The organism is Gordonia sp. QH-12, from assembly GCF_001578675.1.
In the GTDB taxonomy this organism is placed as follows: domain Bacteria; phylum Actinomycetota; class Actinomycetes; order Mycobacteriales; family Mycobacteriaceae; genus Gordonia; species Gordonia sihwensis.
This window is the reverse complement of the sequence record NZ_KQ969287.1, coordinates 54081-111596: the sequence shown is the minus strand read 5'-3', so window position 1 is coordinate 111596 and position 57516 is coordinate 54081. Positions and strand designations below refer to the sequence as shown.

The window sequence follows — 57516 nt, the reverse complement described above, 5'->3', positions numbered from 1 at the left end:
CCCGGCGCCGTCGAACACCGCCACCCGGAAGTCGGTCATCAGCCGACGGCAGCGCGTGTAGAAATCCCGCCTCGTGGTGCCTATCGCGCGCAGCGCCGGCCCGTGGTCCAATGCCACCACCGCGATCACGACGGTCGCGAAGGTCTGCCACGCGCCGCCCGCCGGCCTGCGCGCCCATCGCGGTGCGGGCGCGAACGCCTCGCGCAACCGGCGTTCCTGGAAGCGGACGTGGTGGCGTTCGTCGTCCAGGATCCGCGACGAGACCTCGCGCAGCAGAGGGTCGGACGATGCGGCGAGCGCGCCGTAGTATTCCAGTGCGATGAGCTCGGCGGTCGCCAGTACCAGCAGTTCGCTCCGCAGTCCGAGGGCGCGCCGCGTCGCGACGAACACGCGGTCGGACCAGTGCCCGGCGATCGTCGGCGCCCCGGCTGCCCGAAGCAATTCGGCCAGCATGCGCGCGTGGTTCTGTTCCTCGGCGACGAACATCCGAACCGCCGCGGCGTAGTCGGGATCGCCGGTTGCTTCCGCAAGCCGGATCAGCGCAGCGCCGTCGCCGCTCTCGCCCACCTGGAACCGTTGCAGACTCCGGATCACCGGTGACGGGAGTCGGCTGCCGGCTCGCCAGTCGGGGTCCGGATTCTGCTCCCGGATACGGGACCGTGTCACGAACTCCTCGCTCCATGTCATGGTGCCGGTTATACCGGTTATCGCACCGACTAGGGTTGCGCTGTGGGTTACGAGTTCAGCATCGACGACGTCGACTACCTGCGTTCCCGGTACGGCGACAAGGCCCTCCAGAACGCGTCCGCGATGGCCCTGACTCCTGATTCGCTGCTGCGTGAGATGCCCGATCTGCGCTCCCGGTACGGCGACCGCGCGCCGGCGCTCGTCGAGACCGTCCTCAATCGCCGTAGGGCCGCCGGACGGTTGGCTCACGCCGATCAGCTGCTGGCGAGCGACACCGCGGTCCAGCAGGCCACGGCGGCGGCCGTGGCCGAGCACCGGGCGGCCGACATCGCGGCGCGCTATCTCGGAGCCGTCGTGCACGACGTGACCTGTTCCATCGGATCGGAGATGATGGCGCTGTCGGTGACGAGCGGCATCGCCGGTGTGATCGGCAGTGACGTCGATCCGGTCCGGTTGGCGATGGCCGACCACAACATGTCCCTGGGCGACGAGCGGCGCTCGCCGTGGCTGCTGGCGCGCGCCGACGCCCTCGCGCCGGTGTCGAACGCTGACGTGGTGATCGCCGACCCGGCGCGCAGGAATGCGCGTGGCCGAACCTTCAAGCTCGACGAACTCGATCCGCCGCTGTTGGAGTTGCTCGCGGTGTACGCCGGACGCGAGCTGGTCGTCAAATGCGCCCCGGGGCTCGACTACCGACTGCTGCGCGATCGGTTCGGTTTCGAGGGCCAGGTCCAGATCGTCTCGCTCGACGGCGGCGTCCGCGAGGCATGTCTGTGGAGCGAAGTGACGCAGCCGCGCCGCCGAGCGACCGTCCTGCGCTCAGCCGGCCGAGACTACGAGATCACCAGTGCCGATCCCGACGACATCGATCCGCCGGGAGTCGACGAGTGGATCATCGATCCGGACGGCGCGGTGGTTCGCGCCGGTTTGGTGCGGAACTACGCCCACCGACACGGGCTGCGGCAGTTGGACCCGCAGATCGCGTACCTGACCGGTGGCCGTGTGCCCGCGGGGGAGCGCGGCTTCCGGGTGCTCGACCAGCTGGGGGTCTCGGAGAAGAACCTTCGGGGCGCACTGGCGGCGCACGACTGCGGGAGTCTGGAGATCCTGGTCCGGGGGCTCGACGTGGACCCCGACCGTCTGCGAAAGCGGCTGAAGCTCAAGGGCTCCCGACCTCTTGCGCTGATCATGACGCGCATCGGTCGGTCGGGGACCGCGTTCCTGTGCGAGCCGGGTGTCCGGCGCTAAGACGTCGACTTCGGGCTGTAGTAGTACACGGCGCCGATATTGGTGGCGACCGCCAGGCGGCCGGTCGGCGAGACCGCGACGCCCGTCGCGAATCCCTTGGCGTCCGGCATCGGCAGTGTGCGTTCGGTAGCGCCCGAGCGTGTGTCGATCTCCATCAATTCGAGGTTCTGGTCGGCGCCGGTGCGGACCACCGTCCACGCGGTGCCCGCCGCGGTCATGCTCGACAGTCCCGTCGTCTGGAGGTCGTCGCGGCGAACGACTTCTTCGGCCCTGTCGCCGGCGTCGCGCAAGATCACCAGCGGGGCGCCGATGGTGCCCGCCGGGATGATCAGTCCGTCGGGAGAGACGGACATGGTGCCGAACCCGTATCCGCCGTTGTCGTGGGTCCACTTCACCGCGCCGTTGGACGCGTCGAGTGCGTTGATCCGGCCGTCGCTGCTGAAGGCGTAGACGGTCTTGCCGTCGGCCGACACGGTGGGAGGGCCGACCACACCGCCGGGAAGATCGGTGGCCCACTGGTCGGTGATCGCCTGGTGGTCGCCCTGGCGGGCGTACGAGAGCGCCTTCACCTGCGACGATTTCGCGCCCTGCGGGAAGAAGTTGAGGAAGAGGCGCTGGTGCGCCCAGTCGACGGCCGGGGGCGCGGAGATCGCGCATCCCGGCCCGCCGCTCACGCAGTCGCCCAGCCCGGTCAACGGGTCGGCGGCGGGCGCCGACCAGAGCTCGGCCTGCGGCATCGCGAGATCGCCGTTCTGTGAATTGAGTATCGTCACCTGGCCGAGCGACGTGGTCACCAGCACGTGGCCGGGGCCGACGAACTTGGCCGACGTCGGTACTCCGGCCACGTCCTTGCGCCAGCGGATCGCTCCGCCGCCGGTGAGCGCCAGGAACCGGCCCGGCTCTCCGATGTACGGCTGCGAGAACTGATCCACGACGGCCGCGTTGCCCCAGAAGCCGTCGGCCATGCGCTTGCAGAAGTTCTTCCGTCCCGCTCGCGAGTCGAGCACCAGGAAGTTGCAACCGACCGGCGTCCGTGCGCTGACGACGACGTCTCCGCCGCCGTTGAGGGTCACCGGACTGGTCACCGGGCCTCCGGTGGGCCGGGTCCACGACAGTTCGAGGTCGGCCGGCGGTCGTGCGAAGCTGTAGTTCGAGTTCGCATTGTTGCCGCCGTACGACGACCAGCCCGCCGCGGGCACCGACCGCACGTCCAGGTGACCGTCGGAGCAGGAGGCGACGATCAGCGCGGTCAGCGCCCCGAGAACGGCGGTGCGGAGGATCGCGCGCATACGTCGGCGTGCGGCCTGGGTCATCGTGCTCCGATCTGGTCGAGATGCGCGACTGCCGTCGCGCCCGCGCACGACTCTATCGTGTCGTGTCACCAGGCCAATCGTCCGCTGGCGGAGGTCTGTCGGAGACCGTCGTTTACTGTGTGTCTTCATGACCACGATGTGGAACGCCTCCTATCGTTCACGCTGGCGTGCCGGACGCCGCCGCGACCCGCAGCAGGTTCGTTTCCTGACGATGGACTCGCTGCGCTGGGTGAAGCGCAATCGCGCGTGGACACCGTGGTATCTCGTGCGCTACTACCGTCTGGCCAGGTTCCGGATGGCGAACCCGCACATCGTGCTGCGCGGCATGGTCTTCCTCGGCAAGAACGTGGAGATCCACGCGACGCCTGAACTGTCGCGGATGGAGATCGGGCGCTGGGTGCACATCGGCGACGGCAACTCCATCCGCTGCCACGAGGGCAGCATGCGCATCGGGGACAAGACCGTCTTCGGTTGCAACAACGTCGTCAACTCGTATCTCGATCTCGAGATCGGCGGATCGACGCTGATCGCGGACTGGTGCTACATCTGCGACTTCGACCATGTCACCGACAATCTCGACCTGCCGATCAAAGACCAGGGCATCGTCAAGGGACCGGTGCGAATCGGCCCGGACACCTGGATCGCCGCCAAGGTGACGGTGCTGCGCAACACCACCGTGGGGCGTGGCTGTGTGCTCGGTGCCCATGCGGTGGTGCGCGGAGTGATCGACGACTACGCGATAGCCGTCGGGACGCCCGCCCGCATGGTGAAGAACCGCAAGGAGGCGTGGGAGGCCGGCGCCGAGCAGCGCGCCGAACTCGAACGCGCCTTGGCCGACATCGAGCGCAAGAAGGCCGCCGCCCGGGGCGAGGACACCAGCGCAGAGTAGCGCCTCGGCCGATCCGGGGTCGGCTCACCGCGGCTGCCGATCAGCCGCCGGAGGTCAGCCGGCCGGAGCCACCGGAACCGGTTCGACGGAGGTCTCCGGCTGGGCGGCCGGGGCCTCCGCGGACGGAGCGTTGGGCGCAGCGGTGGTCGGCGGCGGCGTGCGCGCCTCACTCCAGACCCCGCCCGAGCGGCTCACCACGACGACGGTGCCGTCGGGTTCGGTGATCTCCAGCCGCTCACTCTGCGGCAGCCAGCGCACCGAACTCGACGACGGGAAGCTGCCCCGGTAGACGACCTCGGTCGAGGTCGCGTCCCGGATCGTCACCGCGCCGCCGTCGTCGTAGAACGCGAACTGTCCGGACGAGGTGAGCGTTCCGCCCGGCGGAAGTTCGGGGGTGGCGCTCGGACTGTCGGTGGTGGACGGCTGCGCCGGCTTCGACTCCGACGACCCTGGAGCGGTCGACGGGGACTCAGACGTGGAGGGGGCCGCGGAGCTCGACGGGGCTGCGGAGGTCGAAGCGGTCGCGGAACCGCTCGGGCTCGCCGTGGGTGCGGCCCGCGAGACGGATGACGGCGAGAGACACTCGAAGTAGGGCAGTGCCGGTGGGAGAAGTCGCGCGGCGTGGAACTGGACTTGGACGGTCAGTGTCCGCTGCGACGGGAAAAGGTAATCGTAGGCCCGCAGGGAAATGGTTAGAACGGTGTCGCCGCCGCCGAAGAGCAGGTCCCAGAGCCAAGTCCAGAAGCTGCCCCCTGTGATGTCCTTGGTGATGGTCGAGTTCGCGGGGTAAGCACTGGTCAGGAAAGTGTCAGCCTCGGTGGACGAGCCTTTCGTCACCGACAGGACGAATTTCCGGTTCGGGTCCGGCTGTGCCACGTTGGGCCAGCTGAATTGCACCGATTTCGAGAGTCCGAATCCAGGATTCGAGGCGGTACAGGCCAGAGAGATGGGGTCGGCCTCCCACCCGGTGGCCAGCGCGCCGGTTGCGGTCGCCTGGTCTGACTGCGCGGCTCGAGCCGGCCCGGAACCGTGTATGCCGGAGGCTGCGACGGCGATGACGGTCACCGCCGCGGTGCCGGCGAGCAGCCGATGAGCGATCTTCGTGTTCCGCCACCCCCGCGCGGGTGCGAATGCGATAGCCAGCAGGGCGGCTACCGCGAGGGCCTGGAGGGTGAGGGTGAGCGGGTTGGCGAGCCACGATGCGACGTACCCGAGGATCGGCACAGTGAAGAGAACGCGCCGTGCGTCGGCGACGATGTACCGGTTCGGGTCGGGCGCAGAGTTCGCATCGCCCTGCATCGTCAGTTCAGCGGACGCCGAGGACTTCGCGTCGACGGATACTACGCGATGGGTGACGCGTGTGCCGTCGTCGCGCACGACCGTGGCGACGTCTCCGGGCTCGAGGCGGTTCGCGTCGATGGTCTTCGAGATGCCGAGGGATCCCACGGGAATGGTCGGCGCCATCGATCCGGTCTCGAAGATCAGCGGCCGGATACCGAAGATCAGGGCCACGACCGTGGCGAGGAGGCAGAGTGCACCGAGAACCGCGCCCACGGTGAGCGCGCGATCGGCGAGGCGCCGAGGCCCGGCCGGCCTGGTCGGCGTGGCGGTTATCGGTTGAGTGGGGGCGTCGTCGTTCACGTGGCTATCCCGTCGCATCGAAGAAGAAGACGACGCTGCCTGCAGACCCGAGGTTGAGGCCCGCGTACTGCGCCGGCGTGTCGGTCCGGAGTGTGAGCTGCATGCACAGCCGCTCGCTGCTGCCGACCGCCAACGGCCGCGGGGGTACGCCAGTGAATTCAGTCTTCGCCGTGGAGACGTTCTGTGCCGAGACGAGGGTGGCCGATCCCGACGGACACACCGTGCCGGTCGACGTGCTGCCGACGGTGGCGTTCGCGGCGACGACTGTTGATTTCAGTGTCGTCCACCGGCCGACGTCGGTGGGCGGTGTGCCGGAAGTGCCGGTCGCCTGCACCGAGGGGACGTACGTGAGCGCGACCGAGCCGACATTCTGGACGTCCACCATTGCAGCAGTCGTGTAGGCCGGGAGCAGTGTTCCCGGGAAGGTGAGGGTCGCGGTGTGTGACCCGTTCGCCTCGATCTTGAGGACCCCGGTCGTGAACGTTCCCGACAGTGTCTGGGAGGTGGTGGACCACAGCGCCGAGGTACCTATCGCGCCGGTACCCAGGAGCACGCCGCACGCGAGCAGCGCGCGGACCCTCTTCGAGGTGACCGCCGTCTTCCATCCGGGTCTCACGATTCTGGCTCCTTCGAGGAAGGTCGCTCGGGAAGGGGATCGTCGGCACTGGCGTCGGCGATCGGCTGGGTCTGCGCGTCGCTGTGCACGGCGGCGAACGTCTCGGTCGGAGTGTCGTCCGCCGGCCCCGCGGCCGCTTCGGCGGCGGCTTTGTCACGGCGCTCCTGTCTCCAGTCGGTGTAGAACTGCCACGCGCCGTAAGCGAAGAGCAGTCCGGCGAGGACGAACACCGTCAGGGTGCGTTTGGCGCCGCTGAACCAGGTGTTGACATAGCCCAGAAGCGGAACCGAGTACCAGAGCACTCCGCGGACCTGCACCGGCCGGACCGGTGGGTCGACGGCGCTGTTGGCGTCGCCCTTGGTGATCAGCCGCGGCTGACCGGACGGCGACTTGTCGAATCCGACCACTCGGTGGGTCACCACACCGGGCTGTCCCGACTTCACCTGATAGGTGACCACATCGCCGACCTCGATCGACGAGAACGGACGCGGCTTCACCACGATCAGCGTTCCCGGCGGATAATCCGGCCGCATGGACCCGGTGAGTACGGAGTACGGCCGCGCCCCGGCGACCTTCGGTATCACGATGGTCGTGAACAGCACGGCGAATGCCGCGATGAGAAGAATCCAGCTGACCGTCTGCCACAGAATGTGCAGTGCTCGCTGACGCGGTGTGCGCTCCACCTCCGCCGAGCCGCCGGTCTCGGTCCGAGCCGATTCGTCGCCGGTCACGGGTTCTGTCCCGGCCGCAGCTGTCCGACGGAGAAGTCGAAGTTGATCTGATACTGGGCGGGCTGGGTGCCGGTGACGGACTTCAGCTGGGCCTGCACGCACCAGGTGGTCTCGGCGCCGACGTCGAGCACCTTCCAATCCGATGACGACGGGGACGTCAGCGCGATCGCCGTGTGCGGACCCGTGGTGTCGGTGGCGGGAAAGGCCCCGCTCAGATCCCCCGTGCCGCCGGGGCAGCCACCGACCGAACCCGACAGCCGTACCGTGACCGCCGAACCGGAGGACGTGATCGACGGCCCGGCGCTCGCGAGCAGGAACTTGATCCGCGTGGAACCGGTGTTCTTGATCTTCAGCGGCGCCTGCGTGAAGTTGCCGACCGCGATGTTCGTCCCCTGCAGTGCGGGGAAGGTGTGGGACGACGCTCCGTCGCCATGTGCATCGAGGCCGATGGTGCCCGTCTCGATGGTGCCTGGATTCCGAGTCTCCTCATCGGCCCACAGAGCCCCGGTGGTGTACACCGATCCGAAGATCAGTGACACCACCAGGACTCCGAGGGCTCCGAGCAGCAGTCTGCGCTGGGTCACGGTCCGGGGTTTAGCTCAGCGATTCTCCGTCAGGACGGCCGGACCTGGTTGAGTGTGATCTTCATATTGCTGACCTGCACCGAGGCGTTGGTGTCCTCGGTACCCGGTGTCGATTCCTTGAACTCGACCTGGACGGTCACGGGGAGCTCCTGCCCGTTCGTGACGTCGATCGGCGTGGTGGTGGTGTCGGTGCCGTTGACCGAGGTGGTCACGACGAAGTTGTCAGACGGCACGTTGGTGGTGCCGAGGTTCACGCCGAGCGTGGCCTTCATGTTCTTACCGGTCGCCGTGACAGTGCAGTCACCGGAGTACTTCCAGACGTCGCCGGGAACCATCAGGTCTTCGAGGGGATTGATCGCGCTGCCGCCGATCATGGTCGGCGAGACGTCGGTCCAGGTGCCGCCGGTGCCGCAGTCGAGCCCGAAGTCGCCGGTCGTGATGTTGCCGCCGACGATGTCCTCGGTGTCGTTCCACAGTGCGTACGATCCGACTCCGCCGAGCAGGAGGATCGCCCCCGCGCCGACGGCCAGTGCACCTTTGGTCTTACGGTTCATATCTCTTACCTCTGGTCGCGGTGGTCATCGTCGACGCCACCGAACTCGAAATTCGTGACGTTGTGCCACTGACCAAGTAATCGCAGACGTCCGAATAGGCCGTTACCTTCTGTAATCGAACCGTTATGCGCATCGGGCATGTCGTCCACAGGCGCATGGGCCGAAAGGCCTCGATCAGGGCTGCGACGGGTCTCGATCGGGCATCGGGCGCATCGGAATGTCCGGACGGCCGAGGTCACGCGGCGGGCGTCGGCGCGCAGCCGCGTACACCGATGCGGTGCGCTTGGCGATCGACTGCCAGGTGAATTCCTCGCCCAGCCGGGTACGGGCGCGACGGGCGCGCTGCTGCGTCGCCGCCGGGTCGTCCAGGGCCTCGCAGACGGCGACGGCGAGTCCCTCCGGATCGAAGGGGTCGAAGGTCCAGCCCGTCTCGCCGTCGGTCACCGCTTCGCCGAGCCCGCCCGCCGTGGACGTGATCAACGGGATGCCGGTGGCGGCTGCCTCGAGGGCGACGATGCCGAACGGTTCGTAACGGCTCGGCAGGACGATCGCGTCGCAGCGGTGCATCAGTTTCAGCAGGCCGTCGTGGTCCTGCCGTCCGACGAAGTCGACCGCGGCCGTCACCTGATGTTCGAGGGCCAGCTGACGCAGCCAGCCGATCTGGGTGCCGTCGCCCGCAACCGTGAGGTGCGTGCCGGGGTGCGCCCGCCGGATCACCGGGAGTGCCTCGAGCAGATCCTGCACGCCCTTCTCGAACTCGAGCCGACCGGCGAAGAGCAACTCGGGCGGACCGCTGCGCGGGCGTCGATCCACGAACCGCCAGGTGCCGACGTCGATTCCGTTGTGGATCACGGTGATCGGCGCCAGGTCGGGGCCGAAGAGAGTCGCCACCTCCTCGCGCATGGACGCCGAACAGGTGATCAGCGCGTCGGAGGCATTGGCCAGCCACCATTCGACCGAGTGAACCTGCCGGTTGATGTGGCCGGCCACCCATCCGCTGTGCCGCCCGGCTTCGGTGGCGTGAAGAGTCGAGACCAGCGGAACGTCGAAGTACTCGGCCAGCGCAACCGCGGGGTGGGCCACCAGCCAGTCGTGCGCATGCACCACGTCCGGCGGCGGGCCGTCACGCAGGAGGCGCAGGCCGGCGCGGACGAACCCGTGGCCCATCGCCAGCGTCCACGCCATCATGTCGGCGCCGAAATCGAACGCCGGCGGGTCTTCGGCCACCGCGATCACACGGACGCCGTTCACGACGGTGTCGGTGGTGGGATGGGTCCGGGCGTCGGTGCCCGACGGCCGGCGGGTCAGCACCGTCACCTCGTGGCCCAGGCCGGCGACGGCCTCGGTGAGATGGTGGACGTGGCGGCCGAGGCCCCCGACCACCACTGGCGGGTACTCCCAGGAGACGATCAGCACACGCATCAGAACCCGCCTTCGCGGCTCGGCAGACGGCGGGCGTCGAGTGCGCCGAACAGATTGTCGGCGCGGCGCCACCCGGCGGCCAGCCCGGCGGCCCGCTGCTCCTTGCCCGCATCGGAGGCCTCGCAGATCTCTCGCGTGGCGTGCGCATGCTTGTACGCGCGGTCCTGGGCGTAGCCGGCGGCGGTGTCCTTCGAGATCATGAACGGCCAGTCGGACTGCACCGTCAGCAGCGTCTCGCGCAGAATCTGGTCGGCTACCTCGTCCCGCACGTCCGGAATCCCGTGACCGCCGTCGAGCCGCTTGTCGAGGGAATCGAGCGCGGTCGCGGTGACCTCCTCGTTGAGCCGCACCAGGTGCTGCACCTGCGGACCCTCCCAGACGCGCCAGTCCTTGCCCGAGCCCCACGACGAGTCGTCGATCCGGACCGGGTCGCCGACGAATCCGTTCCGCCGGGCGGTGGCGAGCGATCCGACCGTGATGCCCGACTCGGGCAGCCTGCGCATGAGCCGCTCGAGCCACACCGGTCCCTCGTACCACCAGTGGCCGAACAACTCGGTGTCGAAGGCGGCGACCACGTGTGCGGGGCGGCCGATCCGGTCCGACTCGGCGATGAGCCGTGAGCGCACGCAGTCGATGAAGTCGTCGACGTGCTTGTCGATCACGGGGTTCACGAGCGCCGGATAGTAGGGCTTCTTGGCGTCACCCGGCACGTTCTTGCCGGTGACCCGAACGGGTTTGAAACCGGTCAGGTGATCGTAGGTGTGGAAGTCGCGGTAGTTCGCGTGCCCGGGGTAGCCGGACTTCGGCGACCACACGCGGTAGCTGACGGTCAGATCGCGTCCGAACGCGACGACGTCGGAGTCGCCCACCGGGCGGCCGAGCGCCGTGTCGCCGTGCAATGTGGGGCCGTCGACCATGAAGTGGCCTACGCCGGCAGCGGCGTACTCCTGCTCCATGCCCGGCGTGTACGCGCACTCCGGCGCCCAGATGCCCGACGGCTGCGTGCCCCAGCGCAACCGCGCGTCGGCGAGACCCTCCCGGAGGGAGAACTGCCGGAGTCGTCGGTCGAGCAGCGGCTGGAAGGGATGGGCGAGCGGTCCGCCGAGCAGTTCGATCACCCCGGCGGAGACGAGCGGACGGATCTGCGGGCTGCCGCCGTGCCGCCACTGCGACTCGAAATCGGCCAGTGCTCCGGCGGCCGCACGGAACTCGCGGTGGCCCATCGCACGACGGTCGGCGTCCGGTGAGGTCGCGGCCTCCATCGCGCGCAACTGCCAGTCGGCCAGCCACTCGTACATCGACGTGGCGCAGTGCGGGTCGTCGAGCTGCGCGGCCAGCACCGGGGTGATGCCCAAGGAGATCAGGTCGGTGTATCCGTCGTCGGCGAGGCGTCGCAGGGCGGCGAAGACGGGCTGGTAGCAGTGTGCCCACGACTGGTACAGCCATTCCTCGCCGACCGGCCAGCGGCCGTGATTGGCCAGCCACGGCAGATGCGAATGCAGCACCAGGGTGAACTGGCCGGGTACCTTCTCGGCGCGCGGTGCAGCGGCGGTCGTGCTCATCACGGCTCCAGATCGAGGGTCGTCAGCGGCGCACGGCCACGGCGAGCAGGTCGAGACTCGCGTCGATGTCGGCGTCGTCGGCGGAGAGGATGTCGAAATCGGAGGTCGCCACCGCGGCGACGTCCGCGGCCAGGTCGGCGGGCCACTCGTCTCCGGCGAGTGCGCGGTCGATCTGGGCGTCGATGATCGATCCACCCCATTTCGCGTCGAGGTCGCGCAGCGCCGGGCCGTGGTGGACGCCGAGCATCTGCCGGACGTCGAAGGCCGCCGCGCCGGCGTCGGCGGGCCCGTTCGGCGCGGCCGCTCCGGTCAGCAGTTCGGTCAGTTCGGCCGCGCTGAGCTCCCGGGTGTGGAACGGGTTCAGCGGAGTGTCGCGGCCGGGGGAGAAGGTGATGCGGTTCGGGGTGCTCATCAGGAGCACCCCGCCCGGGCGGAGAACGCGGTGGCACTCGGCGACGAAGGCGCTCTGGTCCCACAGATGTTCGATCACCTGGAAGTTGACGACCACATCCACCGATCCGTCGGTCAGCGGGAGGTCGATCAGATTGCCCCGGTGGACGACCAGTTCGGGGTACCGGCGGCGTGTGTGCTCGACGGCCTGCTCGTCGTAGTCGACGCATGTCACCGACTTCGCGCGCGCGGCGATCATCGACGCGCCGTAGCCCTCACCCGATCCGGCTTCGAGGACGTCGCGGCCCGCGCAGTGGTCGAGGATGTACTCGTAGGCCACCTCGTGCCTGCGGAACCAGTAGTTCTCCGCGGCGATTCCGGGTACGGTGCGTTCACCGGTGAGCGCGAGCTGATCGGACTGCGGTGTCGCCTGGTAATCGGTCACCGCCACGACCTTAGTACCCGTGCGGGTGGGCGCCTGCATGCGGGAAGTGATCGGTGCCATGTTCTCGTCGCCGAGTACCAGCCGCTAAAGTGATGAGTGAACCATGGCCTTACCGGCCGGTAAGTTGCCGAACCCGATGCAGGAGGTCGACGTAGACCCATGACGAATATTGTCGTTCTGATCAAGCAGGTTCCCGACACGTGGTCCGAGCGCAAGCTCGCCGATGGCGATTTCACGCTCGACCGGGAAGCCGCCGACGCAGTGCTCGACGAGATCAACGAGCGCGCTGTGGAAGAGGCGCTGCAGATCAAGGAAGCCAACGGCGGCGAGGTGACGCTGCTGTGCGCCGGTCCCGAGCGCGCCACCGACGCCATCCGCAAGGCTCTGTCGATGGGTGCGGACAAGGCCATCCACATCAAGGACGACCTGATGCACGGCAGCGACGCGGTCCAGACCGCCTACGTTCTGGCGTCGGCGCTGGGCACCATCGAGGGCGTCGAGATGGTCATCGCGGGCAACGAGGCCACCGACGGTCGCAGCGGTGCTGTGCCGGCGATGATCGCCGAGTACCTCGAGCTGCCGCACCTGACCCACCTGCGCAAGCTGGAGATCGACGGCGAGACCCTGCGCGGTGAGCGGGAGACCGACGAAGGCATCTTCAACGTCGAGGCCACCCTGCCGGCGATCGTCTCGGTCAACGAGAAGATCAACGAGCCGCGCTTCCCGTCCTTCAAGGGCATCATGGCCGCCAAGAAGAAGGAAGTGAATGTCGTGACCCTCGCGGAGATCGGCGTCGAGGCCGACACCGTCGGTCTGTCCAACGCGGGCAGCACCGTCACCGGCGTCACCCCGAAGGCCGAGAAGACGGCCGGCGAGCGCGTCACGGACGAGGGCGACGGTGGCGTCAAGGTCGCCGAGTTCCTGGTCGCGTCGAAGATCATCTGATCGCGCCCACCACTTCATCTGGCGAACCCATAGACATTCAGGAGAACAATCATGGCTGAAGTACTCGTGCTCGTTGAGCAGGACGCCGAAGGTGGGCTGAAGAAGGTCACCAGCGAGCTCATCACCGCGGCGCGCGCCCTCGGCACCCCGTCCGCTGTCGTCGTCGGCAAGCCGGGCTCGGCTGCCGGCGTCACCGCGGGTCTCACCGAGGCCGGCGCCGAGAAGATCTACGTCGCCGAGTCGGACGACGTCGCGAACTACCTCATCACGCCCAAGGTCGACGTGCTGTCGCAGCTGGCCGAGGCGAACGGCGCCGCAGGCGTCCTCGTCGCCGCCACCGCGGACGGCAAGGAGATCGCCGGCCGTCTGGCCGTGCGTCTGGGCTCGGGTCTGCTGACCGACGTCATCGAGGTCAAGGAGGGCGGCGCAGGCGTGCACTCGATCTTCGGTGGCGCGTTCACCGTCGACGCGCAGGCCGGCGGAGACACCCCGGTCATCTCGGTGCGCCCCGGCGCCGTCGAGGCCGCGCCGGCCGCCGGTGCGGGCGAGGTCGTCGAGGTCGAGGTTCCGGCTCAGGAAGGCGGTGTGAAGATCACCGGCTTCGCGCCGAACGTCGGCGGCGACCGCCCCGAGCTCACCGAGGCGTCGATCGTCGTCTCCGGTGGCCGCGGTGTCGGTTCGGCCGAGAGCTTCTCGGTGGTCGAGGCACTGGCCGACTCGCTCGGTGCCGCTGTCGGCGCATCGCGTGCCGCCGTCGACTCGGGCTACTACCCGGGCCAGTTCCAGGTGGGTCAGACCGGCAAGACCGTGTCGCCGCAGCTGTACATCGCCCTCGGCATCTCGGGCGCGATCCAGCACCGTGCCGGCATGCAGACCTCGAAGACCATCGTGGCCGTCAACAAGGACGAAGAGGCCCCGATCTTCGAGATCAGCGACTTCGGCATCGTCGGCGACCTGTTCAACGTCGCCCCGCAGCTGACCGAGGAGATCAACAAGCGCAAGTGATGCGCTGATCTTCGCGTAAGCGTCGAGATCGCCCCGCCGCACCCCGTGCGGCGGGGCGATCCGCATTTCCGCGTGAGCCGAGCACGACAGGAGTTCACCCGCAGTGTCCGGACACGTCACGTCGCATTGCCGGGGACGTTCAACGACGCGCCTTGACTGCGAGGCATGACAGTAACGGACGTCTCCACCGGATTCCCGTCTCCGATCCTCGCGCGACCGGTCCTCGCCGGGGCCGACTACCAGGTCCTGATCTCCGAGAACCCCTCCGACATCGACGACGCGCAACGACTCCGATACGAGGTGTTCAACGGCGAGCCCGGCTACTCCGACGCCATCGGCGACGCCGATTCGGGCCGCGACGCCGACGCTTTCGACGAGTTCTGCGACCACATGCTGGTCCGTCACATGCCGACCGGGGCACTCGTCGGGTGCGCCCGGGTGCTGCCGCCGCCCAGGGCGATCGCAGCCGGCGGCTGGTACTCGGCCGGTGAATTCGATCTCGGAGAGCTCTCGGAGATCCGCGGCGAGACGGTCGAGATGGGCCGCGCGGTGGTCGATCCGGGTCACCGCAGCGGTTCGGTGACGGCGATGCTGTGGGCCGCCGTCCTGAGCTACCTCGAGGAGGGCGGTTACCGGTATCTGATGGGTTGCGTATCGGTGCCCCTGGAATCGGCGATCGGCCGCGGTCGGGAACTGCGCGGGATCCGCGACCTCGCCCGCGACAGGCACCGGGCGCCCTGGCAGGTGTACCCGTACCGGCACGTGGAGGTCGACGGAGCCAGGCTCGACGATCTGGAGCCTCCCGCCGTCAACCGGCTGCCCGCACTGTTGCGCGGCTATGTCCGCCTCGGTGCCCGCGTGTGCGGGGAGCCGGCGTTCGACGAGGTGTTCGACGTCGGTGACTTCCTCACCGTCCTGGATCGCCACAACGGCGACCAGCGGTACACCGACCGTCTCCGGGGTGCGATGACCCGGCTCGGCGCCGACGGGAAGTAGGCGCCGTGGAGTCCAGTCCGTGGATGCCCGTCAGTCCGTGCGGTGTGCACTGCGTACACACGCACACGCCCCCGGTGTCCCGGCTGCGAGCGAGCGTGCGGCTCACGTCGTTCGCTGTCGTCGGCGTGACGATCCTGCTCTTCGGACTGCTGACCGTGGCGTGCCCGCGCGGGCTGCGGCACCGGTACTGGCGCGCCGGCGCCCGAGTGACGCTGCGCTCGATGGGGGTGCTGCTCGAGATCGACGATCGCCGTCCGTCACATGCGCCTCGGTTGCGCGGCGCGCTGATCGTCGCGAACCACATCTCTTATCTGGACATCGTCGCGATCGCATGTGTGGCGCCCGCGCGTTTCGTGGCGAAGAGTGAGGTGCTGGCGATGCCGGGCTTCGGTCCGATCGCCCGCCTGTTCGGAGTACTGGCGCATCGGCGCGGGGATCTGCGCCGGCTGCGGCCGATGATTGACAGGGTCGGCGGCATTCTCGACGCCGGGCGCCGTGTGGCCGTGTTCCCCGAGGGCACCACCTGGTGCGGAACCGCGTCCGGCCGATTCCGTCCGGCGTTCTTTCAGGCGGCCGTCGATACCGGCGTCCCGATTCTGCCGGTCCGACTCTCGTACACCGATCGCGGTTCACGGACCACCATGCCGGGATTCCTGGGCGAAGACACCGTCGCGAGCACGCTGTCACGTATCGTGCGATCGCGCCATCTCACCGTCACGATCACGATCTTCGACCTGCAGATGCCTGCAGGGGATCGACGCGGTCTGGCGGCCGCGGCCCAGCGACTGATTCTCCCGGCGGAGCCGGTCTCGGCGATGCGGGAACTGGATGTGGATCTGTCCGGTCAGCCGCCGGTGCCGACCGCGGCCTGACGCCGACGGGTCGGCAGCCGCATCGCCGGACGCACTGTGACCGCGGGGCCATGGGCGCGGCAAGGCGCTTCCAAGGACCGCCCCGGAACCTGTTCTCGTCAATCTCAACGAACGAGGTCAGGACTAATGGAACACATTGATCGAGTTTCCCGGCGCGGCCGGGACCTCTCCCAGACGATGACGACCGCGGTGGTCTGCGCCGCCACCGCGATGCTGATGCTCGACATCGCCGTGGTGAACACCGCCCTTCCCGCGATGGCGCGCGAGTTCGATGCCGGCATGGCCTCGCTCAAGTGGGTGGTCGACGGCTATACGCTCGCACTCGCGACTATCGTGCTCAGCGCCGGTGCATGGTCGGACCGCTACGGGCGACGACGGGTGTTCATCCTCGGCACCGTGGGATTCACCGGGGCGTCGATCCTCTGTGCGGCCGCTGTCGGCATGCCGATGCTGATCGTCGCCAGGGTGGTGCAGGGGCTGGCCGCCGCGCTGTTGTTCGCCTCGTCGCTCGCTCTGCTCGCCGGCGCGTTTCCCCGGCGGTCCGATCGGGCGCGGCCGCTCGCGGTGTACGGCGCGACCATCGGCGCGTCGTTCGCGGTCGGTCCGCTGCTCGGCGGTCTCCTCACCGAATTGCTCGCCTGGCGATCGATCTTTCTCATCAACGTGCCGGTCGGCCTCGTCATCCTGGCGGGGGTGCGCCACGTCGCGGAGTCGCGCAGCAGCGCGCCCCGACGCGGCGACCGCCGGGGACAACTCGCAGTGGTGATCGGACTGGCCGCGCTCACCTACGGCCTCGTCGAGGCGAACGAGCGGGGCTGGACCGATCGCGCGACGGTGGCCGCCTTCGCCGTCGCGGTAGCGGCTCTCGCAGGATTCATCAGTGTCGAAAGGAGAGTAGACCAGCCGATGCTGCCCCTGGCGATGTTCGCGAATCGCTCATTCGCCGGCGCACAGGTCGCGGTCTTCGCGATCTCGGCGTCGATGTTCGCGGTCTTCGTGTACGTCACTGTCTACTTGCAGGGTGTCCTCGGCATGTCGCCGATCGGCGCCGGGCTCGTGTATCTGCCGGGAACTGTGGTCATGCTGGCCGTCGCCGGTGTCACGGACCGTTTCCTGACCTCTGTTCCGCCCGGCCGGGCCCTCGCGCTCTCGCTGGTGGCGGTCGCGGTCGGGATGGCGATGATGACGCTCGGCGGTGTGCACAGCAGCGGTCTGGTGATGGTTCCCGGATTCGTCGTCGCGTGCATCGGCGCCGGGGTGTTCAATCCGGTGATGAGCGGTGTCGTGCTCAGTGAGAGCCACGGTGACGATGCCGGACTGGCCGCGGGAATCAACGACGCCTTTCGGCAGTCCGGGATCGCACTGGGTGTCGCTGCGCTGGGAGCCCTGTTCCCCGCGCAGTCCGTCCTGGCGGGCGGATCCCCGGCGGAATTCGTCGACGGTCTGCGGCTGGCACTGTGGGTGAGCTGTGGGACGGCTCTCGTGGGAGCGGCAGCGGCCGCAGTGTGGATCAGGCAGGCGCGATCGGATGCGACGCCTGCCGAAGCCGACGACCGCCCGCGCGTCGCATTCTAGAATCGACGGGATGAGCTGGGGCTGTGATGCTTGAGTACCGGGTGCTGGGGCCACTCGTCGTTCGGCGTGACGGCATGCCCGTCGACCCCGGGTCGCCCAAGCAGCGCGCGGTCCTCGCGGCGCTGCTGCTGGCCCGTGGCGCCGTCGTTTCGACCGATCGGCTGGTGCACGCGGTCTGGGGAGACGATCCGCCCGCGGCGGTGGCGACCAGTCTGCAGGCTTACATCTCGAATCTCCGCAGACTGCTGCGTGACGCATCCGGTGCGTCTCCGATCGAGCGGGTCAGTCCCGGCTACCGGTTGGCGGTGGGCCAGGATCGGTTCGATCTGCTGGAGTTCGGGCGACTGGCCGGCGAGGCGCGCGATGCGGTCGACGCGTTTGACTGGGAGACCGCGCTGTCTGCCTCGACAGCCGCTCTGGCGCTCTGGAGGGGGCCGTTGCTGGAGGAGTTCGAGGACCGCGATTGGATCGAAGTGGAGTCGACGGCGCCGACCGAGCTGCGGCGTGCGGCCACCGAGGCTCAGATCGCGGCGCTCCTTGCGCACGGCGATGTGGCGACCGCACTCGTCGCCGCGACTGAGTTGTGCCGCCAGGACCCGCTCCGGGAGCGGAGCGTCTGGCTGCGGATGGTCGCACTGTATCGCGACGGTCGGGCCGGGAGCGCTCTCGAAGCGTACGCGGCGTATGTCCGCGATCTCGACGTGGAACTCGGCCTCGACCCGAGCGCTGAACTGCGTGAGCTGCAGGGTGCGGTGCTCAGGCACGACCCCGAGCTGGCAGCCTGGCCGCTGACTCCTCGCTGGACCGGCGCCCGGCCGGTGTCGTCCCCGGAACCGCGAGCCGTCCAGCCCGTCGAGACGCAAGAGCTCGCGGGCGAGGTGGCCCGCGATATCGGGGCGCCGCTCGTCGGGAGGGAGGATGCGGTGCGCGTGCTCCGCGAATTGCGTACGGCGGGCACCGGCACCCGCTGGCTGATCCTGTCCGGACCCGCCGGCATCGGCAAGACTCGTCTGGCCGAGGAGGCGGTCCACCTCGCCGAGGCGGCGGGGGATCGGGCTGTGTGGGTGCGCTGCCCGGACACCGAGGGCGTTCCGGCATGGTGGCCCCTGCGCCAGCTCTGCCGCGCGTTGAACGCGGACACGGATCTGCTGACGGTCTCCGACGGCGCCGACGCCGACGCGGCCCGTTTCGAGGTCTACGACCGCGTGCAAGCCCTCCTCGAACACGAGAGCGCGACGAAACCGCTGACGATCGTCGTGGACGATGTCCAGTGGGCCGATGCGATGTCGCTGGGACTGCTCCGCTACCTTGCGCCGGTACTTCGGGATGCGCCGGTCACCGTCGTCCTGACACTGCGGGAGGAGGAGGCGACCGACGCCGCGCAGTCGCTCCGCGAGGCCGTCGCACGATCCGGCGGCCGACTGCTCGACGTGCCGGAGCTGTCGCGCGAGGCGGTCGGTGAGCTGGTGCGGGCGGTGGCGGACACCGATTTGTCGGCCGCCGAACTCGACCAGCTGGTGGCCCGGACCGGTGGCAATCCGCTGTATGTGACCGAGTATGCCCGGCTGCCGGAGGAACAGCGCCGCGACGTGATCCCGGCGGCGGTCAGATCGGTGCTCGGTCGCCGGCTGGCGACACTCGATCCGACCGTCCGCGAGGTCATCGGCCACGCCGCGGTGATCGGCGAGGAGATCGACATAGCGATGTTGTCGGAACTGACCTCCCGCAGCGTCGACGCGGTCGCCGACTGTCTCGACGAAGCCGCGGACGAGCGGATCGTCGTCCCCTTGCCGAGCAGCGGTGGACTGACCTTCGCCCACGCACTTCTGCGCGACGAGGCCGAGACGATGTTCGCGCCGCTGCGCCGTTGCCGGATCCATCTGCGGGCCGCCGAACTGCTCGCGGCGCGGAGCGGCCCGGAGATGAGCGCCCGCCGCGCAGCGCACCTGCTCGACGCGTTGCCGGTGGCCGAGGTGCCCGACGTGGTCGCCGCCTGCCGGGAGGCGGCGCACGATGCGGCGGTCCGCTGGGACTCGGAGAGCGCAGCGCACTGGCTCAGCCGCGCGCTCCGGACACACGAGACACTGGCGGGTCCGGAAGCGTCGGTCGACGAGCGGGACGCGCTGCTTACGGGCATGCTGCACGCGCAGGTCCGCGCCGGACGGGCTCAGCTCGTCCTGGACACGGTCGAGGCCATGCTGGTGCGGGCGATGCGTGACGGGAGCACTGTCACGGTAGGGCGTCTCGCGGGTGTTCTACTGCGTGCGGGCGGTGGTTGGCCGTGGATCTCGCCGACCGCCGAGACCGGGTCGCTGCACGAGGTCCTCACCGCAGCGGTCGACATCGTCGACGGCGACTCCATAGCATTGGTTCGAGTGCTGGGAGCGCTCGCGATCGGACACTGCTATCACCGGGACGCCTCGGTGCCTGCCGGGCTTCTGGAGCGAGCCGCCGAGGTGGCCGCTGCGGTCGGCGATCCCGATGTGATGGCCGACGCGATTCTCGCGCGCCTCATCACCTACTCCGGGGTCTCCGGACGCGCGGCCGAGCTGATCTCGCTGGCCGATGACCTGACCGCGCTGCCTCACGCGGATGCCGAACTCGACGAGGTGATCGCGGGTTCGGTCGTGACGATGGCCGCGATGACGCTCGGCGACATCCCGCAGACGAAGGCTCGTCTGCGTGCGGCGATCGCAGGCAGTGAGCGCATGCGACTGCCGGTCCTGCGCGCGCAACTGCGCTGGATGGAGGCCGCGCTGGCGGTCTGGCACGGCGACTTCGCGCTTGCCGAAGAGCACTTCCGGACCGCCCTCGCGGTCCATCGGCAGACGGAACTGTATGTTGCGGGCTCCGGGGCGCTCGCGCTGATGGCGACGGCGAATCAGCGGGGCGTGTTCGACGACGTCGTCGATGAGGTGCTCGGCACCGGCGGCGGGGACCGCATGGAATGGGTGCGGACGGTGATGTCCGCGGCGCCCGACAATCGGGTATCGACGCTGCTGGCCGCGGGTGTGGCGACCGTGGCCGTCGAGCACGGCGACGCCGCGCTGGTCCAGTCGATGATCGATCTCTGGCGGGCGGACGACCGCCCGATGATCTGGACGTCGCTCGCGCAGGCCGTGGTGCTGGCGAATCTCGTGGTCGAGGAGCGCTTCGTCGACGACGCGCGGGCGTTCATCGATGTGCTCGCCCCCTACGCGGGGCATATCGCGACGGTCGGTCAGGTCGGTTGCGTCGGCCCCGTCGACCTGGCGCTCGCCGGCCTCTACGACCTGATCGGTGACGATGCGGCCGCGGACGCGGCGCTGGGTCGCGCACGAGCGCTCTCGATCGCCGGGGACAGCCGGCCCGGGCTGCTGCGCTGCCGCCTCTTCGAAGCTCTGCGGGCACCTGACTCGGCCGACCGTGCGAGGGAGATCGCGGCGATCGCCGCGCAGGCCCGTGCGCTGGGCCTCCAGGCAGTAGCCGACGTCGCGCACGCCGCCGAGCGTAGGACGAGTGTGCCAAGGGCAGTCCAAGAAGGATGCAAGCGCACTGAGTGACAGTCGGTTCGGGACAGGTGCGGATCCCCGCGCCGCCGTGAACCGGGAGACATGCCATGACCTCACACGCCATCGATCGCGCCGACATCGCCGACCTACGAACGCGGGTACGCGGAGCGGTGCACCGGCCGTCGGACGACGGGTACGAGACGATCGGATTCAACGTCGCCGTGTCACGCCGCCCCTGGGCGGTCGTCGACGCTGCCGACGCCGCGGACATCGCCGCGGTGATGACGTTCGCGGGAGACAACGGGATGACTGTCGCCGTCCACTCGACCGGGCATGGCGCGATTCCCATCGACGGGCGCTCGCTGCTTGTACGCACCGGCGGTCTCGACACCCTGGAGATCGATCCCGCAGGGCGTACCGCGCGCGTCGGCGCCGGGGTGCGGTGGCAGCGGGTCCTCGACGAGTCCGCACCGCACGGTCTGGCCCCGCTGTGCGGGTCGGCACCGTCTGTCGGCGTGATCGGATTCCTGACGGGCGGCGGCATCGGTCCGCTGGTGCGAACTGTCGGATCCTCCAGCGACCACGTCCGTTCGTTCGAGGTCGTGACCGGTGCCGGACGGGTGGTCCGGGCGTCGCACGATGAGAACGCCGAGTTGTTCTGGGGGCTGCGGGGCGGCAAAGCGACTCTCGGTCTGGTCACCGAGGCGGTGATCGATCTGCTGCCGATCCCGGAACTGTACGCCGGTGCGATGTACTTCGACGGCGCCGACGCACCCGCGGTTCTGCGCGAATGGCGGACATGGAGTGCCTCGCTGCCGGTCGAGGCGAACACTTCCGTGGCACTGCTGCGACTGCCAGAGCTGCCGACGGTGCCGCCGGTGCTCGCCGGCCGCATGACGGTCGCCGTCCGCTACGCCGCGTTGACTTCGCGCGATGAGGCGCAGCGGCTTTTCGCGCCCATACGTGCGGTCGCGCCCCCGCTGCTCGATGCGGTCGGCACGATGCCCTACGCGGCGATCGGCGCGATCCACGCCGATCCCGCAGACCCGATGCCGGTCGCTGAGGACGGCTGCCTGCTGCGAGAACTCCCCGAAGAAGCGGTCGACGCGATCCTGGCCTCCGCCGGACCGGACGTCGAATCGCCTCTCCTCATGGTGGAACTGCGACTGCTCGGCGGCCGGTTCGCGCGGACGCCGCAGGTCGACAGCGCACTCTGTCACCGATCGGCGCCCCTGCATCTGTACACGGTCGGGATTCTGGCGCCGCCGATCGCGGAACAGGTTCCGGTCGCGGTCGCGGGACTGGTGGAGACCATGTCGGCGTACTCCGACGGATACCGGCTGCCGAACTTCACGGCGACCTCCGACGCCGGCGTGACGGCGCGTTGTTATGACGAGCAGACACGCGCCTGGCTGCGTGCGCTCGCCGGCCAATACGATCCGCGCGGCGTGCTCCGAGTCGGACAACTGGCCCGGTGATTTCCGGGCAGTGCGACGTGCGACTATCGTGGAGCGCGTCATGTCGCTGCCCTACCCTCCCGTCTACCTCGACAACGCCGCGTCCACCGCGCTAGTACCCGAAGCCGCCGCGGCGATGGCGGCCGCGTGGGCACACCCGGGGAACGCCTCCTCACTGCACGGCTCCGGCCGGGCGGCCCGACGGATGCTGGAGGAATCGCGCGAGTCGATCGCCCGCGACCTGGGAGCCCGTCCGTCCGAGGTGATCTTCACCGGCGGCGGCACCGAATCCGACAATCTCGCGGTGAAGGGGATCTTCGAGGCGCGCCGCCGTGAAGACCCTCGGCGCCGCAAGATCGTCATCTCGGCGATCGAACACCACGCGGTTCTCGATCCGGCGCAGTGGCTCGCCGACGAGGCCGGCGCCGAACTCGTCGTGCTGCCGGTCGACGGTCACGGGTTCGTCAGTCCCGACTCGGTGCGTGCGGCACTCGAGGAGCACGCCGGCGAGGTGGCGCTGATCTCGGTGATGTGGGCCAACAACGAGGTCGGGACGGTGCAGCCGATCGCCGAGATCGCCCGGCTCGGCGCCGAGGCCGGGGTTCCGGTCCACTCGGACGCCGTAGCCGCCGTCGGCCACCTGCCGGTCGACTTCGCGGCGAGCGGGTTGTCGGCGATGACTTCCGCGGCACACAAGTTCGGCGGTCCGCAGGGGACCGGAGTGCTGGTGATCGGCCGTGACGTGGCCTGCGTGCCGCTGCTCCACGGCGGCGGTCACGAGCGTGACCTCCGGTCGGGGACCCCGGATGTCGCGTCGGCCGCGGGAATGGCGGCGGCCCTGCGGACGGCGGTCGCTGGATGCGACACCGATTCCCGGCGCGTCGCCGCCTTGCGCGACCGGCTCGCGGGAGTGCTGGGCGCCGTCGACGGTGTGCGGATCAACGGTGCGCTGCCCATCGAGCCCGACCTCGCGCTGCCGGGCGTGCTGCACGTGTCCATCGACGGGTGCGAGGGTGATTCGCTGCTCATGCTCCTCGACGCGAAGGGAGTGGAGTGCTCCACCGGATCGGCCTGCACCGCGGGTGTCGCGGCGGCCAGCCACGTGCTGCTGGCGATGGGTTTCGACACTGCGACCGCCCGCGGATCGCTCCGGTTCTCGCTGGGAACCGGCAATACGGAGGACGACGTCGACCTGGTCGGCGAGGTGATCGGCGAGGTGGTCGATCGTGCCCGGGCCGCCGGACTGCTGTCGGCGGTCGGAGCGCGGGCTGGAGGTGAGAGCTGATGCGGGTACTCGCAGCGATGAGCGGAGGGGTCGACTCGGCGGTCGCCGCTGCGCGTGCGGTGGACGCCGGTCATGAGGTGGTCGGAGTCCATCTGGCGTTGTCGACGGCGCCCGGTGCCCTGCGCACTGGTTCGCGCGGCTGCTGTTCGCGCGAGGACGCCGACGACGCCCGGCGCGCGGCCGACCTGCTCGGCATCCCGTTCTACGTGTGGGACTTCGCCGACCGTTTCAAAGAAGATGTGATCGACGAGTTCGTCGCCTCGTACGCGGCCGGTGAGACGCCGAACCCCTGCCTGTCGTGCAACGAGAAGATCAAGTTCGCGGCCTTGGCCGAACGCGCGGTCGCGCTGGGCTTCGACGCGCTCGCCACCGGGCACTACGCACGGTTGGCCGACGGCGAACTGCGCCGTGCCGTCGACGCCGACAAGGATCAGTCGTACGTGCTGGCCGTCCTGGACCACGAGCAGCTCTCGCGTGCCATGTTCCCGGTCGGTGACACCCCGAAGCCGCAGATCCGGGAGGAGGCCGAACGCCGCGGGCTCGCGGTCGCCGATAAGCCCGACTCCCACGACATCTGCTTCATTCCGAGTGGCGACACGCGAGCCTTCCTCGGCGCGCGGATCGGCGTGCGGCCCGGGGCCGTTGTCGACTCGGCGACGGGCGAGAGGCTGGCCGAGCACGACGGCGTCCACGGATTCACCATCGGTCAGCGCAAGGGCCTCGGGATCGAGACGCCCGCCGCCGACGGTCGTCCGCGCTACGTGACGGGGATCGATCCGGAGAGCGGGACGGTGACGGTGGGCGCCGCGGCCGATCTCGAGGTCACCGCGATCACCGCGGGTAAGACGGTGTGGACCTCCGGCCGCACCCCGGACGGCCCGGTGGAGTGCGTGGTGCAGGTGCGCGCGCACGGCGGACTCGCGCCCGCAGTCGCGACGCCGGTCGAGGGCCCCGACGGCCCCGGCATCCGGATCGATCTGCGCGAGCCGCTTCGCGGTGTGGCGCGTGGGCAGGCGGCCGTGCTCTACGCTCCGGACGAGGTCGAAGGCGACCTGGTGATCGGCTGCGGCCGGATCACCGGCTCGGAGTGACAGCGCAGGCGGCCGGGACGGGGCTGCCGGCCGGAGTCGGCACCGGCGTCGGCTCCATGCCCGGCACCGATCCGTCCGAGGCGGTGCGCATCGCGAGCGGCGAACTCGATCTGCCGTTCCTTCCCGAACTCCCCGCGCGAGGAGTGGGAGCCGACATGATCGGCCGGACCGGCGCGTTGCTCGTCGACCTGCCGCTCGACATGGTGCATCACGCCTACCGGCTCACCGATCACCCCAACACCACCACGCGGCGCGCGCGGGACTGGCTGCGCTGGGACCTCGATGCTCTCGAGGAGCATTGGGAAGCCTCCGGGCTCGTCGGCTCCGGACGAACCGTGAAGGTGCAGGCGTGCGGGCCGCTGACCTTCGCCGCGAACGCCGAGCTGCGCGGAGGCCACAAGATCGTCAAGGACCGCGGTGCGGTTCGTGACATCGCGGCGTCGCTGACCGAGGGACTGCGCGGGCACGTCGCCGAGGTGACGCGACGGCTCGGCGCGAAGGTGCTGGTGCAGCTCGACGAACCCGACGTGGGGCGGGTGATCGATGGCACCGTCACCCCGCTGACCCGCCTCGACCCGATTCGGCCGATCCCGGCGCCCGACGCCGCCGAGTTGATGCAGGGCGTCGTCGACGGCCTCGACGTGCCCGTTCTTCTGCATTCGTGTGGACGCCCGCGGTGGGACCTGACCGATCGACTCGAGCGGGTCGCGCTGTCGATCGATCTGACGAGACTGCGACCGGACGCCGACTACGACCGGCTCGGAGCCTTCGTCGACAGCGACGGAGTGCTCGCTGCGGGGCTGGTTCCGGCCACCGAGCCGGAGACCCCGGTCGACGCCGAGACGCTCGCCGGTCGTCTCACCGAACTGATCGACCGGATCGGCCTGCCGCGTCGGGTCTTGCGCGACAACATTCTGGTCACACCCGTATGCGGCCTCGCGGGGGCCACGGGATCGTGGGCGACGCGGGCCCTGTCGCTGTCGTCGGAGATCGCCGCGGGACTGGCCGCGGATCCGGACTACCGCTCCTCGTAGCGTCGCCGCGGCCCCGGCCGATCGGCGCCCGTTCCGGACGTCTCAGACGTCGCTCTCCAACTGCGCGACCGCGCGCTTGGGCGCCACCTGCCGGAAGCTGGCGTCGAGCAGTTCGGCCACCTCGTCCCAGTCCGAGTCGGCGGTCAGGTCGATGCCGAGCCATCCGTAGGCGCCGACGTACGCGGGGACGAAGAAGCGGGCGTCCTGGATGAGAGCCTCTCGCTCGAGCGGGTCGGGGATGAACAGGAGCGCGGTGTCGCGGCGGATCTTGGAGCCCTTCTCACCGCCGCCGTACATGGCGAACATCTTGCCGCAGCGAAAGGTCGGACGGCCGTGCGCAACCTTCTCGGTGGCTTCCGGGAGTGCCAGCGCCACGGTCCGGAGGCGTCGCAGGATCGGATCGTCGTCGGAGAACATGATGGGGTGCGGCATGCCGGTAAGCGTAGTGTCGGCGTTCGTCGGACGCGGGCATGTCGCACGGCTCGGTTAACCTGAACGCGTGAGTGAGGGCGAGGGGACAGACACGGCGGGATCGGCCGCAGCGGAGGCGGGCGCCGATTGGGCGCGGGAGTGGGCGCTGCTCGCCGAGGAGGTTCGCGGGCATCAGTTCCGCTACTACGTCCAGGACGCGCCTGTGATCAGCGACGGAGAGTTCGATTCGCTGTTGCGCCGGCTGCAGGAACTCGAGGACGAGCATCCCGAACTGGCGGTGCCCGATTCGCCGACGAAGCTGGTCGGCGGCGGCTTCTCGACCGACTTCACCTCGGTCGACCATCTCGAACGGATGATGTCGCTCGACAACGTCTTCGATTACGACGAGATGCGCACCTGGGTCTCGCGTACCGAAGCCGAGATCGGCGCCGGGACCGAGTTCCTGTGCGAACTCAAGATCGACGGGGTCGCGCTCTCGCTGGTGTACGAGAAGGGCAGGCTGGTCCGGGGAGTGACCCGGGGCGACGGCCGCACCGGCGAGGACGTGACACTCAACGCGCGCACCATCACCGACGTTCCGCACGATCTCGACGACTCGGTGCGCCCGGTGCCCGAACTCCTGGAGGTCCGCGGTGAGGTGTTCTTCCGAGTCGAAGACTTCCAGAATCTGAACGCCTCCCTCGTCGAAGAGGGGAAGCCGCCGTTCGCGAATCCGCGCAACTCGGCCGCCGGCTCTCTGCGCCAGAAGAATCCGCAGGTCACCGCGCGGCGCCGACTCCGGATGATCTGTCACGGGATCGGGAAGGTGGAGGGCTGGAGGCCCGAGTCGCTGCACGAGGCCTACCTCGCGCTGGGCGAGTGGGGGCTGCCCGTCTCCGACCACACGAAGAAGGTGACCGGGGCCGACGAGATCATCGAGGCGATCGCGTACTGGGGCGAGAACCGGCACTCGGTGGAACACGAGATCGACGGCCTCGTCGTCAAGGTGGACGATGTGACGCGCCAGCGCCGGCTGGGTGCGACCTCACGCGCACCGCGCTGGGCGATCGCGTACAAGTACCCGCCGGAAGAGGTCACGACCAAACTGCTCGACATCATGGTCGGCGTCGGACGGACGGGCCGCGTCACGCCGTGGGCGCTGATGGAACCGGTGCTGGTCGCGGGATCGACCGTCTCCCGCGCGACACTCCACAACGCCTTCGAGGTGAAGCGTAAAGGCGTCCTGATCGGCGACACCATCACCATTCGCAAGGCCGGCGACGTGATTCCCGAGGTGCTCGGTCCGGTCGTCGAACTGCGCGACGGTACCGAACGCGAGTTCGTGATGCCGACTCGATGCCCCGAGTGCGGAACCGAACTGGCCCCCGCGAAGGAGGGCGACAAGGACATCCGCTGTCCCAACCAGCGCTACTGCCCGGGACAACTGCGCGAACGGCTGTTCTATCTCGCGGGCCGCGGCGCATTCGACATCGAAGCGCTCGGATACGAAGGGGCGCAAGCACTTCTGTCGAGCGGCGTGCTGACCGACGAAGGCGACCTGTTCTCGCTCACTGCCGACGATCTGGTCAAGACCGACCTGTACACCACGAAGTCGGGTGCGCTCTCGGCCAACGGTCGGCGATTCCTGGACAACCTCGACAAGGCCAAGCGGGTCCCGCTGTGGCGGGTGATCGTCGCGCTGTCGATCCGCCACGTCGGGCCCACCCCGGCGCGGGCTCTGGCCACCGCTTTCGGCGACCTCGAAAGCATCCAGAACGCCTCCGTCGACGAGTTGGCGCAGGTGGACGGTCTCGGCCCCACGCGGGCGGCGAGCGTGCACGACTGGTTCGCCGTCGACTGGCACCGCGAGATCGTCGCCAAATGGCGTGCCGCGGGGGTGGCCATGGCCGATGAGCGGGACGAGTCGATCGAGCGGACGCTCGACGGCAAGACGATCGTGGTCACCGGTTCGCTCGTCGACTTCTCCCGCGACGGAGCCAAAGAGGCGATCATCGTGCGCGGCGGCAAGGCGTCGGGCTCGGTGTCGAAGAAGACCGACTACGTCGTGGTCGGCGACTCGCCCGGCAGCAAAGCCGCCAAGGCCGAAGAATTAGGCGTTCCGATCCTCGACGAGGACGGCTTCAAGCAATTGCTGGCGACCGGGTCTGCGGGAGAGTCGGAGTCGGAGGACGATTGATGCGTGCGCCGTTTCGACTCGCGGAAGACCCCAGGTCCGTCGAGTGAGCCGGTGAGCGTAGCGAGCAGGCGCATCGAGACTGCGCACGCTGTTTCGACTCGCTGCGCTCGCTCAACTGGCCTGGGAGGTGCTCGCTCAGCTGGCCGGGGAAGACCCAGGTTCGTCGAGTGAGCGTGTGAGCGTAGCGAGCGCGCGTATCGAGACTGCGCGTACTGTTTCGACTCGCTGCGCTCGCTCAACTGGCCTGGGAGGTGCTCGCTCAGCTGGCCGGGGAAGACCCAGGTTCGTCGAGTGAGCGTGTGAGCGTAGCGAGCGCGCGTATCGAGACTGCGCGTACTGTTTCGACTCGCTGCGCTCGCTCAACTGGCCTGGGAGGTGCTCGCTCAGCTGGCCGGGGAAGACCCAGGTTCGTCGAGTGAGCGTGTGAGCGTAGCGAGCGCGCGTATCGAGACTGCGCATGCTGTTTCGACTCGCTGCGCTCGCTCAACCAGCCTTGGAGCGCTCGCTCAACCAGCCTTGGAGCGCTCGCTCAACCGCCCTGGGTGTTCGGCTTTCTCTTCAGGACGGTGGCGATGATGCCGGTCAGGTAGCCCAGGCGCGCGACTTCCGCAGGGCGGAAGTCGGGACCGCCGATCCGGCCGAGGAGCAGGGCCTTGCCGTCGTCGCCCAAGGGGGCGGCGGCCAGCCTGGTCCCCATGTCACGCCATCCCTGAGGGATCCATTCGGCTTCGGAGTCGAACGCCACCGCCCGGTCGAGGGGCAGCCAGTCGGCCGTCTCCAGGGCCGTCTCGGGGGCTCCCGAACTGCCGTAGAGGCGCAGCACGTCCGGACCGGGGCGGGAGATCACCATCGCCCACGACACGCGGAGCACACGGGGCGCGTAGTCGGCCAGCACCTGCAGGCGGTCCTTGCCGCCCGCGGCGACGAGGTCGATCAACTCGAGTTCCTGATGCGTGTCGAGGACCCCGTCGTGCGGACGGAGAGAGTCGACGTGCACGCCCGCGACCTTCTCCGCGGCGGTGATGAGGGTGTCGGGCAGCGCACCCGAGGGCAGGTCGACCACCAGGTCGTCGACGGCGTAGCCCTCGCCTCGCTCGATCACCTCGAGCGAGCGGATGTCGGCACCGACGGCGCCGAGTTGAACGGCGAGCATGCCGAGACTGCCGGGACGGTCGTTCAGCAGAACGCGAAGCAGATACGACACCGGAGTCAGCGCGGCTGCTGCTCGAGCGGACGCACACCCACAGCCGTGCCGTACGCGCACACCTCGACGCCGCCGGATCCGGCGTACTCATTCGTCTCGAAGCGGAATGCGAGAACCGCGTTGGCCCCCTTGCTCTGAGCTTCGGCGGCCAAGCGACTCAACGCTTCATGACGCGCCTCGTGCAGCAACTGGGTGATGCCCTTGAGTTCGCCACCGGCGATCGACTTGAAGCTGGCGCCGATGTTGGAACCGATGTGTCGCGACCGCACCGTGAGGCCGAACACCTCGCCGAACACGTGCTCGATCCGGTAGCCCGGCAGTTCGTTGGTGGTGACGATGATCATGTGTCCAAGTTAACCGGTGCGGTGCACTCCGGCCACTCCGCGATCATTCACCCGGAGCACACCTCCCGCGCGGGCTCGGTCCGAAGCGGCCGCATATCCTGGTAGGCAAGTCCCACTGTCCTGAGCTCGTGCGGTGTTCCGTGACGAGTGCGTGTGTAGAGAGGTCGACGATGTCCACCGATTCCCAGCCGGCGATCAGCCGGGACGAGGTCGCGCATCTCGCGCGACTGTCCCGCTTGGCGCTCGACGACGACGAACTCGACCGTTACGCGGCGCAGCTCGACTCGATCCTGAGCCACGTCGCGCAGATCTCCGAGGTGGCCGCCGACGACGTGCCGCCCACCGCGCATCCCGCCGAGTTGCGCGACGTGCTGCGCGAGGACGTCGTCGTCCCGAGCCTGACCGCAGAACAGGCGTTGTCGGGGGCGCCCGCCGTCGAACGGGAGCGCTTCGCCGTTCCGCAGATTCTGGGAGAGGAATGAGCGTGAGCGACACCCGCAGCGCGAACGAGATCACAGGCCTGTCCGCAGCCGACCTCGCGGGCAAGATCGCCGCTCGCGAACTGTCGTCGGTCGAGGTAACCCGGGCACACCTCGACCGCATCGAGCAGATCGACGGACAGCTGGGCGCATTCCTGCACGTCGGCGGCGACGAAGCGCTCGCCGCGGCGGAGGCGGCCGACCAGGCGATCGCTTCGGGTGAGGCGCCGTCCGCTCTGGCCGGCGTCCCGATCGCGCTCAAGGACGTCTTCACCACCGTCGACGCCCCGACCACCTGTGGGTCCAAGATCCTCGAAGGATGGGTCTCGCCGTACGACGCGACCGTCACGGCCAAGCTCCGTGCCGCGGGCATCCCGATCCTCGGCAAGACGAACATGGACGAGTTCGCGATGGGCTCGTCGACCGAGAACTCGGCCTACCAGGTGACCCGGAATCCGTGGGACACCACGCGTATTCCGGGCGGTTCGGGCGGCGGCAGCGCCGCGGCACTCGCCTCGTACCAGGCGCCGCTGGCCATCGGCACCGACACCGGCGGCTCGATCCGACAGCCGGCCTCGGTCACCGCGACCGTCGGCGTCAAGCCGACCTACGGAACCGTGTCGCGCTACGGACTCGTGGCGTGCGCGTCGTCGCTCGATCAGGGCGGCCCCTGCGGACGCACCGTGCTCGACACGGCGCTGCTGCACGAGGTGATCGCCGGGCACGATCCGCGCGACTCCACCTCCATCGACGCGGCGATTCCCGATGTCGTCGGCGCCGCGCGCGCCGGCGCGTCCGGCGACCTGTCGGGTGTGCGCATAGGCGTGGTGAAGCAGTTGCAGGGCGAGGGCTACCAAGCCGGTGTGCTGGAGTCGTTCCAGGCGGCGTGCAAGCAGCTGACCGATCTCGGCGCGACGATCGTCGAGGTCGACTGCCCGCACTTCTCGTACGCGCTCGGCGCCTACTACCTGATCCTGCCGTCGGAGGTGTCGAGCAACCTGGCCCGCTTCGATGCGATGCGGTACGGGCTCCGGGTCGGCGACGACGGTTCGCACAGCGCCGACGAGGTCATGGCACTGACCCGCGAGGCCGGCTTCGGCCCGGAGGTCAAGCGCCGCATCATGATCGGGACGTACGCGCTGAGCTCCGGTTACTACGACGCGTTCTACGGTCAGGCGCAGAAGGTGCGCACGCTCATCGCTCGCGACTTCGCCGCGGCATACGAGGACGTCGACGTGCTGATCTCCCCGACCACCCCCACCACGCCGTTCAAGCTCGGAGAGAAGGTCGACGATCCGCTGTCGATGTATCTGTTCGACCTGTGCACGCTGCCGGTGAACCTGGCGGGCACCGCGGCGATGTCGGTTCCGTCGGGGGTCTCCTCCGACGACGGACTCCCGGTCGGCCTGCAGATCATGGCACCGGCACTGGCCGACGACCGGCTGTACCGGGTCGGTGCGGCCTACGAGGCGGCCCGCGGGCCGGTCGGCTGACAGCCTGCCGGCATGTTCCCGGCGGCGAGCCCCTGCTCGACGCCGTAACGGTGCCCGTGTCCCGCGGGAACCTTCAGTGAGCCCGCGAGGTCGAGGACGGTACCGACCATCGACACGACCGGCAGCCACGGCGGAGACTCGCTGTGGTGCCGGTCGTCGCCGTCTCCGGGAATGCGGTCGATCGGATGCCACAGCAGCGACGGAGCGAACCCGGGGACGGGATCGTCGGCGTTGGCCAGCACCACCCGCCGCTCGCACGGTGCGACCCGGTCGACCGACCCCGCCGGCGGCCCGGCGAGCACTGTCCCGGCGAGTTCGACCCCGGAGTCGTTCGCCCAGCGGCGCGCGGCGTCGGCTCCCACCGCTCCCAGGCTCTGCCCGGCGAGGTACACGCGGGGCCGCCGCGCTTCGGGCAGGCCCGAGATACGGGACCAGACGGCGTCGAGGACCGCGGACGCGGAGGTCCCCGCACGATCCGGGGAGGAGATGAACGCCCGCCACGACGCGACGTCGTCGTACTGCAGGGCGACGACCCGGACCGATCCGCCGAAGTACCCGGTGAAGCCGTCCACCGTTCCGGCGTCGATCCATCCCGAGCCGGTTGGCACGGCCACCACGACCGCGCGTGCTTCGCGACCGCCGTCGGCCACCCAGCGATCGGCCAGGCGCTCGGCGCGGTCCCGGACCGAGCCGGGTTCGCTCAGCGGGCTGTAGAGCATCACGGGGCGCTCGGGAACATCCGGTCCCGACGCCTGTGCGGGCGCGGGCAGCCCGATCGACGCCGCCGCGACCACCGCGACCATTCCGAAGCCGGCCCACACCCGTCCTGGGATCGCGACGACCGCGGCCGCGGCGGCGACCGGGATCGCGCACACGGCCAGGACCCACCCGGGGCCGATCGGCGGGGCACCCACCGCGGCCCGGACCGCCGACTCGTGACGCGCCGCGAGCCCGACGGCCGCACCGGCGACCACGAGCCCGGCGGCGAGGACGCCCCCAGAGACCGGGGCAGGTGGACGGTCACCGATCCGGTCTCGAAGCGCGCCGACGCCGGCACCGACGGCCATCCCGAGAAGAGTCAACGCGAGGCCGGCGACGGCGGCGACCAGCGCGGAGCGGGGGAGCATGCCGGGGGCGAGAGCCAGCAGGCGACCGGCGAGAGCGCCGGCGGCCACCGCGGGACGCACCCGCAGGCGGTTCATCGCAACCCCACTGTCTCTGCGGTTCGGGAGAGATAGCCGAGGACGATCGTGCCGCCCGACTCGCGCACCGGCGGGCCCGAATGCTGCCGCCAGGTGTTCACCGCCAGGCCGGTCCGCGCGGTCTCGGCGGCGGCGTGGCACAGCGGATCGTCGCAGACGGCGTGCATGTCGTCGATCAGTCGGCCGTCGAGGGCGGTGCGAGCCCAGGCTCCCGCGGGCCGGCCGGTGGAATCGGAGTACCGGAGCAGGTCGTATCCGAGATCGTGCGCACGGCAGGCGTCGGTGAATCGGTCCGGCAACGGGACCGGCGAGGAACAGTCTCCGGCCGGGTTGAGGGGGCGGCCGTCGATCACCACCGGTCGATACCCGAGTCGTCGGGAGAAGTCGGCGGGCAGATCGCGCATGGCGTCGAGCGGACGGTCGCCGACCAGGTCCGCGATGGCGCGTTCGGCGGCTGTGGCCGGCCGGGCCGGGGGAGCGGCCCGATGCGAGTCCGCCAGCGCCGAGCTGATCGGCAGCAGCCCGAGGACTCCGACGGTCAACGCCGCGCCGGTCGAGAGCCGGACGACCCACCGGCGGATACCTTGTCGCCCAGGGGAATCGGCTGAGTCAGCGGAGGTGTTCGAGGTCATGTCCCGAACGCTATGGCCGGGTGGCACCACACCGGATCGCTCGCAACGGGGGTCTTGCACCCCGCGCGCGAGAGTGAGACCGCAGGGAACCCTGCGACTGGGGAACCGGTCGGATCTCACTCTCGCGGGGGAGGTGGCGACCCGGCTCGGGCTCCTATCGTCGAACTGTGAAGTCTCCCTCTGCCGTCCGTCGCCGGACCGCCGCCGCGGTCGGGCGGGTCCGTGACCGGATCGCGCTCGACCGCATCAGCGACCCGGCGCTGCACCGATACCTGTCGCACTGGCGCAACTGGCTCGCCGCCCTGGCCGCGGTCAGCATGATCTCGGTGTGCTGGCCGGTGCTCGGCGAGGTCACTCGCCTGCCCGCGTTCCTCCTGCCCGCCTTCGCGATCCTCGGCTGCGGCGGCATCGCGCTCGTGTTCGCCGGCGAGGAGGCGGTCAGGTACGGCTGGGCGTCAACGGTCATCACCTCGGCCGTCGCGTCGTTGGTTCCCAACGACGGACCGTGGCCGATGCCGATCCCGTTGTTCCTGGCGCTGCTGGCGATGACCGTCGCGGCGCTGTGGACCCAGCCGCTCAAGCGGCTGCCAGTGGTGCTGGCCGCCGTCGCGGGCGCCTTCGTCGTCGGCTTGCCCTTCGATGCGCTGGTGGGCTGGATCTTCGGGCTGGTCGTCGTCGGCATGGCCGTCGCGTTCCTGCGCTACCGTGCTCGCTCGCAGCGCGAGATCGCGGAGCAGACCGAGGAGACCGAGGTGCTGCGAGCCCGAGAGGCCGTACTCGCCGAACGCTCACGCATCGCGCGCGACCTGCACGATATCGTCGCGCACCGCATGTCGATGGTGGTGGTGATGGCGCAGACCGCACCCTACCGGCTGGCCGCGGCCGCCGATGCCGAGGAGGTGGGGCCCGGGGCCAAGGCGGAGTTCGACGCGATCGCCGACGCCGCCCGCGAATCGCTCGACGAGGTGCGCCAGCTGCTGGGCGTGCTTCGCCCGCACGGCGACGCCGCGGACACCGCGGCGCTCGCTCCGGTCCAGGGCCTCGGCGACGTCCCCGAACTCATCGAGGGCGTGCAGGCGGTGGGCGTGGATGTGGAACTGACCGACACCTCCGACCATTCGTCGGTGGCGCAGACGGTCGGCGCTGCCGTGTATCGGATCGTTCAGGAGGCGGTCACGAACGCCACCCGCCATGCGCCCGGGGCGGCGATCGCGGTCCGCATCGAGGAGGATCCCGTGCACGAGGGGAGACTCGACGTCGAGATCGTGAACGGGTTGGCGACGCAGCCGCTCGGCGCGACCGTCGGCGGCGGGCACGGCATCCTGGGAATGACCGAACGCGCCCACGCCGTCGGCGGGAGTCTCACCGCGGCGGCGCGGCCGGGCGGCGGTTTCGCCGTCCGCGCATCTCTGCCGATCGGTCCGTCGGTGAGGGCGGTCGCGTGAAGCGCCCGGGCGTGAGCGCCGCGCCGCGGCCCGGCGCACTAGGCTGACCCTCGTGCCGACCACTGTCCTCATCGCCGACGACCAAGCGATGGTCCGCGCCGGTTTCGCGGCACTGCTGGGCGCCGCCGACGACATCACCGTGCTCGGGGACGCCGAGGACGGGCAGGTCGCCGTCGACCAGGTGCGCCGCCTCAAACCCGATGTGGTCCTGATGGACGTCCGGATGCCGCGACGCGACGGCTTGTGGGCCGCGGAGCAGATCATCTCCAGCGGGTCGGCCACCAGAGTCCTGATGCTGACGACCTTCGACATCGACGATTACGTGTACGCCGCCCTGCGGATCGGTGCGTCGGGCTTCCTGCTCAAGGACGCGCCGGCAGACGAGCTCGTGCGCGCGGTCCGAGTGGTGGCCGCTGGCGACGCGCTGTTGGCGCCCTCGGTCACCAGACGCCTGATCGAGCAGGTCACCTCCCGGACCACGCGCAAGGCCACCGCGGCCGCCGACTCGCTCACCCCGCGGGAACTCGAGGTGCTCCTGACCGTCGCCGACGGCAAGTCGAACGGTGAGATCGCCGCCGAACTGTTCGTCTCCGAACAGACGGTGAAGACCCATGTGAGCAACATGCTGGCCAAGCTGGGTCTGCGCGACCGCGCGCAAGCGGTGGTCTTCGCCTACGAGAACGGCCTGAAGTAGGAGGTCGATGCCGCGCACCGGTCCGGAACTGGCCGACGTGCTGCCACCGGGCACGGATCGTGTTGTGATGGACGCGAACCCGGTTTCCTTTCAGAGAGGGGTCGCACCCGATGGCGCGCTTCGGCATTCTGACATCCGGCGGAGACTGCCCCGGTCTCAACGCGGTGATCCGCGGAACCGTCCTGCAGGGCAGCACGGTCCACGATCAGGAGTTCGTGGGATTCAGAGACGGGTTCTGGGGGCTGGTGTACGGCGAGGCGATCGACCTCGACCGATCCGTGGTGCGAGGCATCTCCCAGCAGGGCGGCACCATTCTGGGAACCAGCCGCTTCGGTCCGTACACCGAACCCGACGGCGGGCCGGAGAACATCAAGCGGGCACTCCAGCGGATCGGGGTGGACGGCGTCATCGCCGTCGGCGGCGACGGGACCATGGCGGCCGCCAACAGACTGCTCGGCGACGGCATTCCGATCGTCGGCGTGCCCAAGACGATCGACAACGACCTGCAGGCGACGGACTACACTTTCGGTTTCAACACCGCGGTCGAGATCGCGACCGAGGCCGTCGACCGGCTGCGCACCACCGGCAATTCGCACAAGCGGTGCATGGTTCTGGAGGTGATGGGCAGGCACGCCGGATGGATCGCGATGTACGCGGGTGTCGCGGCCGGCGCCCACGCGATCCTCATTCCGGAGCAGCAGGAGTCGCTCGAGCAGATCTGCGAGTGGGTGGTCAGCGTCCGCGACCGTGGTCGTTCGCCGATGGTCGTCGTCGCCGAGGGCTTCATGCTGCCGGAGATGGAGCAGGCGCACTCGTACAAGGGCATGGACGAGTTCAACCGGCCGCGGCTGGGCGGGATCGGCGAGATCCTCGCGCCGCTCATCGAGGAACGGACCGGGATCGCCACACGCGCCACGGTGCTCGGCTACATCCAGCGCGGCGGTGTGCCCAGCGCATGGGACCGGGTCCTCGGCACCCGCTTCGGCCAGGCGGTGAGCGACCTCGTCGCGGACGCGGGGTGGGGGTCCATGGTGGCACTGCGCGGCACCGACATCGTCCGGGTCCCCTTCGAGGAGGCCGTGGGCCACACCAAGACGGTGCCGCTCGAGTACTACCGCGGAGCGCGCGCGATCTTCGGCTGAGGGCTAGCGGTTCTTCGGGATGATCGCCCAGAGCAGCAGGTACAGAAGCACCTGCGGGCCCGGGAGGATGATCGACGCGACGAAGGCGACGCGGACCCAAGTGGAGTCGATTCCGAAGTACTCGGCGATGCCGCCCGCGACACCGCCGATCATCTTGTCGGTGGTCGAGCGGGTGAGTCGTTTGGCGGGGCGGACGGGCTCGGCGTCGTACGCGTCGCCGGCTCCCGGAAGGGCTGGATCGGTCATGGTGTTCTCCTCGGTTCGGATCGGTCTCGGTTCGGGCGTCCGCCCGATGACTCGAACGTAGGCCCCGGCGGCGCTATCGGGCATCGGGAAGCACCCTGACTTCGGCCCCCAGATACGATGGGACGCATGAGTGCCGCTATCGACGAACTGATGGACTTCGACGACGTCATCGAGACTTACGACCCGGTCATGGGCATGGAGGTCCACGTCGAGCTCGGCACGGCGACCAAGATGTTCTGCGGTTGCCCGACCACGTTCGGCGGCGAGCCGAACACCCAGGTGTGCCCCGCCTGCCTGGGTCTGCCGGGGGCGCTTCCGGTCGCCAACGCGAAGGCCGTCGAATCCGCCGCGCGCATCGGCTTGGCGCTGAACTGCTCGATCCGGGAGTCGAGCGTGTTCGCGCGGAAGAACTACTTCTACCCGGACCAGCCGAAGAACTATCAGATCAGTCAGTACGACGAGCCGATCGCCTACGACGGCTACCTCGACGTGCTGCTGAGCGACGGCACCACCTGGCGGGTGGAGATCGAGCGCGCCCACATGGAGGAGGACACCGGTAAGTCGCTGCACATCGGCGGCGCCACCGGGCGCATCCACGGTGCCAGTCACTCGTTGCTCGACTACAACCGCGCGGGCGTCCCGCTCGTCGAGATCGTGACCCGCCCCATCGAGGGTGCGGGCGAGCGCGCACCGGAGGTGGCCCGCGCGTACGTGACCGCCCTGCGCGATCTGCTCAAGTCGCTCGACGTGTCCGACGTCCGCATGGACCAGGGATCGATGCGCTGCGACGTGAACCTGTCGCTGATGCCCAAGGGCGCCGCCGAGTTCGGCACCCGCACCGAGACCAAGAACGTCAACTCGCTCAAGTCGGTCGAGGCCGCGGTCCGGTTCGAGATGAGCCGGCAGGCCGCGATCCTGTCGGCCGGCGGCGAGATCATCCAGGAGACCAGGCACTTCCACGAGTCGGACGGAACCACGTCGGCGGGCCGTCGCAAGGAGACCGCCGAGGACTACCGTTACTTCCCGGAGCCGGACCTGCCCCCGGTGCTCGCGAGCCCGGAGTGGGTGGATTCGCTGCGCGCCACTCTGCCGGAGTTGCCGTGGATCCGCCGCGCCCGCATCCAGGAGGAGTGGGGCGTGTCCGACGAGGTGATGCGCGATCTGGTGAACGTCGGCGCCGTCGACCTCATCATCGAGACGGCCGAAGCGGGTGCCTCACCCGACGCCGCCCGCAGCTGGTGGGTGTCGTTCCTGGCCCAGCAGGCCAACACCCGCGAGATGGAGCTGGCGGAACTCGCCATCACTCCCAAGCAGGTCGCCGAGGTGATCGGCATGGTCGACGAGGGCAAGCTGACCAACAAACTGGCCCAGCAGGTGGTCGTCGCCGTGCTCGACGGTGAGGGCGAGCCCGCGCAGATCGTCGCCGATCGCGGTCTCGAGGTGGTCCGGGACGATTCCGCGCTGCAGAAGGCGGTCGACGAGGCACTCGCCGCGAACCCCGATATCGCCGACAAGATTCGCAGCGGCAAGGTGCAGGCGGCAGGCAAGATCGTCGGCGATGTCATGAAGGCGACCCGCGGTCAGGCCGACCCGGCCCGCGTCAAGGAACTGGTCCTCGCCGCGTGCGAGTGATGATGCGCGCGCTCAGGTGAGGTCTTCGCCGGCCTTCGGGAGGTAGATCGCGACGCGATCGTCGTAGCTCTTCACGTCCGCACCTCGGGTGGCCTTGTTGACGGTGGCCATCTGCGCAGCCCCCGCGACACTGGTCATGCGGCCCACCGCTCCGTACGACTTGCGGAAGTCCTGCGGGCTCGGCTTGCCGACCGATGTGCTTCCGGCGGCCGGCCGCATGAACGTGTCGAGCCGCTGTGCCTTGGCGATCGACACCGCTATCCAGTCCTTGCCGACGGCGCAGCCGCTCACCCCCGGCCGATTGGGCCAGCTCCACAGCGTCTGCAGACCGCGAGGGCCGACCAGGGAGAGCCGATCGCCCGGCGCGCCGCTGTCGGCGACGTACAGCTGGCCGTCGGAGGCCGGTGACGGGCAGAGCGCGACGTTCGACCCGAGCCCCGACGCACGGATGTCGGGCTTCGGGTCCGCGACGTTCGGGTCGATCGAGAAGATCTTGCCCGCGAGCGAGGCCGGGTTCGACGCGGCGGCCGGATCGCCCGCATCGCCGGTCGCGACGATGAGCTCGGTCGGCGACGCGAACGAGATCGATCCCATGTTGCCGGTCGCGCCCTTCGGGATACCGGTGAGAATCGGCTTCACCGACCCGGTGGGGGCGATCCGGACCACGCGATTGTCGGACCCGGTGGTGATCAGCGCGTAGATCAGCTGATCCTCGGCGTACGTGGGCGACATCTCGAAGTCGACGAGCCCGCCGTCGCCGGAGGCGTCCACCTCCACGCCGGCGACCGCACGCTGCGGACCGTACCGCTTGGACAGAATGATCTTGCCGGTGGTCCGTTCGGCGACGTACGTACTGCGTCCCGACGAGTCCGCGGGCCGCACACCTCCGGTGGACGCCAGACACGTGGCGATCACCGCCGGATCCGGGTCGACGCAGGGCCCGGTCGGCGGGGGACCGCCGCCCTGATCGTCCGACGGAGGCGCCGGAGGCTGCTCGGGGGCCTGCTGCATGGTGGGCGGCGCAGTGAAGGAACCCTGGTCGGCGGCCTGGTCCTCTTCGCTGAAGTTCACACACGACGTCGACGCCAATACGACGGCCACCGCGGACGCCGCGGCGAGCAGCGCGCGGCCGGCAGTCCGGGAGTGTGATGGCATTCCACCACTCTAACGATCGTTACCAAATCGTCGGGTGCCGCTCGGCCCTCACGCGGGCGCACGGCCATAGAGTCGGTAACCGTGAGTAGTTCCGATGACAAGCCAGGGACCGGAGGGGATCCGTCGGCTGCGGGCAGTCCGTACGATGAACCGACCGACGCCATCGAGCGACCTCGGGTGCGTCGGCCGAAGCCCGACAACGACAGCTTCTTCGACAGGCACGGCCGCAGGCCGGAGCCCGCGGTTCAGGATGCGATCGACGAGAAGGCCGCACGCGAGGAGGCCGTCGAACTCGACGAGTCGCCCACTGAGACGCTGCCGGTCACCGAGCCGACCGAACCCGTAGCCACGCTGCCCGACGGTTCACCGCCGGACGATGACGCGAAGACCGCGGTGATCATCAGTTCGGGGGGTGCCGCAGCCACGGAGAGCCCGATCAAGAAGAGCTCGTCGGACGAGCCGGTGCACACCGAGCCCTTCGTCAACGACGAGGACGACGGTGAGGACCCCGGCGAGCGCAGGGGATACGCGGAGCATCTCACCGAACCGCCGCTGCCTTACATCGAGCCGCAGCCCACCGCACCGCTGCTCGAGCCCGAAGACGACTACGTGGGGGCACCGCAGCCGCGCGACGAAGAGGAGTACGTCGCCCAGGCTCCGGAGCCGGTGATCCGGCGCGGAACGCTCGATCTCGGCTTGCTCATTCTGCGCGTGGTGGTGGGCGTGACGTTCACCCTGCACGGTCTCCAGAAGCTCACCGGCTGGTTGAACGGACCCGGGCCGGACGGCTTCGCGCAGTTCCTCGCCAACAAGCCGAATCCCGGCATCGGGTTCCACGACAACGCCACGACGGCGCTCTCACTCGTCGCCGGAGTCAGTGAGACCGCGGGCGGCATCCTGCTGATCCTGGGGCTGCTGACGCCGATCGCCGGGGCGGCGGTGCTGAGCAGCATCCTGGTGGCAGGCACCTACAAGGCGACGCTCGCCGGCGGCCTCTGGTTCTTCTCGGCCGACGGCGGAGGCAACGGGCTCGAACTGGAGATCGTGCTGGCCGCCGCGGCGGCGGCGCTGATCCTCACCGGGCCCGGCACCTACTCCTTCGACCGTCGCTGGGGATGGTCGCGCAGGCCGGCCTGGGGTTCGGCCGCCTGGTTCATCGTCGGCGTCGGCGTCGCCGTGGCCGTCTGGATCGTTTTCAACGGCACCAATCCGCTCGATTCGCCGGGGAACCCGACGTCCTGACGTACTCCTGAACTCATATGCCGTATTCCGTGACCCGAATCGGGTCACGGAATACGGCATGAGTGCTTTCAGCCGACAGTGTTCAGTCGACGACGCGGACGGCGCCCTTGTCGGCGGAGGCCGCGAGCTTCGCGTACGCGCGAAGCGCCTTGGTGACCGGACGCTGGCGGTCGCGCGGCGTCCACGGGTGCTCGGAGGCTTCCATCTTGGCGCGACGCTCCGCCAGGGTCTCGTCGTCGACGAGGACCTTGAGGGTGCGGGATTTCACGTCGATGAGGATTTCGTCGCCGTTCTCCACCAGACCGATGTCGCCGCCGGCCGCGGCCTCCGGGGAGGCGTGGCCGATCACCAGGCCCGACGATCCGCCCGAGAAGCGGCCGTCGGTGACCAGACCGCACTTCTTCCCCATGCCGGTGCCCTTCATGAAGGCCGTCGGATGCAGCATCTCCTGCATGCCGGGCCCGCCGGCGGGCCCCTCGTAACGGATCACCAGCACCTCGCCCGCCTGCAGTTCCTTCGACAGGATGGCGTGCACCGCGTCCTCCTGGCTCTCGACGACGCGCGCCGGGCCCTGGAAGTGCCACAGCGACTCGTCGACGCCGGCGGTCTTCAGGATGGCGCCGTCGCGGGCCAGGTTGCCGTGCAGCACGCACAGTCCGCCTTCGACGGTGTAGGCGTGCTCCTTGTCGCGGATGCAGCCGTCGGCGGCATCGGTGTCGAGCGACTCCCAGCGGTTGGAGGTGGAGAAGGGTTCGGTGGTGCGGACGCCGCCCGGGGCCGCGTGGAACAGTTCGATCGCCTGATCGGTGGCCGTGCCGCCACGGATGTCCCAGTCGGCGAGGTAGCTCTCGAGCGACGGCGCGTGAACGGGATGGACGTCGGTGTTGAGCAGACCGGCGCGGTTCAGCTCACCGAGGATCGCGGGGATGCCGCCGGCGCGATGCACGTGCTCCATGTAGTACTTCGGTGAATTGGGCGCCACCTTGGCCAGGCACGGAACGTTACGTGAGATGCGGTCGATGTCCTTCAGATCGAAGTCCACCTCGCCCTCCTGGGCCGCGGCCAGGATGTGCAGAACGGTGTTGGTGGATCCGCCCATCGCCACGTCGAGCGCCATGGCGTTCTCGAAGGCCTGGCGGGTGGCGACGTTGCGCGGCAGCACCGACTCATCGTCGTCCTGGTAGTAGCGCTTCGCGATGTCGACGATCAGCTCGCCGGCGCGCGTGAACAGGTCGCGGCGTGCGACCTGGGTGGCCAGCGTCGATCCGTTGCCGGGCAGCGACAGCCCGAGCGCTTCGGTGAGGCAGTTCATCGAGTTGGCGGTGAACATGCCGGAGCACGACCCGCACGTCGGACAGGCGGACCGCTCCACCTCCAGCAGTTCCTTGTCGTCGACGTTGCTGTCGGCGGACGCCGAGATCGCGTCGATCAGGTCGGTGCCCGGGCGCACGACGCCGTTGATGACGACCGATGTGCCCGCCTCCATCGGTCCGCCGGAGACGAACACGGTGGGGATGTTGAGACGCATCGCGGCGTTGAGCATGCCCGGCGTGATCTTGTCGCAGTTCGAGATGCAGACCAGGGCGTCGGCGGTGTGCGCGTTCACCATGTACTCGACGGAGTCGGCGATGATCTCGCGGCTCGGCAGCGAGTACAGCATGCCGCCGTGACCCATCGCGATGCCGTCGTCGACGGCGATGGTGTGGAACTCCTTGGCCACGCCGCCGGCCTCGCGCACGGCGTCGGCGACGATCTCGCCGACGTTCTTCAGATGCACGTGACCCGGGACGAACTGGGTGTACGAGTTGGCGATCGCGATGATCGGCTTCCCGAAATCGTCGTCGGTCATACCGGTGGCGCGCCAGAGGGCGCGGGCGCCGGCGGCTTCACGGCCGACGGTTGTGGTGCGAGACCGCAGGGCTGGCATGGAATTCCTCGCTAGAAATCGCTGAACTGGACCCGGACGGGCTGACGATCCGGGATGTCCTTCAACTTTACGCTCAGCTGTCCAGAGTTATTCCCGGCCTCGGTACCGGCGACGCCGACGGCGGAATCCGCCGGGGCGCGGGGGCGTCAGATCTGCAGGACCGCCTTGGCGATCGAGAAGTAGATGATCAGACCCGTCGCATCGCAGAAGGTGGAGATGAACGGGGTGGAGAACACTGCGGGATCGACGTGGATGGAGCGCGCCACCAGCGGCATGATGCCGCCGACGGTCGCCGCGACCGTGCAGACCGAGAGGATGGTCAGCCCGATGACGGTACCGATGCCGATGTCGTAGACCAGTCCTGCGACGAGGAATCCGACGACGCCGAGGGCGGCGCCCATGGTGGCGCCGACGCTCATCTCTTTGCCCGCGACTCGGAGCACATCGGACGTGGTGACCTCGTCGGTGGCGAGCGCACGGGTCACCGTGGTCGCCGCCTGCGAGCCGGTGTTGCCGCCGATGCCGGTCAGGAGCGGAATGAACAGTGCGAGGGCCACCTTCTGCTCCAGAGTGCCCTCGAAGATCTCCAGGACGTTCACCGTGAGGATCGCCGAGATCGCCAGCACGAACAGCCACACCACTCGCGCGCGGGTGATCGCGAACGTCGAGGCCTGCAGGTACGGCGTCTTCAGCATCTCGCGGGCGCCGGCGCGCGCCTCGTCCTCGTCGCGGGCCGCTTCTACCACCTCGGCGGCGTCGTCGAGGGTCAGGACGCCGAGCAGTCGGTCCTCGTTGTCGACCACGGGCATCGCCATGATCGACCGGTCGATACAGCGCTGGGCGGCCGACTCGGCCGGTTCGGCGGCGTAGGCGAAGATCGGCGCCTTCGTGTGCTCGGCGACATCGGTGTCCGGATCCGAGAGCAGCAGATCGCGCAGGCTCGCCACGCCGATCAGGCGGCGCTGGTGGTCCACCACGGGCACCGTGTAGATGGTCTCGGCGTGCCGCCCGCGCGCCTTGATCCGCTCGATCGCCGTGCGGCAGTCGTCGTCGGGGAAGACGTGCACGAACTCCGGACTCATCCGGCGTCCCACCGACCCGCGCCGGAACCCCAGGACCACCGCCGTCGTCTCGCGCTCGGCGGGGGAGAGGGAGCGGATCAGCGCCTTGGCGACGTTCGCGGGGAGCTCGTCGAGCAGCTCCGCGCGGTCGTCGGGGTCCAGATGGTCGAAGGCGTCGGCCACCTCCGCGGTCCCGAGCGAACTGATCAACGCGGCCTGCGCGGTGGAGCTGAGGTCGTCGAAGACCTGCACGGCGTCGTCCTTGGCGAGCAGCCGGAAGGCGATGGTCCGGTCGCCCTCGTCCATCGCGTCGAGGATCGCGGCGGCGTCCTGCGGGGCCAGTTGCGAGAGTTCGCGGCCCACGAACGCCAGCCGGCCGTCGTCGATGGCGCTCTGCAGGGCCTTGGCGGTGAGTGTCGTCATGGGCTCCGTGTCGGCGTCGTTGGCGGATGCGGGCGCGGCGAGCGCCCCGGTCAGCGAGCGGACAGTCGGGCGTCCCGCTCGGCGGCGAACGGATCGGGGATGCGGCCGCCGCTGGCGTTCGACAGCGCGGGCAGATCGGAGAAGCCGACCGCGGGCAGACGCACGCTCGATCCGTCTCGGGCCACCAGGCGCACCGCGCCCCAGCGCGGGAACCGGATGCCGTCGACGTCGTGCCACGGGAGGCGGCTGGTGCCGAAGGTGCCGACGGCGGTGACGCCCTGCTCGTCGACGATGGTGCGGAGCCGGTGAATCCACCACGCCAGCGCGATCGGCACGATGACAGTCCAGGCGAAGCCGGCGACCGAGATCCCCATCAGCATGATGACGAGCAGAAACGCGACCGGCACCGCGAAGTAAGCGATGCGCGAGATGGAGAAGACCTTGGACGACTCACTCATATTCCCCATTGTCTCACGCACCGCGCCGGGCGCAGGTCACAGCTTCGGGCGAGAGGGAATGATTTGACGCGAGACCCGGAACTGGCCTACTTTGTCCACGTGATGAATCAGAAGCTTCTCGTAGTAATCGGTCGGCGCGTCGACGCCTGATCGGTCACTTCGTAGACCTTCAGATACCAATTACGACGCGCCCCTCGCACAGCCTCGCTGGCGGGGGTTTTTTCTTGTCGGGAGCCGGACGAGAAGTCCCTCCGGCCTGATCGGGAATCGCGTGGAAGAGCAGAACACAAGAGGATGAGGATCGTGCAGTGAGTACTCCAACAGCACGCGGGTCGTCGACCCGACCGCAGTCGCCGTCCACCGAGGGCATGCGCTCACCGGGCGCCGTCGTCGCACCCGAACGGGTCACGGGCGCGCAGTCCGTGGTCCGGTCGCTCGAAGAGCTCGGCGTGGAGGTCGTGTTCGGCATTCCCGGCGGCGCCGTGCTCCCGGTCTACGACCCCCTGCTCGACTCGCAGCGGGTCCGGCACGTGCTCGTCCGTCACGAGCAGGGCGCCGGACACGCGGCCACCGGCTACGCACAGGTCGCCGGCCGTGCCGGCGTCATGATGGCGACGTCCGGCCCGGGCGCCACCAACCTGGTGACGCCGTTGGCCGACGCCCAGATGGACTCGGTCCCGGTGGTCGCGATCACCGGCCAGGTCGGGCGCTCGCTCATCGGCACCGACGGCTTCCAGGAAGCCGACATCTCCGGAATCACGATGCCGATCACCAAGCACAACTTCCTGGTCAGCAGCGCGGCGGAGATCCCCCGGATCATCGCCGAGGCCTTCTACATCGCGGAGTCGGGCCGGCCCGGCGCGGTGCTCGTCGACATCCCGAAGGACATCCTGCAGGCGCAGACCACGTTCTCGTGGCCGCCGCAGTTCGAACTGCCCGGCTACCGTCCGGTCACCAAGCCGCACGGCAAGCAGATCCGTGAGGCCGCGCGGATGATCGCGCAGTCGAAGCGTCCCGTGCTGTACGTCGGCGGCGGCGTCATCAAGGCCGAGGCCTCCGAGGAACTGCGTGAACTCGCCGAACTCACCGGCATCCCCGTCGTCACGACGCTGATGGCGCGCGGCGCGTTCCCCGACAGCCACGATCTGCACATGGGCATGCCCGGCATGCACGGCGCGGTCGGCGCCGTCGCCGCCCTGCAGCGCAGCGATCTGCTGATCACCCTCGGCGCCCGCTTCGACGACCGGGTCACCGGACAGCTCTCGTCCTTCGCTCCGGAGGCCAAGGTGATCCACGCCGACGTCGATCCGGCGGAGATCGGCAAGAACCGGGAGGTCGACGTCCCGATCGTCGGTGACGCCAAGGCCGTCATCGCCGACTTGATCGAGGCCATCCGCGCCGACCTCGCCGCGGGCGGGGCCAAGCCGGACATGGTCGACTGGTGGGAGTACCTGCGGGACATCCGCAACACCTACCCGCTGAGCTACGACAAGCAGTCCGACGGCTCGTTGTCGCCGGAGTACGTCATCGAGCAGCTCGGCAAGGCCGCCGGCCCCGACGCCGTGTACGTCGCGGGCGTCGGCCAGCACCAGATGTGGGCCGCGCAGTTCGTCAAGTACGAGAAGCCGCGCACCTGGCTCAACTCGGGCGGCCTGGGAACGATGGGCTACTCGGTTCCGGCGGCGATGGGCGCCAAGGCCGCGGCTCCGGACAAGGAGGTCTGGGCGGTCGACGGCGACGGATGTTTTCAGATGACCAATCAGGAGCTGGCCACCTGCGCCATCGAGGGCTTCCCGATCAAAGTCGCACTGATCAACAACGGCAATCTCGGCATGGTCCGTCAGTGGCAGACGCTGTTCTACGACGAGCGGTACTCGAACACCGATCTGGCGACGCACTCGCGGATGATCCCGGACTTCCTCAAGCTCGCCGAGGCGCTGGGCTGTGTCGCTTTCCGCGTGGAGCGCGAAGAGGACGTCGCACCGACGATCGCGAAGGCCCAGGAGATCAACGACCGCCCGGTGGTCATCGACTTCATCGTCGGCAAGGACGCCCAGGTGTGGCCGATGGTCGCCGCGGGCACCGGCAACGACGAGATCATGGCCGCGCGCGACATCCGGCCGCTGTTCGACGACGAGGAGTCGGCCGCCGACCCGGCGGAGATCCACGACGCCATGATTCGTGAGCAGGCCACGAGCGAAGGGAACCAGCAGTGAGCACCCATACTCTGAGCGTTCTGGTCGAAGACCGTCCGGGCGTGCTCGCCCGCGTCTCGGGCCTGTTCTCCCGGCGCGGATTCAACATCGAGTCCCTCGCCGTCGGTCCCACCGAGCTGAAGGGCATCTCGCGGATGACCATCATGGTCTCGGTGGAGGACTTCCCGCTGGAGCAGGTCACCAAGCAGCTCAACAAGCTCGTCAACGTGATCAAGATCGTGGAGCAGGAGCCGGCGAACTCGGTCTCCCGCGAACTGATGCTGATCAAGGTCCGCGCCGACGCGTCCAACCGGAGCGAAGTGATCGACGTGGTGAATCTGTTCCGCGCCAAGGTCGTCGACGTCTCACCGGAGTCGGTGACCGTCGAGGCCACCGGAACCTCGGACAAGCTCGAGGCACTCCTGCGGATGCTGGACCCGTACGGCATCCGGGAGATCGCGCAGTCGGGCGGTGTCACGCTCGGCCGCGGCCCCAAGAGCATGTCCGCCAACCGCTGACATCTCGAGCTCGGTTCGCCGAGTGAAGCGTCAGACCCCGGTCGCGGCCACCGTCACACCGACGGGTTGAATGGTCACGACACACAACACAAATATTTCGTATTGAAGGGATTCCACTGTGGCAGTCGAGATGTTCTACGACGATGACGCCGACCTGTCGATCATCCAGGGCCGCAAGGTGGCCGTGATCGGTTACGGCAGCCAGGGCCACGCACACTCGCTGTCGCTGCGCGACTCGGGTGTCGAGGTCGCCATCGGTCTGCGCGAGGGCTCCAAGTCCCGCGAGAAGGCGGCCGAGCAGGGGCTGAAGGTCATGACCGCGGCGGAGGCCGCCGCCTGGGCCGACGTCATCATGCTGCTGGCTCCGGACACCAGCCAGGCGCAGATCTTCACCGATGACATCGCACCGAACCTGAACGACGGCGACGCGCTGTTCTTCGGGCACGGCCTCAACATCCACTTCGACCTGATCAAGCCGCCGGCCAACGTGACCGTCGCGATGGTCGCGCCGAAGGGACCGGGCCACCTGGTCCGCCGTCAGTTCGTCGACGGCAAGGGCGTCCCGGCGCTCATCGCCGTCGATCAGGACCCGAAGGGCGAGGCCCAGGCGCTGGCGCTGAGCTACGCCAAGGGCATCGGCGGTACCCGCGCCGGCGTCATCAAGACCACCTTCAAGGAAGAGACCGAGACCGACCTCTTCGGTGAGCAGGCCGTGCTCTGCGGCGGCACCGAGGAACTGGTCAAGACCGGTTTCGAGGTCATGGTGGAGGCCGGCTACGCACCGGAGATGGCCTACTTCGAGGTCCTGCACGAGCTCAAGCTGATCGTCGACCTCATGTACGAGGGCGGCATCGCCCGCATGAACTACTCGGTCTCGGACACCGCTGAGTTCGGCGGCTACCTGTCGGGCCCGCGCGTCATCGACGCCGACACCAAGGAGCGCATGCGCGCCATCCTGAAGGACATTCAGGACGGCACCTTCGTCAAGCGTCTCGTCGCCAACGTCGAGGGCGGCAACAAGGAACTCGAGGCGCTGCGCAAGCAGAACGCCGAGCACCCGATCGAGGTCACCGGCCAGAAGCTGCGCGACCTGATGAGCTGGGTCGACCGCCCCATCACCGAGACCGCCTGAGTCTCAGCGGCCACCGCCGGCGCACCTCTTCGACGACCCCGCACCCGATCCCGGGTGCGGGGTCGTCCGCGTTCGCCGGCGGGACGCGCTCGCTACCATGCTGCGCAGTGCTGCGGCGACCGCGCGCGGCGACGAGAAGGGGAGAACAGATGGGCGAAGTCCGGCATGAGGCAGTCATCGGGGCCCCACGCGAGGCGGTGTTCGCGTACGTGGACGACTACCGGAACGTGCCCGAGTACATGTTCGGGGTCGGTCGGTTCACGCCGACCACCGAGTTGACACACGGCCAGGACTCCGAGTTCGAGACGGCCATCCGGATCGGCCCGAAGGAACTGACGTCGACGGTGCGCTGTACCGAATGGATCGACGGACAACTGATCAGGCTCGAGTCGGTGAAGGGCTTCGGCGCCGACACCGCGTGGACGTTCGCCGACGGTGACGAGCCGGGTACCACCGTCCTCCGGGTCGTGTTCGGGTACACGCTGCCCGGCGGGCTCGCGGGCAAGGTGCTCGGCGGACTCATCGGCCCCTTCGCCGAACAGGGCGTGAAGCATACGGAGGCGAAGATCAGGGCGGCCGTCGAGGACTGACCGGCCGGCGATCCCGGGGGTCGGATCAACCTTGCCATCGGCGCATGGCATTGTGGTGTGAACAACATCGGGCACACCGCAATGCCCGATCGACCGCAACCGATCGATCCCCAGGAGTCACCAATGCCGGGAGTTCGCCAGACCGTGACCACCGAGGCGTCGCGCGACCGGGTGTTCGCGTACGTCGACGATTACCGAAACGTTCCGAGCTGGATGTTCGGAGTCACCCGGTTCACACCCGTCACCGACCACACGTCCGGGCTCGGCGCCACGTACGAGGCCTGCATGAAGATCGGACCGAAGAACCTCACATCCACCCTTCGGGTCACCGAGTGGGTGGAGAACGAGTGCGTCGTCCTCACCTCCATCGCCGGCTTCGACGTGCGGACCGGCTGGCGGTTCGCCGACGGCGCCGACGGGCAGACCCTGGTGGATGTGAACTTCGACTACGACCTGCCGGGCGGCCTGGCGGGCAGGGCGCTCGGTGCGATCATCGAGCCCGTCGTCGGCCAGGCGGTGAGGCAGACCGAGGCGGCGCTCCGGGCCGCGGTGGAGAGCAGCGACGCCGCCTGAGCGCGCGTACCGGCACAGACAGACGCCGGGCCCCGAGACGGAAGGTCTCGGGGCCCGGCGTCGTTTCGTCGGCGGCTTCGGGCTACACCGGCTTGAAGTTGTTGTAGCCGATCTTGTTGAGCCGGTTCAGGATCGTCTTGGCGTTGGTCCCGGTCTCCGGTCCCAGGCACGACAGGAAGTAGTAGGCGTTGACCATGCCGACCAGCTGATCCCCGACCACCACGGGGCTGCCCGAATCGCCTTCGATGACGCACATCTGGCTGAAGTGCGAGGTGCCGTCGGAGAACCAGGTGACGCCGCAGGTGTTGCCGGTGGTGCGACCTTCCTTGCACAGGATGGTCGGGAACTGGACCGGGGTGGTGTTGACCTTGCGGATCGTGACACCGCGCACGGTGCGCGTCGGAGCGACGTTCGAGTTGAGCGCGATCACCGCGACGTCGATGTCCGACGCCGAGTAGACGACCGTGCCGATCTGGCCGCGGCTCTGGAAGCTCTCCGAGATCACTCGCTGACCGGGCTTGCCGCAGTGGCCGGCGGTGACGGCGATGAGCTGTCCCTTTCGCGGCCCGGTGGTCGGACGGCCCACGGTGGTCACCGTGCACGCCGCCGCGCTGTTCCCTCCCTTGAGGACGAGGATCCCGGACCCGCCGCCGAGCGGAACCTTGGGTGCGGCATCGGCGGTACCGACTCCGACCAGTGACAACAGGCCGGCGGCGAGAACCGCGAGCAGCACCGTCAACTTCTTCATTGCATCTCCGCTCAGTACTTGTCGAGGCCGCGTATGTCTTCACGGGCGACGTGCCTACCTTAAGTGCCCTCCGGGGCAACGCCCAATGCCCGCCTCAGATACCGCTGCAGTTGTGACGGAAATGAGACGACGTCAGCAATGTACACGCGCCCAGGTGTCGGGCACCACATTCGCATCGGGGCGGATGTGCCCGCGCGGCGCCGGGGAATTACGATGGCGGGGCAAGTCTTGGGTGCCGGACCTGGCACTCTTCACCGGAAGAAACCTGGAGAATGCAGTGACCGAAAGCGGCCGTCCAGTTGTCCTCATCGCTGACAAGCTCGCCCCCTCGACGGTGGAAGCCCTCGGCTCCGACGTCGAGGTGCGCTGGGTAGACGGCCCCGATCGCCCGAAGCTGCTCGAAGCAGTGGTCGACGCCGACGCCATTCTGGTGCGTTCGGCGACCACCGTGGACGCCGAAGTCCTCGATGCGGGTAAGAATCTGAAGATCATCGCTCGCGCAGGCGTCGGCCTGGACAACGTCGACGTGCCGTCGGCCACTGAGCGCGGCGTCATGGTCGTCAACGCTCCCACGTCCAACATCCATTCGGCGGCCGAGCATGCGATCGCCCTGCTGATGTCGACTGCTCGTCAGGTCCCGGCCGCCGACGCCACGCTCAAGGAACACACCTGGAAGCGCTCGTCGTTCTCCGGCGTGGAGGTCTTCGACAAGACCGTCGGCGTCATCGGGCTCGGCCGCATCGGTCAGCTGGTGGCCCAGCGACTGGCCGCCTTCGAGGCCAAGATCATCGCGTACGACCCCTACGCCTCGGCGGCCCGTGCGGCACAGCTGGGCATCGAGCTGGTCGGCCTCGACGAACTCCTCGAACGCGCCGACTTCATCACCATCCACCTGCCCAAGACAAAGGAGACCGCCGGCCTCATCGGCGCCGAGCAGCTCGCCAAGGTCAAGGACGGCGTCATCATCGTCAATGCCGCTCGCGGCGGGCTGATCGACGAGCAGGCCCTGGCCGACGCCATCAAGGCAGGCAGGGTCCGCGGCGCGGGCCTGGACGTCTTCGACTCCGAGCCCTGCACCGACTCCCCGCTGTTCGACCTCGACCAGGTCGTCGTGACGCCGCATCTCGGCGCCTCCACCGCCGAGGCCCAGGACCGCGCGGGCACCGACGTCGCCGCCAGTGTGAAGCTGGCGCTGGCCGGACACTTCGTGCCGGACGCGGTGAACATCACGGGCGGTCCGGTCGACGACGAGGTGGCGCCGTGGCTGGAGCTGTCGCGCAAGCTCGGCGTCCTGGCCGGCGTCGTCGCGGGCGGCATGCCGACCAACCTGACCGTCGAGGTGCGCGGCGAACTCGCCGCCAGCCCGGTCGACGTGCTCGGCGTCTCGGCCCTGCGCGGACTGTTCTCGGCCGTCGTCGACGAGCCGGTCACCTTCGTGAACGCCCCGGCAGTCGCCGGTGAGCGCGGCGTGAGCCACGACGTCGTCACCGAGACCGAGAGCCCCAACCACCGCAGCCAGGTGGACGTGCGCGCGGTCTTCGCCGACGGCAGCATCGTCAACGTCGCCGGAACGCTGACCGGACCGCAGCAGGTTCAGAAGATCGTGAACATCAACGGCCGCAACTTCGACCTCCGTGCCGAGGGCCGCAACCTGCTCGTGAGCTACGCCGACCAGCCCGGTTCGCTCGGTAAGATCGGCACCGTGCTCGGTGACGCCGGTGTCGACATCATCGCCGCCGCCCTGGCCCAGGACGTGGAGGGCAACGGCGCGACCATGATCCTGCGGCTCGACCGCGAACTCGACGACGCGCTGGTCGCGGCGGTCGGCGACGCCGTCTCGGCCACCCTCATCAAGCAGGTGGACCTGTCGTGAGCCAGGGCAAGCCGATGAAACTCGCTGTCATCCCCGGTGACGGGATCGGACCCGAGGTGGTCGACCAGGCGCTTCGCGTGCTGCGCAAGCTGCACCCCGACGTCGCGACCACCGAATACGACTTCGGTGCGCGCCGCTACCACGCGACCGGTGAACTGCTCACCGACGAGGACATCGCCTCGCTGCGTGAGCACGATGCGATCCTGCTGGGCGCCATCGGTGACCCGTCGGTCCCGTCGGGCACGCTGGAACGCGGCTTCCTACTGAAGATGCGGTTCATTCTCGATCATCACGTCAACCTGCGGCCGTCGGTGCTCTACGAGGGCGTCGCCTCGCCGCTCGCAGGCGATCCGAAGATCGATTTCGTCGTGGTCCGCGAAGGCACCGAGGGGCCGTACACGGGCAACGGCGGCGCGATCCGGGTAGGCACACCGCAGGAGGTGGCGACCGAGGTGAGTGTCAACACCCGGTTCGGCATCGAGCGCGTGATCCGCGACGCCTTCGCTCGCGCGCAGTCCCGGCGCAAGAAGCTGACGCTGGTGCACAAGAACAACGTGCTCACCTTCGCCGGCGGCATGTGGACCCGTGCGGTCGAGGAGATCGGCAAGGAGTTCCCCGAGGTCGCGACGGACTACATTCACGTCGACGCGGCGACCATCTACATGGTCACCGACCCGGGTCGCTTCGACGTGATCGTCACCGACAACCTCTTCGGCGACATCATCACCGACCTGGCGGCGGCGGTGTCCGGCGGCATCGGCCTGGCGGCGTCGGGCAACATCGACGCCACTCGCGCCAACCCGTCGATGTTCGAGCCGGTGCACGGCAGCGCGCCCGACATCGCCGGACAGAACATCGCGGACCCCACCGCGGCCATTCTGTCCGTGGCACTGCTGCTCCGCCACCTGGGCGACGATGAGGGCGCGGCACGCGTGGAGAAGGCCGTCGCGGCCGATGTGGCGACCCGCGGATCCTCCCGCGGTTCCACCTCGGAGGTCGGCGACCGCATCCTCGCCGGCGTCTGACGACGATCCGTCTGCGAACGGCCTCGGCGCTTGCGCGTCGGGGCCGTTCCTCTCTCGCGGGCCAGGTACCGGGTTCCGGCGATCGCTCGGCTACCGTGACGAGTATGAGTGAATCTGCCCGGCGGACGATCGGACCGCTGGTTGTGCTGCTGGTGGGTGTCGTCGGGTGCGCACTGCTCGCGATCTGGTCCTCGGATCTGCCGGATCGGGTGGCCTCGCACTTCGGCGCCGACGGCGCCGACGGATTCTCGTCGATCACCGAGTTGATCGTGCTCACGGCGGCGACCGCCGTGGTCGGCGCCGTGATCGCAGGGGTCGGCGCCTTCGTGGTGAAGGAGCCGGTCACCTCGCGGATCGTGACCGGCATCGGAACCGGAACCGCGACCTTCGTGATCGCGGTGACGATCTGGATCACCGGCCGCCAGCGAGGGCTCGACGACGCATCGTCGGCGACGGCACCGGTCTGGCTGACGGCGGTCTGCGGCGTCGGTGCCTTGGTTCTCGCGGTCGCCGTCGCCTACGCCACGCCGGTCCGGCCGGTCGGATACGGTCGCACGGCCCCCGTGGGCGAGGTGCCGGTCGCGCACGACGGGCAGCGCAGCTGGACGGGAACGGCGTCCGTGGGCGCGGGTGGCCTGGTGACCGTCGGAGCGGCCGTCGCCGTGCTGTGCGGGCTGGGCGTGGTGATGGCGAACTGGTATCTGCTCGGTGTGGCGGTGCTGGTCGCCGCCGTCGGGCTGGCATTGACCGGTTCGATACAGGTGAGCGTGTCCGAGGACGGCTTCAGGGCGGCGAGTCGGATCGGCTGGCCGGTGATCGCCATGCCGCTCTCGGAGATCCGGCGCGCCGAGGTCGTGGAGGTCAACGCGCTCCGTGACTTCGGCGGCTGGGGTTACCGGGTCTCGGGTCGGCGGAATCTGCGCGGCGCCAAGGGGTTCGTGCTGCGGTCAGGTCAGGCGCTGCTGGTGGTCGGTGACGACCGTCGCGAGGTGGTCGTGGTCGACGGCGCCGCCGACGCCGCGGGCGTCCTCAACGCACTGGTGTCTCGCTGATCCGGGGAGTGCGGTCGCGGGGCACGAGGGGGATCGCGATGACGGGTGCGATCGCCGCGACGGCGAAGGCGGCCGAGTAGCCCGCTGCCTCGATCAGCGCGCCGAGCACGGGCGTGCTCGCCGCGGTCGTGACGTACTGGGCGGTGTTCTGCACCCCGAGGGCGCGGCCGCTCCACGACGGCCCGGCGAACTCGGCGATCGCCGTGAACGCCAGTCCGTTGTCGGCCACCGAACTCACCGTCGCGACCACCATCACCGCTGCGGCCAGCGGAGAACCGATCCAGTCGGTCAGCGCCAGCAGCGCGGTTCCGGCTCCCGCGGCCACGGCGATCACCCGGATCGGTCGCATCCTCGATCCCCAGACGTCGGATATCCGGCCGGCTGCGATGCGTCCCAGCGCGCCGACCACCTGCGTGGCGGTGACCAGGACACCGGCGCTCAGGGGCGACCACCCGTGCCCGACGATCAACCATGCCGGAACGAAGGTCCACAGCATCGACTGCGGGATCACCAGCAGGACGCTCACCGCGTGGATCCGCTGCAGAAATGTCGCCCCGCGATACGGATTCGCCGACGAGGCCGAACCGGCGCCGCGTCCGATCGGCGGATCGATGATCCCGAAGACCACGGCGATCAGCCCGAGCGCGGTGACGGCGACCGGCACCGCGAAGGCCGCCGTCAGTCCGGCCCGTGCGGCGAGCACCGGCATGGTGAGCGCGCAGACGGCGATGCCCAGTGGCTGCGCCATCTGCCGGATGCCCATCGCGGTGCCGCGCGAGGAGGCCGGGAACCATCCGACCACGATCCGTCCACTCGCACCGTTCGCCGCGCCCAGCCCGCCCACCAGCAGGGCCGCGGCCAGCGCGGTGAAGCCCGCGCCCGCCGCCGCGGCGGCCAGTGCGCCGATCGTTCCGGCCAGAGTGATCAGCAGGGAGACCGTCAGGACTCGGCGCTCGCCGAAGCGGTCCAGCGCCGCACCCCAGACGATGATCGTGAGGGTCAGGCCGATCGTCGGGATCGCCGCGAGCGTGGCCGCCGACGAGAGCGACATTCCCTGCGACCGATGCAGTTCTGGAATCACATAGGCCACTCCGGATGTGGCGCACGTCGTAGTCATCGCCGCCAGGAGCGAGCAGGCGAGCATCGTCCACGCTCTGACATCGGAGATGGATTCGGGGCGTCCCGGCATCATCGGCCTCCCGGTTGATCGGGTGAGACGCTGCGCCTTTGCGTAGCGTCTCACATAGTGATATATCCGTTTCACATTCTAGAACTGTCCGACTCGTGCGTTAGCCTTGGGGCTATGAAATTGGGTCGTGTAGCCAGTCCTGACGGTGTCGCTTTCGTCGCCGTCGAAGGTGAGCCCGGGCAGGAGACGGCCCGGGAGATCGCTGAACATCCCTTCGGAACGCCCACGTTCACGGGGCGCTCATGGCAGTTGTCGCAGACGCGCATCCTCGCGCCGATCCTCGCGACCAAGATCATCGCCATCGGCAAGAACTACGCCGCGCACGCAGCCGAGATGGGCGGCGAGGCGCCGGCGGATCCGGTCATCTTCATGAAGCCGAACACCTCGATCATCGGTCCGGAGGCGCCCATCGTCCGCCCGCCGTCGTCCGAGCGCGTCGATTACGAGGGCGAACTCGCGATCGTGATCGGGCGCCCGTGCAAAGACGTCCCGGCGGCCAAGGCGGGCGAGGTGATCCTCGGTTACACGGTGGCGAACGATGTGACCGCCCGCGACCAGCAGCAGCACGACGGCCAGTGGACGAGGGGCAAGGGCTACGACACCTTCTGTCCGCTGGGGCCGTGGATCGTCACCGACTTCGACCCCTCCGACGTCCAGATCAAGACCGAGCTCGACGGTGAGGTGAAGCAGTCGAGCCGGACCTCGCTCATGCTGCACAGTGTCGGAGAGATCGTCGAATGGGTGTCGCGTGTGATGACGCTGCTGCCGGGCGACGTCATACTCACGGGCACCCCGGAGGGGATCGGGCCGATGACCGCCGGTCAGCGCGTCTCGGTCTCCGTGGAGGGTATCGGGACGCTGAGCAACCCGGTGGTCGACAAGTGACCCGGCCCGCGCCGGCACGGCCTCAGACAGTGCGCGTCAACGGGATCAATGTGTCGTACACCGATGCCGGGTCGGGGCCTCTGGTGGTCATGGTGATGGGTACTGGGAGTCCCGGACGCGTGTGGCATGCGCACCAGCAGCCGGCACTCCTCAAGGCGGGCTACCGCGTCGTCACCTTCGACAACCGGGGTATCGCGCCCTCCAGCGAATGTGCCGAGGGCTTCTCGCTCGCCGACATGGTCGCCGACACCGCCGCCCTGATCGAGCATCTGGGCGGTCCCGCGCGGGTGGTCGGGACGTCGCTGGGCGCTCGGATCGCCCAGGAACTGGCGCTCGCCCGGCCGGATCTGGTGACTGCGGCGGTGATGCTCGCCACCTACGGGCGTCCGACCCCGATGCTCGAGGCCTTCTCGGCGGGGGAGCGGGAACTGTTCGACAAGAACATCACACTGCCCGATTCGTACCACGCCGCGCTCACGGCACATATGAATCTCTCGCCGCACACGCTCGCCGACG

General features: G+C 69.1%; 52 protein-coding genes (2 of these 52 running past the window's edge). 30 read left to right on the top strand and 22 right to left on the bottom strand.

Features of this window, described 5'->3' with window-relative positions:
• Positions 1-666: the 5' portion of a ferritin-like domain-containing protein gene (locus Y710_RS07370; RefSeq protein WP_052692370.1), read on the bottom strand. It extends 9 nt beyond the left edge of the window; 666 of the gene's 675 nt are visible here — the first part of the coding sequence; the start codon lies at positions 664-666; its stop codon lies beyond the left edge, outside the window.
• Between the two features lie 63 nt (positions 667-729).
• Between Y710_RS07370 and Y710_RS07365 the strand changes: the two genes are divergently transcribed.
• Entirely contained in the window at positions 730-1935 is a 1206-nt protein-coding gene (locus tag Y710_RS07365) for a THUMP-like domain-containing protein (RefSeq protein WP_045537037.1), read from the top strand.
• On the opposite strand, the gene Y710_RS07360 is transcribed toward Y710_RS07365, so the two are convergent.
• Complete coding sequence (locus Y710_RS07360; RefSeq protein WP_062366992.1) at positions 1932-3248, bottom strand: outer membrane protein assembly factor BamB family protein; 1317 nt, start codon at positions 3246-3248, stop codon at positions 1932-1934. The two genes, Y710_RS07365 and Y710_RS07360, sit on opposite strands and share 4 nt — an antisense overlap.
• Positions 3249-3375: 127 nt before the next feature.
• Between Y710_RS07360 and Y710_RS07355 the strand changes: the two genes are divergently transcribed.
• A complete protein-coding gene (locus Y710_RS07355; protein WP_045537040.1) occupies positions 3376-4137 on the top strand; it encodes an acyltransferase in 762 nt (253 codons plus the stop codon).
• A gap of 54 nt (positions 4138-4191) precedes the next feature.
• On the opposite strand, the gene Y710_RS07350 is transcribed toward Y710_RS07355, so the two are convergent.
• From Y710_RS07350 to Y710_RS07315, 8 genes are all read right to left on the bottom strand, one after another.
• A complete protein-coding gene (locus Y710_RS07350) occupies positions 4192-5778 on the bottom strand; it encodes a S24/S26 family peptidase (RefSeq protein ID WP_062366990.1) in 1587 nt (528 codons plus the stop codon).
• Between the two features lie 4 nt (positions 5779-5782).
• Positions 5783-6394, bottom strand: a complete 612-nt coding sequence (locus Y710_RS07345) for a hypothetical protein (protein WP_006895889.1) — start codon at positions 6392-6394, stop codon at positions 5783-5785.
• Complete coding sequence (locus Y710_RS07340; protein WP_062366988.1) at positions 6391-7125, bottom strand: signal peptidase I; 735 nt, start codon at positions 7123-7125, stop codon at positions 6391-6393. Before Y710_RS07340 ends, Y710_RS07345 begins: the two co-directional genes overlap by 4 nt.
• The gene (locus Y710_RS07335; protein ID WP_062366986.1) at positions 7122-7709 is read right to left on the bottom strand and encodes a hypothetical protein; all 588 of its coding nucleotides are present in this window, start codon (positions 7707-7709) and stop codon (positions 7122-7124) included. Before Y710_RS07335 ends, Y710_RS07340 begins: the two co-directional genes overlap by 4 nt.
• Positions 7710-7738: 29 nt before the next feature.
• Positions 7739-8263: an alternate-type signal peptide domain-containing protein gene (locus tag Y710_RS07330; protein WP_006895892.1), complete on the bottom strand. Its 525-nt coding sequence runs from the start codon at positions 8261-8263 to the stop codon at positions 7739-7741.
• 174 nt (positions 8264-8437) lie between these two features.
• Entirely contained in the window at positions 8438-9685 is a 1248-nt protein-coding gene (locus tag Y710_RS07325) for a glycosyltransferase family 4 protein (RefSeq protein WP_006895893.1), read from the bottom strand.
• Complete coding sequence (locus Y710_RS07320) at positions 9685-11247, bottom strand: 1,4-alpha-glucan branching protein domain-containing protein (protein ID WP_062366984.1); 1563 nt, start codon at positions 11245-11247, stop codon at positions 9685-9687. Before Y710_RS07320 ends, Y710_RS07325 begins: the two co-directional genes overlap by 1 nt.
• A gap of 22 nt (positions 11248-11269) precedes the next feature.
• On the bottom strand, positions 11270-12082 hold the full coding sequence (locus Y710_RS07315; protein WP_062367036.1) for a class I SAM-dependent methyltransferase: 813 nt from the start codon (positions 12080-12082) through the stop codon (positions 11270-11272).
• Between the two features lie 159 nt (positions 12083-12241).
• Between Y710_RS07315 and Y710_RS07310 the strand changes: the two genes are divergently transcribed.
• The 10 genes from Y710_RS07310 to Y710_RS07265 all read left to right on the top strand — a co-directional run bounded on the left by Y710_RS07310 (position 12242) and on the right by Y710_RS07265 (position 25833).
• Positions 12242-13027: an electron transfer flavoprotein subunit beta/FixA family protein gene (locus Y710_RS07310; RefSeq protein ID WP_045537049.1), complete on the top strand. Its 786-nt coding sequence runs from the start codon at positions 12242-12244 to the stop codon at positions 13025-13027.
• Between the two features lie 51 nt (positions 13028-13078).
• On the top strand, positions 13079-14032 hold the full coding sequence (locus Y710_RS07305) for an electron transfer flavoprotein subunit alpha/FixB family protein (protein WP_006895905.1): 954 nt from the start codon (positions 13079-13081) through the stop codon (positions 14030-14032).
• Positions 14033-14197: 165 nt separating this feature from the next.
• On the top strand, positions 14198-15028 hold the full coding sequence (locus Y710_RS07300) for a GNAT family N-acetyltransferase (RefSeq protein WP_062366982.1): 831 nt from the start codon (positions 14198-14200) through the stop codon (positions 15026-15028).
• 74 nt (positions 15029-15102) lie between these two features.
• The gene (locus Y710_RS07295; protein WP_231875697.1) at positions 15103-15900 is read left to right on the top strand and encodes a lysophospholipid acyltransferase family protein; all 798 of its coding nucleotides are present in this window, start codon (positions 15103-15105) and stop codon (positions 15898-15900) included.
• A gap of 126 nt (positions 15901-16026) precedes the next feature.
• On the top strand, positions 16027-17475 hold the full coding sequence (locus Y710_RS07290) for an MFS transporter (RefSeq protein WP_082781273.1): 1449 nt from the start codon (positions 16027-16029) through the stop codon (positions 17473-17475).
• A 26-nt stretch (positions 17476-17501) separates the two neighbouring features.
• Positions 17502-21017: an ATP-binding protein gene (locus Y710_RS07285; protein WP_062366976.1), complete on the top strand. Its 3516-nt coding sequence runs from the start codon at positions 17502-17504 to the stop codon at positions 21015-21017.
• A 56-nt stretch (positions 21018-21073) separates the two neighbouring features.
• Positions 21074-22444 carry an FAD-binding oxidoreductase gene (locus Y710_RS07280; protein WP_062366973.1) on the top strand — a complete coding sequence of 457 codons (1371 nt, stop codon included), beginning with the start codon at positions 21074-21076 and terminating at the stop codon, positions 22442-22444.
• Between the two features lie 40 nt (positions 22445-22484).
• Positions 22485-23708 carry a cysteine desulfurase family protein gene (locus tag Y710_RS07275; RefSeq protein WP_045537073.1) on the top strand — a complete coding sequence of 408 codons (1224 nt, stop codon included), beginning with the start codon at positions 22485-22487 and terminating at the stop codon, positions 23706-23708.
• Complete coding sequence (mnmA, locus tag Y710_RS07270) at positions 23708-24799, top strand: tRNA 2-thiouridine(34) synthase MnmA (RefSeq protein WP_045537057.1); 1092 nt, start codon at positions 23708-23710, stop codon at positions 24797-24799. Before Y710_RS07275 ends, mnmA begins: the two co-directional genes overlap by 1 nt.
• Positions 24796-25833 carry a uroporphyrinogen decarboxylase/cobalamine-independent methonine synthase family protein gene (locus Y710_RS07265; RefSeq protein ID WP_045537059.1) on the top strand — a complete coding sequence of 346 codons (1038 nt, stop codon included), beginning with the start codon at positions 24796-24798 and terminating at the stop codon, positions 25831-25833. Before mnmA ends, Y710_RS07265 begins: the two co-directional genes overlap by 4 nt.
• 42 nt (positions 25834-25875) lie before the next feature.
• Here the strand turns inward: Y710_RS07265 and Y710_RS07260 are convergent, their stop codons facing one another.
• Entirely contained in the window at positions 25876-26265 is a 390-nt protein-coding gene (locus tag Y710_RS07260; RefSeq protein WP_045537061.1) for an MmcQ/YjbR family DNA-binding protein, read from the bottom strand.
• Positions 26266-26410: 145 nt separating this feature from the next.
• On the opposite strand from Y710_RS07260, the gene ligA reads away from it, so the two are divergent.
• Entirely contained in the window at positions 26411-28441 is a 2031-nt protein-coding gene (gene ligA / locus Y710_RS07255; protein WP_331436950.1) for an NAD-dependent DNA ligase LigA, read from the top strand.
• Positions 28442-28970: 529 nt separating this feature from the next.
• Here the strand turns inward: ligA and Y710_RS07250 are convergent.
• Together Y710_RS07250 and Y710_RS07245 are read right to left on the bottom strand one after the other, a co-directional pair.
• Positions 28971-29654 carry an ACT domain-containing protein gene (locus Y710_RS07250; protein WP_039867230.1) on the bottom strand — a complete coding sequence of 228 codons (684 nt, stop codon included), beginning with the start codon at positions 29652-29654 and terminating at the stop codon, positions 28971-28973.
• Positions 29651-29989, bottom strand: coding sequence for a YbjQ family protein (locus Y710_RS07245; protein ID WP_006895918.1), 339 nt, complete (start codon positions 29987-29989; stop codon positions 29651-29653). The genes Y710_RS07250 and Y710_RS07245 overlap by 4 nt, the downstream gene beginning before the upstream one ends.
• A gap of 170 nt (positions 29990-30159) precedes the next feature.
• Between Y710_RS07245 and gatC the strand changes: the two genes are divergently transcribed.
• Both gatC and gatA read left to right on the top strand, forming a co-directional pair.
• Positions 30160-30471: an Asp-tRNA(Asn)/Glu-tRNA(Gln) amidotransferase subunit GatC gene (gatC, locus tag Y710_RS07240; protein ID WP_062366971.1), complete on the top strand. Its 312-nt coding sequence runs from the start codon at positions 30160-30162 to the stop codon at positions 30469-30471.
• Complete coding sequence (gene gatA / locus Y710_RS07235) at positions 30468-31961, top strand: Asp-tRNA(Asn)/Glu-tRNA(Gln) amidotransferase subunit GatA (RefSeq protein ID WP_006895920.1); 1494 nt, start codon at positions 30468-30470, stop codon at positions 31959-31961. Before gatC ends, gatA begins: the two co-directional genes overlap by 4 nt.
• Here gatA and Y710_RS07230 read toward each other — a convergent pair.
• Positions 31931-33163, bottom strand: a complete 1233-nt coding sequence (locus tag Y710_RS07230; protein ID WP_006895921.1) for an alpha/beta-hydrolase family protein — start codon at positions 33161-33163, stop codon at positions 31931-31933. The two genes, gatA and Y710_RS07230, sit on opposite strands and share 31 nt — an antisense overlap.
• Positions 33160-33795 (bottom strand): hypothetical protein, encoded by a 636-nt coding sequence (locus Y710_RS07225; protein ID WP_081598084.1) that lies wholly within the window; start codon positions 33793-33795, stop codon positions 33160-33162. The genes Y710_RS07230 and Y710_RS07225 overlap by 4 nt, the downstream gene beginning before the upstream one ends.
• Before the next feature lie 167 nt (positions 33796-33962).
• On the opposite strand from Y710_RS07225, the gene Y710_RS07220 reads away from it, so the two are divergent.
• The 3 genes from Y710_RS07220 to Y710_RS07210 all read left to right on the top strand — a co-directional run bounded on the left by Y710_RS07220 (position 33963) and on the right by Y710_RS07210 (position 37076).
• Positions 33963-35240 (top strand): sensor histidine kinase, encoded by a 1278-nt coding sequence (locus Y710_RS07220; protein ID WP_006895923.1) that lies wholly within the window; start codon positions 33963-33965, stop codon positions 35238-35240.
• Between the two features lie 52 nt (positions 35241-35292).
• Positions 35293-35934 (top strand): response regulator, encoded by a 642-nt coding sequence (locus Y710_RS07215; RefSeq protein WP_006895924.1) that lies wholly within the window; start codon positions 35293-35295, stop codon positions 35932-35934.
• Between the two features lie 110 nt (positions 35935-36044).
• On the top strand, positions 36045-37076 hold the full coding sequence (locus Y710_RS07210) for an ATP-dependent 6-phosphofructokinase (RefSeq protein WP_006895925.1): 1032 nt from the start codon (positions 36045-36047) through the stop codon (positions 37074-37076).
• Positions 37077-37079: 3 nt separating this feature from the next.
• On the opposite strand, the gene Y710_RS07205 is transcribed toward Y710_RS07210, so the two are convergent.
• The gene (locus tag Y710_RS07205) at positions 37080-37322 is read right to left on the bottom strand and encodes a PspC domain-containing protein (protein ID WP_006895926.1); all 243 of its coding nucleotides are present in this window, start codon (positions 37320-37322) and stop codon (positions 37080-37082) included.
• A gap of 126 nt (positions 37323-37448) precedes the next feature.
• On the opposite strand from Y710_RS07205, the gene gatB reads away from it, so the two are divergent.
• On the top strand, positions 37449-38954 hold the full coding sequence (gene gatB / locus Y710_RS07200; RefSeq protein WP_006895927.1) for an Asp-tRNA(Asn)/Glu-tRNA(Gln) amidotransferase subunit GatB: 1506 nt from the start codon (positions 37449-37451) through the stop codon (positions 38952-38954).
• A 12-nt stretch (positions 38955-38966) separates the two neighbouring features.
• Here gatB and Y710_RS07195 read toward each other — a convergent pair whose 3' ends face one another.
• A complete protein-coding gene (locus tag Y710_RS07195; protein WP_062366969.1) occupies positions 38967-40109 on the bottom strand; it encodes a PQQ-dependent sugar dehydrogenase in 1143 nt (380 codons plus the stop codon).
• Between the two features lie 81 nt (positions 40110-40190).
• Between Y710_RS07195 and Y710_RS07190 the strand changes: the two genes are divergently transcribed.
• Positions 40191-41351 carry a DoxX family membrane protein gene (locus tag Y710_RS07190; RefSeq protein WP_231650254.1) on the top strand — a complete coding sequence of 387 codons (1161 nt, stop codon included), beginning with the start codon at positions 40191-40193 and terminating at the stop codon, positions 41349-41351.
• An 82-nt stretch (positions 41352-41433) separates the two neighbouring features.
• Here the strand turns inward: Y710_RS07190 and ilvD are convergent, their stop codons facing one another.
• The 3 genes from ilvD to Y710_RS07175 form a co-directional block, all read right to left on the bottom strand.
• Positions 41434-43278 (bottom strand): dihydroxy-acid dehydratase, encoded by a 1845-nt coding sequence (gene ilvD, locus Y710_RS07185; protein WP_045538712.1) that lies wholly within the window; start codon positions 43276-43278, stop codon positions 41434-41436.
• A gap of 146 nt (positions 43279-43424) precedes the next feature.
• Positions 43425-44762: a magnesium transporter gene (gene mgtE / locus Y710_RS07180; protein WP_062366966.1), complete on the bottom strand. Its 1338-nt coding sequence runs from the start codon at positions 44760-44762 to the stop codon at positions 43425-43427.
• Positions 44763-44812: 50 nt separating this feature from the next.
• The gene (locus tag Y710_RS07175) at positions 44813-45220 is read right to left on the bottom strand and encodes a PH domain-containing protein (RefSeq protein WP_006895932.1); all 408 of its coding nucleotides are present in this window, start codon (positions 45218-45220) and stop codon (positions 44813-44815) included.
• Between the two features lie 308 nt (positions 45221-45528).
• Here Y710_RS07175 and Y710_RS07170 point away from each other — a divergent pair, with 308 nt between their 5' ends.
• From Y710_RS07170 to Y710_RS07150, 5 genes are all read left to right on the top strand, one after another.
• Positions 45529-47436 carry an acetolactate synthase large subunit gene (locus Y710_RS07170; RefSeq protein WP_081598085.1) on the top strand — a complete coding sequence of 636 codons (1908 nt, stop codon included), beginning with the start codon at positions 45529-45531 and terminating at the stop codon, positions 47434-47436.
• The gene (ilvN, locus tag Y710_RS07165) at positions 47433-47933 is read left to right on the top strand and encodes an acetolactate synthase small subunit (protein ID WP_006895934.1); all 501 of its coding nucleotides are present in this window, start codon (positions 47433-47435) and stop codon (positions 47931-47933) included. Before Y710_RS07170 ends, ilvN begins: the two co-directional genes overlap by 4 nt.
• Positions 47934-48063: 130 nt before the next feature.
• Positions 48064-49065, top strand: coding sequence for a ketol-acid reductoisomerase (gene ilvC, locus Y710_RS07160; RefSeq protein ID WP_174302284.1), 1002 nt, complete (start codon positions 48064-48066; stop codon positions 49063-49065).
• A gap of 149 nt (positions 49066-49214) precedes the next feature.
• Positions 49215-49655 carry an SRPBCC family protein gene (locus Y710_RS07155; protein ID WP_045538708.1) on the top strand — a complete coding sequence of 147 codons (441 nt, stop codon included), beginning with the start codon at positions 49215-49217 and terminating at the stop codon, positions 49653-49655.
• Positions 49656-49778: 123 nt separating this feature from the next.
• The gene (locus Y710_RS07150; protein WP_062366965.1) at positions 49779-50228 is read left to right on the top strand and encodes an SRPBCC family protein; all 450 of its coding nucleotides are present in this window, start codon (positions 49779-49781) and stop codon (positions 50226-50228) included.
• Between the two features lie 82 nt (positions 50229-50310).
• Here Y710_RS07150 and Y710_RS07145 read toward each other — a convergent pair whose 3' ends face one another.
• Entirely contained in the window at positions 50311-50976 is a 666-nt protein-coding gene (locus tag Y710_RS07145) for a trypsin-like serine protease (RefSeq protein WP_006895938.1), read from the bottom strand.
• A 277-nt stretch (positions 50977-51253) separates the two neighbouring features.
• On the opposite strand from Y710_RS07145, the gene serA reads away from it, so the two are divergent.
• From serA to Y710_RS07130, 3 genes are all read left to right on the top strand, one after another.
• Positions 51254-52849, top strand: a complete 1596-nt coding sequence (gene serA / locus Y710_RS07140) for a phosphoglycerate dehydrogenase (RefSeq protein WP_062367032.1) — start codon at positions 51254-51256, stop codon at positions 52847-52849.
• Between the two features lie 14 nt (positions 52850-52863).
• The gene (locus tag Y710_RS07135) at positions 52864-53874 is read left to right on the top strand and encodes a 3-isopropylmalate dehydrogenase (RefSeq protein ID WP_062367034.1); all 1011 of its coding nucleotides are present in this window, start codon (positions 52864-52866) and stop codon (positions 53872-53874) included.
• A gap of 104 nt (positions 53875-53978) precedes the next feature.
• Positions 53979-54926, top strand: a complete 948-nt coding sequence (locus Y710_RS07130) for a hypothetical protein (RefSeq protein WP_062366963.1) — start codon at positions 53979-53981, stop codon at positions 54924-54926.
• Here Y710_RS07130 and Y710_RS07125 read toward each other — a convergent pair.
• Positions 54904-56118: an MFS transporter gene (locus tag Y710_RS07125; protein ID WP_231875696.1), complete on the bottom strand. Its 1215-nt coding sequence runs from the start codon at positions 56116-56118 to the stop codon at positions 54904-54906. The two genes, Y710_RS07130 and Y710_RS07125, sit on opposite strands and share 23 nt — an antisense overlap.
• A 111-nt stretch (positions 56119-56229) precedes the next feature.
• Here Y710_RS07125 and Y710_RS07120 point away from each other — a divergent pair, with 111 nt between their 5' ends.
• Together Y710_RS07120 and Y710_RS07115 are read left to right on the top strand one after the other, a co-directional pair.
• On the top strand, positions 56230-57000 hold the full coding sequence (locus Y710_RS07120; RefSeq protein WP_062366961.1) for a fumarylacetoacetate hydrolase family protein: 771 nt from the start codon (positions 56230-56232) through the stop codon (positions 56998-57000).
• Positions 56997-57516, top strand: partial view of an alpha/beta fold hydrolase gene (locus tag Y710_RS07115; RefSeq protein ID WP_045539419.1) — the 5' portion only. Its footprint extends 314 nt past the window's final position; 520 of the gene's 834 nt are visible here — the first part of the coding sequence; its start codon is at positions 56997-56999; its stop codon lies beyond the right edge, outside the window. Before Y710_RS07120 ends, Y710_RS07115 begins: the two co-directional genes overlap by 4 nt.

Bases quoted from the DNA above. Each gene is read 5' to 3' on its own strand.
- Y710_RS07360 (WP_062366992.1), bottom strand. From the start codon at position 3,248: ATGACCCAGGCCGCACGCCGACGTATGCGCGCGATCCTCCGCACCGCC.
- Y710_RS07355 (WP_045537040.1), top strand. From the start codon at position 3,376: ATGACCACGATGTGGAACGCCTCCTATCGTTCACGCTGGCGTGCCGGA.
- Y710_RS07330 (WP_006895892.1), bottom strand. From the start codon at position 8,263: ATGAACCGTAAGACCAAAGGTGCACTGGCCGTCGGCGCGGGGGCGATC.
- Y710_RS07325 (WP_006895893.1), bottom strand. From the start codon at position 9,685: ATGCGTGTGCTGATCGTCTCCTGGGAGTACCCGCCAGTGGTGGTCGGG.
- Y710_RS07320 (WP_062366984.1), bottom strand. From the start codon at position 11,247: ATGAGCACGACCGCCGCTGCACCGCGCGCCGAGAAGGTACCCGGCCAG.
- Y710_RS07310 (WP_045537049.1), top strand. From the start codon at position 12,242: ATGACGAATATTGTCGTTCTGATCAAGCAGGTTCCCGACACGTGGTCC.
- Y710_RS07305 (WP_006895905.1), top strand. From the start codon at position 13,079: ATGGCTGAAGTACTCGTGCTCGTTGAGCAGGACGCCGAAGGTGGGCTG.
- Y710_RS07300 (WP_062366982.1), top strand. From the start codon at position 14,198: ATGACAGTAACGGACGTCTCCACCGGATTCCCGTCTCCGATCCTCGCG.
- Y710_RS07290 (WP_082781273.1), top strand. From the start codon at position 16,027: ATGGAACACATTGATCGAGTTTCCCGGCGCGGCCGGGACCTCTCCCAG.
- Y710_RS07285 (WP_062366976.1), top strand. From the start codon at position 17,502: ATGCTTGAGTACCGGGTGCTGGGGCCACTCGTCGTTCGGCGTGACGGC.
- Y710_RS07280 (WP_062366973.1), top strand. From the start codon at position 21,074: ATGACCTCACACGCCATCGATCGCGCCGACATCGCCGACCTACGAACG.
- Y710_RS07275 (WP_045537073.1), top strand. From the start codon at position 22,485: ATGTCGCTGCCCTACCCTCCCGTCTACCTCGACAACGCCGCGTCCACC.
- mnmA (WP_045537057.1), top strand. From the start codon at position 23,708: ATGCGGGTACTCGCAGCGATGAGCGGAGGGGTCGACTCGGCGGTCGCC.
- Y710_RS07260 (WP_045537061.1), bottom strand. From the start codon at position 26,265: ATGCCGCACCCCATCATGTTCTCCGACGACGATCCGATCCTGCGACGC.
- Y710_RS07245 (WP_006895918.1), bottom strand. From the start codon at position 29,989: ATGATCATCGTCACCACCAACGAACTGCCGGGCTACCGGATCGAGCAC.
- gatC (WP_062366971.1), top strand. From the start codon at position 30,160: ATGTCCACCGATTCCCAGCCGGCGATCAGCCGGGACGAGGTCGCGCAT.
- gatA (WP_006895920.1), top strand. From the start codon at position 30,468: ATGAGCGTGAGCGACACCCGCAGCGCGAACGAGATCACAGGCCTGTCC.
- Y710_RS07230 (WP_006895921.1), bottom strand. From the start codon at position 33,163: ATGAACCGCCTGCGGGTGCGTCCCGCGGTGGCCGCCGGCGCTCTCGCC.
- Y710_RS07225 (WP_081598084.1), bottom strand. From the start codon at position 33,795: ATGACCTCGAACACCTCCGCTGACTCAGCCGATTCCCCTGGGCGACAA.
- Y710_RS07210 (WP_006895925.1), top strand. From the start codon at position 36,045: ATGGCGCGCTTCGGCATTCTGACATCCGGCGGAGACTGCCCCGGTCTC.
- Y710_RS07205 (WP_006895926.1), bottom strand. From the start codon at position 37,322: ATGACCGATCCAGCCCTTCCGGGAGCCGGCGACGCGTACGACGCCGAG.
- gatB (WP_006895927.1), top strand. From the start codon at position 37,449: ATGAGTGCCGCTATCGACGAACTGATGGACTTCGACGACGTCATCGAG.
- Y710_RS07195 (WP_062366969.1), bottom strand. From the start codon at position 40,109: ATGCCATCACACTCCCGGACTGCCGGCCGCGCGCTGCTCGCCGCGGCG.
- ilvD (WP_045538712.1), bottom strand. From the start codon at position 43,278: ATGCCAGCCCTGCGGTCTCGCACCACAACCGTCGGCCGTGAAGCCGCC.
- mgtE (WP_062366966.1), bottom strand. From the start codon at position 44,762: ATGACGACACTCACCGCCAAGGCCCTGCAGAGCGCCATCGACGACGGC.
- Y710_RS07175 (WP_006895932.1), bottom strand. From the start codon at position 45,220: ATGAGTGAGTCGTCCAAGGTCTTCTCCATCTCGCGCATCGCTTACTTC.
- ilvC (WP_174302284.1), top strand. From the start codon at position 48,064: ATGTTCTACGACGATGACGCCGACCTGTCGATCATCCAGGGCCGCAAG.
- Y710_RS07155 (WP_045538708.1), top strand. From the start codon at position 49,215: ATGGGCGAAGTCCGGCATGAGGCAGTCATCGGGGCCCCACGCGAGGCG.
- Y710_RS07150 (WP_062366965.1), top strand. From the start codon at position 49,779: ATGCCGGGAGTTCGCCAGACCGTGACCACCGAGGCGTCGCGCGACCGG.
- Y710_RS07145 (WP_006895938.1), bottom strand. From the start codon at position 50,976: ATGAAGAAGTTGACGGTGCTGCTCGCGGTTCTCGCCGCCGGCCTGTTG.
- Y710_RS07135 (WP_062367034.1), top strand. From the start codon at position 52,864: ATGAAACTCGCTGTCATCCCCGGTGACGGGATCGGACCCGAGGTGGTC.
- Y710_RS07130 (WP_062366963.1), top strand. From the start codon at position 53,979: ATGAGTGAATCTGCCCGGCGGACGATCGGACCGCTGGTTGTGCTGCTG.
- Y710_RS07125 (WP_231875696.1), bottom strand. From the start codon at position 56,118: ATGATGCCGGGACGCCCCGAATCCATCTCCGATGTCAGAGCGTGGACG.
- Y710_RS07120 (WP_062366961.1), top strand. From the start codon at position 56,230: ATGAAATTGGGTCGTGTAGCCAGTCCTGACGGTGTCGCTTTCGTCGCC.